The following is a 42628-nucleotide window of genomic DNA, read 5'->3' as shown; positions in this document are numbered from 1 at the left end:
GCCGCGTCCGTGAGGCCGAGCGCCGCCGACCAGGCGGCGAGGTCGCCGGAGCGCTGCCGGGGGGCGTCGAGGACCAGCGGGTCACGGCCGCACCAGTCGGGATCGTACGGACGCCCGCCGGCCAGCAGCACCGAGACGTCGTACGAGGTGCCGTGCGGGGTGTCCTGTGCCAGCAGCGCGCGGAGCAGCGGCCCCGGCTTCTCCGGTACCGGCGCCACCACGATGGGGCAGTCGCGCAGCCGCGCCTCGCGCAGCAGATCGGAGAGGAGCCCGGCCGTGGGCTGCTCGCCCTGGGCCGGGTACGGGGCAGCCGGATCCGCCGCGGAGGTGTCCCCCGACGCGCCCTGGCCCGGGGCGAAGTGCAGGGCCTCAAGACCGGCGGCGGCCAGTGCGGCGGTGGCGCAGGAGAGCGCTTCGCCCTCCCGTGCCTCGCGGAGGTACACCGTCAGCGCCCCGCCGCTCAGCCGCCCGGCCAGCTGCTCCACGAGGGGGCTCGCCTGCGGCATCGGCTCCGCGGGCGGCAGCAGGGTGACCTGTCCGGCGAGCGCCGCGTCCGGGGTGTCGTCGCCGAGCAGATGCGCGGTGACCCGGTCGGGTACCCGCAACGACCTGCTGAGGAAGGGGCGTTCGGGCTCATCGACCTGCAGGAGCCCCAGGGCGAGCAGCGGCGCGGAGGAGTGGAAGCGGGCCCGGGCGCCGACGTCGTGCACGGGCAGGCCGCACAGTTCGATGGCGGGCCCGACGGTCGCCCGGCGCCGGCTGACGTCGTCGTTGAGGTAGCCGTACAGCGGCTCGAAGGTCCGGTCGAGGTCGGGGGCGAGCGCCAGCAGCAGGATCGCCTCGTCCAGCGGGCCGAGCCCGAGCCGGCGGGTGAGACGGCTCAGCCGGTCACCGACGGCCGATTCCGCGGAGTCCGGTCCGGCCGAACCCGCGCCGGGACCTCCGCGAGGAACACCGGACTCACCTGGAGCACCGGGAAGACCGTCGGCGCCGGGAGCACCCACACCACCGGAAACACCACCGGAAACACCGGAACCATCCGGGAGCACCTGTCCGGGAACACCGCCGGGCGGGGCCGCGAGGAGATGCTGAACGGCCTCGTCGGAGAGGTACAGCCCGCGCAGCGGGTCGGCGGCGGTCGGGTCGGTGGCGCTGCGCGACTCGACCAGCTCCGCGACCCGCTCACGGAGCAGCCCCAGCCGCGCGATCAGCGCGGCCGGCTCATCCGCCCCTGGCCCGAGGCTGTGCCGGCCGTGCCGGCCGGACCTGCCACGCCCGCCACCGGAATCGGCTGCGGCTTCCGGTTCGGTCTCACGTCCGGCTGCACGGCCGGCGTCGCCACCTGCGGTCACTCGGACTGCGCTCCTGTGCTCGTGCCTGTACTCGTGCCTGTACTCGTGCCTGTACTCGTGCCTGTACTCGTCCCCGTGCTCCCGGTGTCCGCCGCACCGCCGGAAGCGGATGCCGATGAAGCCGACGCCGAGGAAGCGCCCGGCCAGCGGCGCCCGCCGGTCCTGGCGAAGTGGCGCGGCTGGTGATCCCGTCGCTGCGAGTCGTCGAGGGTGCCGTCCGTACCGCGTACCCGCACCCCGGCGCCCTCGGTGACCGGCGGCCCGACCTCGTACTCGGGGAACGCCGGGAAGGGCGCGGTCACGACCAGGTCCAGCGACGGCTTGAGCTCGCCGCCCAGCGCGGACCAGATCTCGGCGTAGGACCGTGCGTCGGTCTGCAGCCCGGCGATCGTCAGCGGCACGGTGAGCCCCAGCTCGGCCAGCGCCCCGGTCAGCTGCTCCGGGGGCAGCACCTCACGGGGCAGCAGCGTGGCCAGTACGGCGGAGAGCATCCGGTGCTCGTCCTGGGGCTGCTTGGTCCAGGCGGTGATGAGATACGAGAGACGGAACCAGCGCGGCGGCTGCCGCCGCTTCAGCACCACTCCGCGGTCGTCCTTGACCGCGATGGCGCCGCGTTCACGCCGCTTGACGTCCTCGCGGATGTCGTACAGATAGGCGTCGATCGTCGGCGCGTTGCGCCGGGCCGCCCAGTCGCGGGTCGGGGCCTCGAAGGCGATGTCGACCCCGGTCCCCTCCAGGGCTCCGCCGGACAGCAGCCCCTTCAGGACCTCGTCCACCTCGTGGATCACTGTCGCGCCCTTCGCTGGTGCCGGTGTCACAGGCGGGCACCGCTCCGGGTCGCGGGTCCGCACCGCCATCCTGCACCGTGACCGCACCCGTGCCCCAGGCGTGGGAGGGACGGGCCGGGGACAACTCCGCCGGTCCGCAAGGGCGGTACGGCTTGCCCCCGCGGACCGGCGGAATGACCGGCGGGGCACCCGGCCGTCCGGACATCGGAGGCAGGGTGCCGCCCGGAACGGTCAGATATAACCCTCTCTGAAGGCATAAGCGACGGCATGGGCCCGATTGCGAAGGTGCAGCCGGGTCGTGAGGCCGTGCATCACGTTCTTGACGGTGCGCTCGGAGTACGAGAGCTTACGGGCGACTTCGGCCGTGTCCATGCCTTCGGCCACCAGTTGCAGCACCTCCAGCTCACGGGTGGAGAGCCCCGAAGCGGGGGCCCCCGGTGAGCTGGTGGCTTTGCGCTGGAGGGCACCGACCTGGGATATCAGCCGTCCGAGCAGGTCCGAGGGCAGGTCGCCTTCGCCCCTTGAGGCAGCGATGACGGCCTGAAGGAGCCGGTGCCCGGTGGCCTCGTGCCGCCAGACAATGGCCGCGACGCCGCTTTCTATGACCTGGAGCAGTTCCGCCTCACGGATCAGGCCCGCCACGAGGACGGCCTTGGTGCCGTCGATCCGCACCAGCCGCCGCAACTGCGACAGGGTGGGCTCGTCCAGCGCGTCCGCCAGCAGGACCGCCACCGTTCCCGGCCGTCCGCTCGCCTCGTCGACCAGCTCGATGGCCGGCTGCTGACGCAGCTGAGTGGTAGCCCCCGCCAGCGAAAGCGGGTCGGACGCGTGAATGGCGACCGGGATCCTGGCATCAGGTCCCGTCGAATCTAATGACGTCCGCATGGCCAACCCCTCACGTTCTCGCAGAACACCATGATCCGTCACACCGTGCTCCGGCGGAATCAACGGAGTCCACACTCCTGTGGCTGATGGTGTGTCCGTATTCGTTGGTCTGCACGAGATCGGCACGAGACGGACAGCCCGGCATTAAGGCGACCACCGACCGGAAAGCCTCTCACACGCCCGTATCCGACCAGTTACATACCCCGGGCGTTCGGAGATGACAGATCGATGAACTCTCGGACCGATCGGGCGTATTACCACCGCGCACCGTGCGCCGATCCGGCCGGAACAAGGCCAGAAAGCCGGACAAACCCCTGCGGAACGCAGGGAGCCGGCCGGGCTACGAGTGAAAAGCCATATCCGCAGCGTCACAAAGAACAGGTACAGAACAGAGACATAACAGAGACAGACCGGCCCCGCCCCGAGTCCGCCGAGAGCCCGCCGAGAGACTCACACGCTGGTCAGCACGCGATTCCTTCACCATTCCCCCGCATTCCGACGCGTGTGGGATTGTGTGCGATTGCGCCGTCAGGCGTCCAGCACCTGGCCCTCTCGCCGTACGACGGGCGGCTCCACACTCCACGGGAAGTTGATCCACTCGTCGGTGCGCTTCCACACGTACTCGCATTTCACCAGCGAATGCGACTTCTCATAGATCACTGCGCTGCGTACCTCGGCGACGGCCCCGACGCAGAAGTCATGGACCAGTTTGAGGGTCTTCCCCGTGTCGGCGACGTCATCGGTGATGAGTACCTTTTTGGCCGAGAAGTCGATCGCGTTGGGCACCGGCGCCAGCATGACCGGCATCTCCAACGTGGTCCCTACACCGGTGTAGAACTCCACGTTCACGAGATGAATGTTCTTGCAGTCCAGCGCGTACGCGAGCCCACCGGCCACGAATACGCCGCCGCGCGCGATGCTGAGCACGATGTCCGGCTCATAGCCGTCGTCGGCGATGGTCTGCGCGAGCTCGCGCACCGCGTTCCCGAAACCGTCGTAAGTCAGGTTCTCGCGTACGTCACTCATGGCTGGATATCACACCTGGGTCCGATGGAAATTGAGGAAGGACCGCGAGGCGGTCGGCCCGCGCTGCCCTTGGTAACGCGACCCGTACCGCTCACTGCCGTACGGGTGCTCGGCCGGCGAGGTGAGCCGGAACATACAGAGCTGGCCGATCTTCATCCCGGGCCAGAGCTTCATGGGGAGGGTCGCGACGTTCGACAGTTCGAGCGTGACGTGCCCCGAGAACCCCGGGTCGATGAACCCGGCGGTCGAATGCGTGACGAGCCCGAGGCGCCCGAGGCTGGACTTGCCCTCGAGCCGGGAGGCGAGATCGTCGGGCAGCGTGACGACCTCGTAGGTGGAGGCGAGCACGAACTCCCCGGGGTGCAGGATGAACGCCTCGTCCCCGTCCGGCTCGACCTTGCGCGTCAGATCCGCCTGCTCGACCGCGGGGTCGATATGCGGATACCGGTGGTTCTCGAACACCCGGAAGTAGCGGTCGAGCCGCACATCGATGCTGGAGGGCTGCACCATGTATTCGTCGTACGGATCGATGCGTACGCGCCCGGCGTCGATCTCGGCCCGGATGTCCTTGTCTGAGAGAAGCACGCCCCGAGGATACGGGGACCGTGCGGCCCTGCCCCAATCGGCCGACCCGCACACCCCGCACCACGGACGACGAGCCACGCGGAACGATCCGGAACCGCTCCGGCCGGCAACGATCCGGACCGCTCCAGCCGGTACTGACTTACTGCTGATCCAGCCCGACCGGCACGGCATGCCGCAGCCGCGCACAACGAGGACACCGGATGAGCCGCCCGGGCCCGATCCGGTCAGTCCCGAGCTGCTGCAACGGGAACGAGGCAGTACTGAACACGTGCCCTTCGGCACAGCGGACGACGGTGCGTTCCATCGGATCCATCAAGTCCCTTCCCCATCAAGCGTGGACGAGAGAAAACACCACATTAGGGGATGTACAGGACACCGCTCCAACCGGCACTCCGATCGGCCACGGTACGCCCCAACTTCCGCACCCGGCAGCGGGATCCCCACCCGAAATCAACAGACGAACCCCCGAACCGGACGGCTGTACGGACAGTGCCCCGGACGGCAACGCGGGGTAACGAGGGAGAGGGCGGGAGCCCAGGGGGAGAGCCGGACACCGCCGGGACGTGGACACCGGGGGCGGCCAGGCATGAGGTAGAGTGAACGCGATGCGATTCCCTCCGGGAAGATCGCTGCGCGAGTGTAGTTTAATGGTAGAACATGAGCTTCCCAAGCTCAGAGCGCGGGTTCGATTCCCGTCACTCGCTCCATGATGAAGGCCCTGGTCGGAGACCAGGGCCTTGTTCGTTGTCCGGACGATCTCGGTGCGGGCCGTGCGTGGAGGATCACACCCTTTTCCCTGCTCGCGTCGGGGGCACCGACTTCGACTGCGCGTCTGCCGGTGATCAACGCGGGGCCTTACGCGTGGCGAGCTCTGGTGCTCGCCTGTCGAGTCACAGCCGAGCACCAGCCCGCCGCCACCTGGTACGCCACAGGCATGGACCGCGTACGCGAAGTGCGGCGCACGCTCGCTCCGTGGCAGAACGAGCAGTGCGTCCGGGACTTCGACGACCGGCTCTACGGCTGGGGGACGACGGTCAGCGCTCTCCAGCGTTGAACCCGGCGATCCTCTCCGGCAGTTCCGCCGGCGAGTCGATCCGCATCGTGGTGATCGCAGCCGCGTCCGGATCGCCCTGCTGAATGGTGCCCACGGCCCACGCCGAATCAGCGCCGTCAGCAGCCCCGCCTGCACAGCCGGGCGGATGTCGTTGTCGAGCCGGTCGCCGACGTACACAATCTCGCCCGGCTCGGCAGGTGTCACCTCAATGACATGCTCGAAGAACTTCACGTCCGGCTTCGACGCACCCCAGTCGTCACTTGTGGCGATGAGATCGGACGGCAGGTCCAGCCCACGCAACAGACCGCCGGCCCGTACGGTCTGATTGCCGGCGATACCGGCCCAGAGACCAGCCTCGAATTCGGTCAGGGCCTCAGTGGTCCGAGGGGTGAGCGGGGTAGTGAGGGACTCCATGCGCGGTCCGGGCCGTGCAGTCGGCTCCTCCCGCAACCTGCCCTGCACGACCGTTCCTGTGCGGTGCACTGGAGTTGGCCGGTCAGGGCAGGCCCGCCGGTGCCGGCAGCGTCACGCCGCCTGGAGTACTTCGCATGGACAGTGGTGGAATTCCAGGCCGAGTTCGTGGTCCACAGCCGCGCTCGAACGTGTGGCTGCTTCGGCGACCTTCTCCCAGGAGCCGTACTTCAGGTAGAGCTGGTCCGGCGTCGGGCCGAGCGGGTTGCCGTACTTCTTCTGGTTGCGTGCCTCCAGTTCCGCGACCTGTTCGGGGGTCATGCCGGCGCGTACGACATCCTTGGCGTCATTGCGCATCCGGCTCAGGGTGCGGGCGATGTCCTCCTCCGAGCGCCCCTCGGCACGCATGGCGCACTCCTTGCGCTCCATGTCCTCCAGGAGTTGGTGGTAGCGCATCCGTTGGTCGCGGGCGACCTCGCGTTGCTGCGGAGTCTCGCTCCGGATCAGGCATACGACCGGTTCCGGGCTGCTGCAGGGGCCGTGGTCCGGGGCCGCCTGGGAGACGGGGGCGACGATGACCGAACCGCAGCCGGCCAACGATCGGCACGAGTGTGCCGAGTGCTCGGTGGCAGAGGCGGGCTGGAGGGGGAGGAGGGCGGCTTGGGCGAGCAGCAGCGCGGGAACCACGCGACCTGCCAGCACACGCAGACTGACTAGTGACATGCGCTCATCGTTGGGGCGGACCACGGCGGGACAAAGGACGGCAAGGCCGAAGTGCCCCTGATACGTGCCAACTTCACTCCGCAGGGTGAAGGGGAGGACACCGGGACCTCTGTGTGGTGCGTTCCTGGACGGCGCCACCACACCGAGGTCTGCACCCAGGAGTTCGAGCGGGCGGGGGTGAGCGGTGCAACCCCGGTTTCCGGTCGGCCCCGCAGAGCGCGTGCAGTCCCCCTGCGGTGTCAGGGCCGATGCACAGTCCGGCTGCTGCACGGCGGTACGAAGTCCCGGTCCAGCCTCTGTTCCTCGCCCACTGCGGGGAACTCACCGGCCCGGCGAGCCGACTCCTGTGCGAGACCCATCCCCGGTGACCGTACGAGGAAGCCCCCATGCCCGAGACCGCTCCTGCCGTCCCTCCGTCCCCTTCTCCTCCGGACCCTTCTCCTTCTTCTCCGGACCCTTCTCCTCCGGCCAGGCGCATACCCGCCGGCCCTGCGCCGTCCCTTTCCCCCGAGGACGACGGGGCAGAGCCGCCCGGCAGCCCGGGCGTGTGGAGCGGGCTGCGTCCTCTGCTGCTGCGGCTGCACTTCTACGCGGGCATCCTGATCGGGCCGTTCCTGCTGACAGCCGCCGTCACCGGCCTGCTGTACACGGCGACTCCGCAGATCGAGTCCGTGGTGTACCGGCACGAGCTGAAGGTCGGCGAGCAGGGCGCGGCTGAACCGCTCGCCACGCAGGTCGAGGCGGCGCGCGCCGCCGTCCCCGGCGGCCGTCTCGTGTCGGTGACACGGGGCGCGGGTGCCACCGACAGCACGCGGGTGGCGTTCGACGTACGGGGGCTGCCGGAGGGGGACACACGGACCGCCTTCGTGAATCCGTACAGCGGTGAAGTCCTGGGCACCCTGCGGACCACCGGGGAGTGGCTGCCCGTCCGCGCGTGGTTCGACAGCCTGCACCGCACACTGCACCTCGGCTCGTTCGGCCGCAACTACAGCGAACTGGCCGCCAGCTGGCTGTGGGTGGAGGTGGCCGGCGGGCTCGCCCTGTGGCTCGGAGCACCCCGCAACCGGCTGCGGCTGCGGCTGCGCAAGCTCTTCGTCCCGCGCCGTGGCCCCAGGGGCCGTGGACGCACGTTGTCCTGGCACGGCGCCGTCGGCCTGTGGGTGTCCGCCGGGTTTCTCGCGCTGTCCGCCACGGGGCTGACGTGGTCGGTGCACGCGGGGGCGAACATCGGGAAGATCCAGGACTCGCTGGGCGGCAGCACGCCCACCGTCGCCACCGCCGTCGCCACCACCACCGTTACCGGCATCGGCCACACCAGCGGCGGTCGTTCCGGGGCCGGGCGTGCGGCCGCCGTCGGATCCGCGTCCCGCGAGGATGTCGGCATTGATGCCGTGGCACGGGCCGCACGCGGGGCCGGACTGCACGGCACGCTCGTCATCACACCGCCCGCCGACGCCAGGAGCGCCTACGTCGTCAAGGAGAACACCCGGCGCTGGCCCGAACTCCAGGATTCCGTGGCGGTCGATCCCGCGAACGGCAAGGTCACCGCGGCCCTCCGATTCGACGACTATCCCGTCCTCGCGAAGCTCACCCGCTGGGGCATCGATGCCCATATGGGCCTCCTCTTCGGCCTCGCCAACCAGATCGTGCTGGCGCTGATCGCCGTCGCGCTGATCGGCATGGTGCTGTGGGGCTACCGGATGTGGTGGCTGCGCAGGCCCGCCCGGGCCACCGGACCGCGCCCCGGACGCCTCCCGGTGCGCGGGGCCTGGCGCCGGGTGCCGGGCAAGGTGATGGCGCCGCTCGTGGTGGTGGCCGCCGTCATCGCGTACTACCTGCCCCTTTTCGGACTGCCCCTCGCCTGCTTCCTGCTCATGGACCTCGTGATCGCGGACGTACGCCGCCGTAAGGAGACCGCGCGATGATCACCGCTACCGGACTGCGCTGGATCATGACCGTGCTCTTCTGCGCGCTCACCCTTTACGGAGTGTGGCGCGCCCTCGCCTCGGGGTCCGCGCACGGGTCCGCGCACGCCCACGCCGGGCACCCGTGGGTGGCACGGCTCGCCCACCTCCTGCATGCCGTCATGGCCCTGGCGATGCTCGCGATGGTGTGGCCCTGGGGGATGGACCTGCTCGTCGTTCCCCAGGTGGTGTTCTTCTCGCTCGCCGCCGGCTGGTTCCTCCTGGCGGCCGTGGCCTGGCCGGGAGAGCCGGCACGCGGCCGGGCCCTGCTGAGTGTCCTGCCGCATGCCGTGATGACCGGGGCGATGGCGTGGATGGTCGCGGCGATGGCCTGGGGTACGTCCATGGGCTCGATGGGCGGCGGTGGCGAGGCGATGGCGGACATGCCGGGGATGGACATGCAGGGGATGGACATGTCCGGCTCCGGTGCGGCGGGCGCGATGGAGCTGACCGGCGCGGGTGACCGGTGGAGCGCCGGAGTCCTCGCGTTCGTCCTGCTGGTGCTGGCTCTGTGGTGGCTGACCCGGGGCTTCGACACCGGCCGGCGGGCGCCCCGCCCGGATGCGGACGGTGTCGGCCCTGACGGTGTCCGGGGCGCGCTCGACCTGGGCTGCCACGGGGCGATGGCCCTGGGGATGGCGGTGATGTTCGTCGTCATGGTGTGAGTCGGCACGGTGTGAGCGGCATGGTGTGAGTGGCGTGGTGTGAGTGGCGTGGTGCGAGGGGTGGCGCCGGGGCGGGCGGGGCGGATGCGCCTGGTGCGCTGATGTGGCTGGTGCGCTGGTGCGCTGGTGCGCTGGTGCGCTGATGTGGCTCAGGCCACTCGTATGCGCGGGAACTGGTGCCCGCCGCGGGCCGACCACTGGTCCGTACAACCGCGCCCCCTCACGCGCGGCCCGCACCCCCAGCCGGAGCCACATCCATGGACCACTCCGTAACGCCCTCCCCGGGACGGCGTTCTGCCCTCTCCGCCCCGCGTCCCTCCGCCCCGCGTCTCTCCGCCCCGCGTCTCTCCGCCCCATCTCTCTCGTCCCCGTACGCCGTGCTCGTGGGCTTCCTGTTGCTGCTCGTGGCCGCCTTCGCCGTGTCGTACGGGGTCGGGCACCTCGCCGGTCCGGTCGCCCCGGACATGCACGGGGTCTCGCACCACGGGGTCGCGCACCACGACGACCCGGGCATGGGGGACATGGGCGGGATGGGGCACGGGGGCGGTCACTGATGGCAGCGGAGACCACGACCCCACGGCCGATGCGTACGACGGACCTGACCGTGGGTGGGATGACCTGCGCCGCCTGCGTGCGCCGGGTGGAGAAGAAACTCTCGGCGCTGGACGGCGTCACCGCCACCGTCAACCTCGCGACCGGACGGGCCCGTGTCCAGTACCCGGCAGAGCTCGGCACCGCGCCGCTGGTCGAGGCCGTCGAGAAGGCCGGGTACACCGCCCGCGCCCCCGAAGCCGGCGCCGGCCGTGAGCACACGTACGGGAACGAGGGAGGGGACGGAGACGGGAACGAGGAGATGGACGAGGAGGTGGACGAGGACGGGCGGCGACGGCGTCAACAGGCCCTGCCACAGCGGCTCGTGGTGACGGCACTGCTCGCTCTCCCCGTGATGGCGCTCTCGATGGTGCCCGCGCTGCAGTTCCGCAACTGGCAGTGGCTGTGCTTCGTGCTCACCGCGCCGGTCGCGTTCTGGAGCGCCTTCCCCTTCCACCGGCGCGCGCTGCGCGGTCTGCGGCACGGCGCGGCGACGATGGACACCCTCGTCTCGCTCGGCGTCCTGGCCTCGTTCTCCTGGTCCGCGTACGCCCTCTTCATCGGCGGGGCCGGCGCCCCCGGCATGCGTATGCCCTTCACCCTGGTGCCCACCGCTTCGCAGGGCGTCGCCCATGTGTATCTGGAAGCGGCGGCCGGCGTCCCGCTCTTCGTGCTCATCGGCCGGCATCTGGAGGCCCGCGCGCGGCGGGGCACCTCAGCGGCCCTGCGCTCCCTCGCCGAACTGGGCGCGAAGGAGGTGACGGTGCGCGAGGGCGGTACCGAGCTGCGGCTGCCGGCGGAACGGCTGGCTGTGGGGCAGGTCTTCGTCGTACGTCCCGGGGAACGGTTCGCCACCGACGGCGAGGTCACGGAGGGCGCGTCCGCGGTCGACCTCTCCCTCGTGACGGGCGAGACGCGCCCCGTGGAGGTCGCGCCGGGTTCGGCGGTCACGGGGGGCGCGGTCAACGCCGGAGGTCTGCTGCTCGTACGGGCCACCGCTGTTGGGGCCGACACACAACTCGCCCGTATCACCGCTATGGTGACGGATGCTCAGGCAGGAAAGGCCCGTGCCCAGCGGCTCGCCGACACTGTGGCCGGAGCCTTCGTTCCCGTCGTGCTGACCCTCGCAGCGACCGTGCTCGGCTTCTGGCTGGGCGCCGGAGCCGACGTGCAGCCCGCGGTCACCGCGTGTGTGGCCGTGCTCGTCGTCGCCTGTCCCTGCGCGCTCGGACTCGCCACCCCCACCGCCCTCATGGCGGCCACCGGACGCGGCGCGCAACTCGGTGTCCTGGTCAACGGCCCCCAGGCCCTCGAATCGCTCCGGCAGATCGACACCGTCGTCCTCGACAAGACCGGCACGCTCACCTCCGGGCACCTCAGCGTGGCCCGGGTGACGGTCCGCGGTGACGGGCTCTCCGGTGCGGAGGTGCTGCGGCTGGCCGCTGCCGTCGAGAGCGGCTCGGAGCATCCCGTCGGCCGCGCGATCGCCGCACACGCCGAGCGTGCCCTCGGCCCGGCGGCCGTACGGTCCGGTGTGCTCACCGGCTTCGCCGCCACACCCGGCAGCGGTGTACGGGGAGTTGTCGACGGCGCCCTCGTGGAGGTCCGCACACCGGAGGGTGACCTTCCGCCCGCGCTGGGCGCCGCGCTCACCGCCGCCGCGGAAGCCGCGCACACCCCCGTCGTGGTGGACGTCGACGGGCGGCCCGAGGCGGTCGTGGCCCTCGGCGACGTGGTGCGGCCCGGCAGTTACCACGCCGTGGACCGGCTGCGCCGCCTCGGTGTGCGGCCGGTCCTGGCCACGGGCGACCAGGAGAGCCCGGCCCGCGCCGTCGCGTCCCTGCTCGGCATCGACGAGGTGCACGCCCGGTGCACGCCGGAGCGGAAGGCCGTACTCGTCCGCGAACTGCGGGAGAAGGGGCTGCGGGTCGCGGTCGTCGGGGACGGCGTCAACGACGCGGCCGCGCTCGCCGGTGCCGACCTCGGCATCGCGATGGGCACCGGCACCGATGTCGCCATCGGAGCCGCCGATGTGACGCTCGTACGCGATGACATCGAGGCGCTCGCCGACGCGGTGCGGCTCGCCCGCCGCACCCTCGCGACCATCCGCGGGAACCTCCTGTGGGCCTTCGGCTACAACGCCGTCACCATCCCGCTCGCGATGGCCGGACTGCTGGACCCGATGCTTGCCGCCGCCGCGATGTCCCTCAGCTCCGTCCTGGTCGTCCTCAGCAGTCTCCGGCTGCGCCACTGGCAGCCCGCCCCTCCGTCGGCCCGGCGCCCGCGCTCGGCCGGGGCAGCTCCCGCGTCGGCCCGGCGCCCGCTCCCCCAGGACAGCCCGGCGTCGGCCCGGCACCCGGTCTCCCGCACAGGCACAGGCACAGGCACAGGCCCCGGCTCCGGCTCCCGCTCCCGCTCCCGCAGGACCGTCCGGTGACTCCCGCCCCGTCTCCCGTAAGGAAGTACCGGCCGTGAAGAATCCCTTGCCCGCCCGGCTGCGTGCCCCGCTGGCCGCCGTCGGTGTGCCGGTGGCCGCCTGCGGGCTCGCCCTCGCGGGGCTCACCGCCTGGACCACACACGGCAACGCGGGCAGCCCCTCGCACATCGCCGTACCGGAAGGGCATGTCCTCCTCCGGCTCGGAGCGACACCGGAGACCGCCGCCTTCTTCACCCTCACCAACACCGGGGGCTCGGCCGACCGTCTCCTGGCGGTCACCTCCCCGCGTGCGGCGGTGCCGCCCGCCCTGAGCCGGCACCGTATGACCCCGTCCGGGGCGTACCGGCAGCCCGTGACCACCGCGGCGATTCCGGCCGGGGATGGTCTCACCATGGCCCCGACCGGCATCGACGTCACGGTCCGCCCGAAGGGCGACTGGCGGGCGGGGGAGCACATTCCGTTCACCCTGCGCTTCGAACACGCCGATCCGGTCACGGTGTTGGCGACCGTCGTACGCCCCGGCCAGAACCCGGCGTGACCCGGCGTGACCCGGCGTGACCCGGTGCGGGCACGGTGCCGGAGGAGCGAGCTGCCCGTTCGGCCCCTCGCCTTCCCGCCCTGCCACGACCCCCTGCACATATGCCGTGTTCATGTGCTCCCGTACGCGTATCCGGCAATGGTGACGAGAGGCGCACCCGGGACACCCTGCCGTTCCCGATTCCGGCCCGCGATGGGAGGATGAGGGGCCATGGAGGCGGGGCGGATCGGGCGCGCGGCACGAGCGGCGATGTTCGCCGCTGTCTCCGTCACACTCGCCGCCGTCGGCCACGTGCTGATGTCCGGGGCGCCGCTGCCCTTCTGGGTGGTCACCGCCGGCTTCCTGGCGGTGGCGGTTCCTGGCTGGTGGGCCGCTACGCGCGAGCGCGGCATCTGGCTGGTGACCGGCCTCGCCGTCACGACCCAGGCGGTCCTGCACAGCGCCTTCGCCACAGCACAGGGCCTGGTCGCCACGGCTTCCGCCGCAGCCCCGGCCCGTACGGCACCGCTGGTGGACAACCTCTGCTCCACAGGCCCGCTGCATGACATGGGCCACGCAAGCCACTTGGAGCAAGCAGGCCACATGGGGCCAGCAGGCGACATGGACGCCACGGAGCCCATGAGCCACATGAGCCACATGAGCCACATGATGTCGATGAACCACATGGGCTCGATGGGGCACATGGGCTCCACGGGCTCCATGGGCAACATGGCCCACGACATGGCGGGCATGTACTCGACCGGCATGCTGGCCGCGCATCTCCTCGCCGCGCTCGTGTGCGGTGTATGGCTGGCCAGGGGCGAGCGGGCGGCCTTCCAGGTCCTGCGGTCCGTGGCCGCCTGGCTGCTGACCCCGCTTCAGTGCCTTCTCACCGCACCGGTCCCGCCCCCGCGTCCTCGCGCGAGGGCGCGCCGGGGCCTCAGCGACCGGCTGCCGCGCGGGCTGTTGTGCACCCGCGACCTGGACCCACGCGGCCCGCCCGGGGGCCTTGCCGCTCTCTGACGCAGCGGCAGGCATCCCGAAGGACGTACGTACGCACCTGCGCGCGACCGGTCAGGCGACCGGCCCGCCGCAGCCGTGCGTACGGCGCGCAGCCGTACGGCGCCGCCGCTTCCTTCGGGCACACCCGGGCCGACGGGCACGGGTGCCCCCTCACCGGAACCCCCGGCTTCCCGCCCGCCCGGCCACAGCCGTGCCCGCCGGTCACGCGTGCACACGGCGGCCCGCGGCGGTACGGAGCAGCGCGGTTCCGGAACGATCCGCAAAGGACACCAGGCGATGAAACCGACCCTGCCCGCCGAACGCGGCGGACCACCCGAACAACACCGTCCCCAGCCTGTGGAAACCGCCGAGCCGGCACCGGGCCCCCGTCCGCGTACCGAAAGGCTCCGGCCCGACGACGCGGCGTCCACCGGCTGGGCCCTGGCCGCGCGCGCCGGCGATCCGGCGGCAGCCGAGGCGTTCGTACGGGCTCTGCACCGCGACGTCGTGCGCTACGTCGCCCATCTCTCGGCCGACCCGCAGCTCGCCGAGGATCTCGCCCAGGACACCTTCGTACGGGCCCTGCGCAGCCTGCACCGGTTCGAGGGGCGGTCATCGGCGCGCACCTGGCTCCTGGCCATCGCACGCCGAGCCGTCGTCGACGACTTCCGCAGGGCGGCGGCACGCCCCCGGCTGAGCGACACCGACGACTGGCGCCGCGCCGTCGAACGGACCCAGCCCATCGGTCTGCCCGGCTTCGAGGAGGGCGTGGCGCTCCAGGAGCTGCTCGCCGCGCTGCCCCGTGAACGGCGTGAGGCGTTCGTCGCCACCCAGCTCCTCGGGCTCCCCTACGCGGAGGTGGCGCGGGCGACCGGATGCCCGGTGGGGACCGTACGCTCCCGGGTGGCCCGCGCACGCGCCGCCCTGACCGCTCAGCTCATCGAGAACGAGAACGAGAACAAGGGCGAGAGCCGGGGCGAGAGCCGGGGCGAGAGCCGGGGCGGGGGCGAGAGCAGAGGCCGGAGCCTGCTCGGCGCGGCCGCCTGACGCACCGCACCACCCGTGGGGGCCGCTTTCGACCGGAGCGGCCCCCACAGCACCACCGCACCACCAACTCCCGCAACTCCCGCAGGACGCACCGAACCCCTCAGGTAGTCGTTCCGGAAGGCGCCGAAGTTCCCCTGTTCCGCGGTGGGCTGACACACCCGCGGCGCAGGTCTGACCGCGAACGGGCCCGGGTATACAGGCCCCATTCCCGGCGCCGTCCCAGGGGCGGGGCCGCTCACCTCCGGAAGGTGCGTGCGATGACCGACAACTCCCCCGGCCTCGAACCCGTGGCCACGTTCTGCGGAAACTGCAACTGTGGCTGCCCTCAGCTCTTCGTCGACCCCGCGGCCGAAGAGGACCGCCGGATCGTCATCACCGACGACTTCGGCCAACGCGTCCAGATGAGCGCCGACCAGTTCGCGAACCTCGTCTCCGACGCGAAGACGGGCAAGCTCGACGCGGTCGCGGTCGCGGCGGCCTGACGCGCGGGCCGCGGACGTGGCCGGCCGGTGTCAGTGCATCCCGGTTCTGAGGGTGAAGCCGCCGTCGACGGGCAGTACGACACCGGTGATGAACGCGGACTCGTCGGAGGCGAGGAAGAGCGCAGCGTCGGCGACGTCCTGGCCGGTGCCCTGATGTCCCATCGGGACGAGGCTCGCGCGCCGGGCGGCCACCTCCTCCCGGCGGGCGCCCGACGAGCGGGCGACTGAATCCACGCCCATGGGCGTGTCCATCATCCCGGGAGCCACGGCGTTGACGCGGACGCCGTGCGGTGCGTACTCGAGCGCCAGGCTGCGGGTCATCGCGTGCACCGCCGACTTGGAGGTGGAGTACGCGATGGCCTCGCCGCCCGCGAGCAGCCCGGCCATCGAAGAGATGTTGACGACCGCTCCACGTCCTCGCGCCCTCATGTGGGGCAGCACGTATTTGCAGGTCATCCACATACCGGTGAGGTTGACCTCGAAGCCGTGGCGCCAGTCGGCCGGGGCGAGGTCCTCGGTTCGGCCGCTGGGCACGATCCCGACGTTGTTGTGCAGCACGTCGATGTGCCCGAGCATTCCGAGGGCAGCATCGGCCAGCCCGGCGCAGTCCTCCTCGACGGTGATGTCGGCGTGGTGGGCCGTGGCGGTGCCGCCGCGCTCGCGCACCAGTACGGCGGTCTCCTCCGCCGACTTCTCGTCCCGGTCGACGACGAGGACGCGTGCTCCCTCACGAGCGTAGGTGAGCGCTGCGGCCCGTCCGTTGCCCATGGTGCTGCCCCGGGTCTGTCCACCGCCGACGACCACGGCAGTTCTTCCCTGCAGGCGGGCGGTCACGGCTGATCCTCGGCTTCCGTGGGGGGTGTTGCGCTGTTCGCGGGGCCGGACGCCAGGTCGTGCACGAGGTCGTAGCCGGTGCGGCGGCCGGTGGCCGTGTCCACGGCTGCGTCGAAGGACGTGGCGAGCGGCCAGCCCGCGTAGTAGGCGATCTGGACGGCGGTCTCGCGGAGTTCGGCCTCGGACAAGTCGCCGCTGTCCAGCGCCGCCTTGATGTGCAGTGGTGCGTGCAGGCGGTCCTGGCCGAGCGTGGCCAGGACCGCAAGGGTGACCAGCCGCCGCTCACGTCGGGACAGGCCAGGACGGTCCCACAGGTCGCCGAAGATGTGCTGGGCCGCGAGGTCGCCGAGCGAGCCGGGCTCGCCCACGAAGGCTGGCACCGGGCACTGCATGACCTCTCCCATGACGGCCCGCCCACGAGCCGACCGTGCTGCCGCCGTCTCTCCGCTGCCCACGCTCGACGGGTCGGCGTCCTCCCCCGCGCTCACCAGGTCACCGGCAGTTCTTCGAGCCCGTAGGTGAGGGCGTCGTCGTGGAAGTGCAGCTCGCTCTCGGCCACCGCGAGCCGGAGGGTGGGAAAGCGCCGGAAGAGGCGTGGCCAGGCTTCCTGCATCTCGATCCGGGAGAGGTTCTGGCCCAGGCACTGGTGGATACCGGAACCGAACCCCATGTGCCTGCGCTCGGTGCGGGTGAGGTCGAGCTTCTCGGGGGCGGCGAAGACCTCGGGATCGCGGTTTGCAGCAGGCAGGTTGCAGATGATGCCCTCGCCCGCCCTGATCAGAACGCCGCCGACCTCGGTGTCCTCCAGGCACACGCGTCGCGGCTCGGTCTGCACCATGCTCCAGTAGCGCATCATTTCCTCGGTCGCCGTGCCCGCGTGTTTTCCCGGGTCCGAAAGGAGGAGGCCGCGCTGCTCGGGCTCCCGCAGGAGGGAGAGGATGCCCAGACCGATCATGTTGGCGGTCGTCTCGTGACCGGCGCCGATGACGAGGGTGCCGAGACCGACGGCGTCCTCGAAGGAGAGAACGCCCTTCTCGTCGACCCAGGTGTTGACGAGACGGGAGAGCAGTCCGTCGTCGGGCGCGGTGCGCTTCTTGGCCATGTTGCGGCTGAGGTTGTCGTGCATCGCCCGGTGTGCGGCGAGCTTCTCCTCCTTGGGGAGGCTCAGCTGCACGATCTTCTTCGATGACTCGTGCACGGTGTGCCGCTCCTCGTACGGGACACCGAGAACCTCACAGATGACGACGGTGGGGAGGGCGAGCGCGTACTCCTCGATAAGGTCGACGGGACTGCCCTTGGCCGGCAGCTCGTCCAGCAGCTGCTCGGTCAGCTCGGCGATACGCGGGCGAAGCGCTTCGGACCGCTTGGCCGTGAAGTCCGGGTTGAGGATGCGACGGATCGGCAGATGCTCGTCGCCGTCCTTGCGGAAGAAGATGTTGCCTTCGACGGCAGGCTGGGCGCTGGAGGTATTGGGGAAGCCGGGGTCGGTGACGTCGGCCCCGAACCTTCCGGTGGGGCCGAGTACCTGCTGGACCTGGTCATGCCGGGTGATCAACCAGGGACGGCTGCCGTCCCAGATGGTCACCCGGCGGGGCGCACCGGCCTCCCGGAAGGCGGTGGCGGTCTCCGGAGGGGCGAAGGGGCAGCCGCGGGTCAGGGGAAACGCCGGGGCATCGGCCGCGGTGCCGGTGTCTGCGCCGGTGCCTGTGCTTGCGCCGGTGCCTGTGCCGGTATCGGTATCGGTATCGGTATCGGTATCGGTATCGGTATCGGTGGACATGAGACCTCCTGGTAGCTGTCGGATGTCTGCTGCCGGGGCACCTGCCACGGCGCCCCGGGCGGTGGTCACATGTGGATCCCGATGGCCGCGGCCGGGCAGACCGACGCCGCCTCACGGGCGGCGCCGTGCTGTCCGGAGGCGGGCTCGTCGTTCAGCAGGACCACGACTCCGTCCTCGTCCCGCTGATCGAAGATCTCCGGGGCGACCAGCACGCACTGGCCCGCACCGCAGCACTTGTCCTCGTCAATCGTGATGTGCATGGCACTCCCATCGGCGATACGCGCGGGAACACCTCGGCGGAACTCACCGCGCAGTGACTTCACCTCTGTATATTTACACCCGTTCAGTTATCTGGCCAAGAGGGTGCGCACACCGGACCGGGCCCTCACCCGCCCGGTGGGACGGGGCGCTGTGCAAGGCTGGAAACATGGCCGACCATCCCCGAAACCCCGTGTCACCCGAGGACTCCGCCCCCGGACGCAGACCCCGCAACGCCCGGGGAGAGGGGGACAGACTGCGCGAGGAGATCCTGCAGGCGATGCTGCGACTCATCGCCGACGACACCCGGATGGGCGTGGTGCCGCTGTCCCTACGAGAGGTGGCCCGCGAGGCGGGGGTCACGGCCCCGGCCATCTATCTGCACTTCGCGGACAAGGACGAGCTCTCCCGCACAGCGGTGGGGATGCTCTACGAGCAGCTCATCGGAGAGATGGACCGGGCGAACGAGACCTCGGACGGCCTCACCCCTGCGCGCAGGCTCGCCGAACTCGCCCACGCCTACTGCCGGTTCGCCGAAAACAACCCGCCGAGCTTCCGTGTGATGTTCGCCGCCCGCGACCGCCACCCGGACGAAACAGGACGCCTGGCGGAGCGCTGGCGTGCGGCCGTGGCCCGGCTGGCGGAGACGGGCATGCGCACGACCCAGTCACCGGAGGCGGCCGCCGTATTGGTCTGGTCGGCCGTGCACGGCCGCCTCCTCCTGGAGGGCAGCTCGGGCCAGGTGTGGCAGCTCGGCGGCGTCCACGACTTCGTCGAAGAGCTCACCCGGTCCCTCGCCACGGTGGAAAGCCCGCGTTAGAGGCAGGTGTCAGTCGGCGAGGGCCCCCATCGGGTCCCACGCCGGGAGGACGATCGGGGCTTCGTCGAGGGCCGCTGCCAGGTCCGGCGGCAGTGTCGAGCGGCGGACCGCGATCTCGAAGACGTGCTCGGCGAACCACGAGTCGTTCATCGTCCAGAAGCCCTTGTCGGCCTTCTCCTCGCCCCAGCTGTTCTCCACCCGCCAGCGGCGCGGGCTGCCGTCCACCACGTCCACGCCGGTGAACAGCATCGCGTGGGTCATCTGTGTGTCGTGGTGCAGCAGCCGGTCGGCCTTGTCCATGGTGAACGGAGCGTCGTAGACGGCCGCGTAGTCGAAGAGCGCCGCGTCCCAGACGCCGGCGTCCCCGCGCATCATCTTGGCCACGTCACAGCCGAACCACACCGGCTCGCCGCCCACGATCGCGTCCATGGCCAGCTGCTTCAACAGGTCCACCTGTACGTTCAGATAGACCACCGGCGGGGCTTCCACCACATTGCCCAGATGCTCCACGGTGAAGGTGCGGCCGGCCGGGCTCGACTCCCGTGGGTCGTGCACCAGACAGACGTACTCGTCCAGCGGGAGCCGCACGTAGGAGGCCGCGAACTCCGCCGGGGTGAGCCAGCCGTCGCGGTGGAACTCCCTGTCCTTGTCCTCCCACTGCCACAGGAACCGCTGTGGCGGCGTGCCGAGATGGATGCTGAGCACCCGGTGGACGACCTCAAGCACCTCCCGCTTGCGCTCCCGCTGCGCCTCGGCCCCCTGGGCCGCCTGCGCGCGCAGGTCACGTGCGCCCTGGCGGAGCAAGGTCTCCAGGTCCCGGTTCATCGACCGGGTCGCGGATGAGCTGTGCGTCTCCGGCATGGCCGACTTGGGCACCAGACCGTGCTTGGCGACCAGCGCCACGAACATGTTCCACTGCCCGCCGTCACTGATCGGGTCCGACAGCACGTGGGCCACCGTGCGGTCGTCCACGTCCCGGTCCGAGGTCTCGATGACCGTCTCCAGGAAGTGGTTCGCGCGCTCGAACTTGTCCCACCAGAGCAGGTAGTTCTGGGAGAACTCGAAGTCCTTCATACCCAGTGCCTGAGCTGCCCCGACCCGCAGCAGGTTGAGCCCGGCGAACAGCCAGCAGCGCCCGCTCTGCTTCTGGTTGGTGACCTTCCAGTCGTCCAGGTGGTGGGAGACCGAGTGGTCGATGCCGGTCAGGACACGCCGGTCCAGGGCGACATCGTCCACCGGTGTCCGGGTGACGGCGTTCTGCATCAGGCGGTTCGCCGGGCGGGCGGCGAACTCCTTGTCGAAGTACTCGAGTTGCTCCGGCATCAGACTGCGGTTCATGCTGCCCGAGCGGGAGTCGTCGTTTCCGAAGGTCACGGCGGTCTGCCTCCAGTTCCCAGTGCTCCCGAGAGGAGCGATCCTTCACCGTCGCACGGCCGTTCGGGCGAGTCAACGGAGTCAGCGGCGGGCCGGTGGTGTGCCGGTGGCAGATGCCCCGGAGACAGGACCCGGCATCTGGCCTCGCAGGACATGGCCAGTGGCAGGATCTCGCTCTCGCTTGCTCGATCACCGTGTTCTACTGTGGCCGTTTACGTGCGTTGAGTGACGAAAGGTGTCGGAGTGGCCGCTCCGGCAGGTACAGAATGAACCTACGGGGGCTGTCGTGCAGGCCATGTTCGTCGACCGGACCGAACCTATGGAAGAGCTCCGCTCCCTGGTCCTGGGACTGGCCGAAGGGCGCGGGAGTGCGCTGCTGGTCGAGGGCGCCTCAGGCATGGGCAAGACCTCGTTGCTCAGTGAGTTCGTCCGGCGTACTTCCGCTTCGGCCCCGAGGGCACGCTCGTGCCGGGTCATCACCGCGCGCTGTCACCCGTGCATCGGCCCGGGAGTGCTGTATGGCCCGATCATCGACATCCTGGTGAAGCTGGATGCCCAGACAGGACGCAGCCGCTTCAAGCAATTGTTGGGCACAGCGGGGCGGAGCGCTGCTCGCTCACTGCCGGATCTGCTGTCAGCCCTGGTGCCGGGGCTCGGCCAGGTACTGAAAATGGGCCGTGACGTGACCGAGGCCGCGCTCAGTTCGGGTTCCATGCCGTTCGACTCACTGCTGCCCTTCCAACAGAGTGTTGCCATCCAAATCGTCGACGCGGTACTCAAGCTCACGGAGTCGGGGCCGCCCACGGTCCTCACGATCGACGACGTCCAGAACATCGACTCCAGCAGCTTGCTGGTATTGGACCGGCTGCTGCGTATGCTGCCCGGCTCCTCCCTCGCTCTCGTCCTCAGCCATGCCACCGGTGAGACGCTCGACGGCGCGGCCGAGAGTACCCGCGAGCTGCTGCGGCTGTGGGAGAGCGAAGGGCTGGTTCGCTCGCACTCACTGAGCGGACTCCCGGACGACGCGATCGCGGAACTCGTCCGCCACCACTGCCCCACCGCACCGCCGGCCCTGCCGACGCACCTGAGCACCCTCACCGCCGGTCACCCCATCTTTGTACGGCTGTGTCTGGACGAATGGCAGCCCGAGCACGGCGACCGGATCCTGCTCCCGCAGAGCGTCGAGCGGGTCGTCAAGGACCGGATGCGACGCCTGCCGCCCGACGACCAGCTGCTCCTGGTGACCGCGGCCACCCAAGGACCGACGTTCCTGTCCCGTACCGTCGCCACCGCCATGGACCTTCCAGACGAAGAGACGATGGAACGTCTGCGCCGCATCGCTGAGGACCATCAGCTGATTACCCGGGGCCAGCGCCCCGACTGGGCAAGCCACGACCCTTCGGACTGCTATCGGTTCCAGCACCTGGCCTTGTGGAACGTGCTCTATCACAGTCAGCAAACCGATCAGCAGCGCCGCATCCGGCATGCCCGTATCGCCCGGGCCCTGGCCGAACAGAGCGGCCTCGCTTCGGCCCGCTTGGAGCGACGCCTGGAGATCGCTCGTCACCTGGAGGAGGGCGGACTGGAGTGCCTGGCCGAGTCGGCCACCGCGCACTACGCCCTGGCCCGCTCCGCCGCCATCGACGGCCTGTCCTTCGCGGAGGCCGAACGGCACTGCTGGAAGGCCATCCGCACGGCCCGCAAGCTCCCCGACGGCGCCCCCGGTCGTGATCGTCAGCTGGCGGAAGCGATTGAATTGCTGTTGTCACTGACCGAGGTGCGCTGGCGCGGTGAGTCCGCAGGCGGACCTTTGATCGACGCCCTCGCAGCAGAGGCCGAACAGGCTGCCTCCCGGTGTGCCGCGCCCGAACTCGTGGCCCGTACGACCCTGCTGCGCGGGAAGACCCTCATGGCCACCAAGGGACTGGTACCGGGCCTGGGCAAACTCAGCGATGCTGTGAAGATCGCGGAGCAGCAGGACGATCCAGTCGCCCTGTTCGTCGCCAAGGTCGAGTACGGCCGCCAGGTGTCCAAGCGCAACCTCACCGATGGCCTGGCCCAGCTCCAGCAGGCCGAAGAACTGTACGCCTCCGATCCCCGGCTCGGCGCAAGCGGCGACCCTGTCCTTCAGCACGCCCGCAATCTGAATGAGATGCAACTGGGCATCACCCTGTTCGACGACGGCCGCCCCGAGCAGGCCCTGACCCGACTGGCACGTTGTACCGACCGTCTGCGCCTGGAACCGCTCAACGTGGAACTTCCGATCGCACTGAACTACCTGGCGCAGGTACACACCGGGCTCGGCCGGTTCGACGAAGCGGAACGCATCCTGCATGAGGCGCGCAGCACCGAGGCCGAGCGCGGTGGTGACAGCGGCTGGCACGCCTACAACACCGCGCTGCTTGCCCAGCTCCTCACCTCCGATCCCCGTCGCCGCGGCGAATGCCTGACATTGATCGAGGAGGCCTGGCTGGAAACGGAACGCACCTGGCTCATCAACCTCGTCCCCATCGTGCGCAACCTTTACGCCCAGGTCGTCCTGGACACGGCTGACAACAACCCCCATGCCTTGGAGACCGTCCACCGCCTGGCGACGGACACCGTCGTCGAAACCCGCCGCACCGGTATGGTGCGCAGCGAGATCGCCGCTATGGGGCTGTCCACGCAAGTGCATCTCCTGCAAGGTGACTTGGCGGCAGCGGTCGCGTATGCACGCGACGCGGTTCGGCTCCTCGAGCAGACCGGCGACATGCCGGCACTGCGCAGCGAGGAAATTCTCTTCCACGCGGCCCGCACCCTGCGCGCCGCGGGATCCGAGGCCGAAGCCCGTGATCTCCTCGGCCGTGCCCGCATCAAGGTGGCACAGAAGGGCGCCACTATCACTGACCCCGCGTTGCGTAACAGCTTCCTCACCAACGTCCCACTCAACCGAGCCATCATGCTCAGCGACCCGGAGAGCGAGTAACCGCTGATGCCATACGAGAACGGCACGCCACTTGCGGAGCTGAGGCTGCATATGGCGGGGAAGCTGACCATCACCAAGGAGTTCCACTTCTCCGCCAGTCACCTTTTGGACAAACTCCCCAGCTGGCACAAGTGCGCACGTCTGCACGGCCACAACTACGTCGTCATCATGGAACTCTCCGCGCCGTCGTCCGGCCTGACCGAGGCTGGCTTCGTCCGCGACTACGGCGACCTGGATGCGTTCAAGAACTGGATGGACGACACGGTCGACCACCGCCATCTCAACGACGTCATGGACATCTCCCCGTCCGCCGAGCATCTCGCCCTGTGGATCTACAGCGAGTGGGTCGAAAAGTACCCCGAACTCGTAGCTGTCTGGGTCTCGGAAACCCCCAAGACGTGGGCCATCTACCGGCAGGAAGATTCCGACGAGAGCGCCTAGCACTCCGGCGCGCAGTCGACACAAGCTGCGGTAAGACCTACGCGGGGCCGGGGCCGTCGATGAAGCCCAGCAGCACGGCCGCCTCCGCGCGAAGCCGCGCGGCTCGGTCGGCGTGTGCGGGCGCCGTCAACTGAGCTGCGGCGTCCAGCCGTTCGGCGACCTCCGCACGCACCACATCCACCGCGTCGCTCTCACTCAGCTCACGCCGTGCCGCTTCGGTCACGCCGACCCCGACCGGCGACTGCTCCAGTGCCAGGCCGCGCAGCTCGGCCTCGTCCACCGGCACCGCCTCGGCGTTGTCCAGCGCGGCGAGCGTGGAGCGCAGGGCGCTCACCGCGGCCTTGTCACGGGCGCGCATCGCTTCCGGCAGTGCTTGGCGCATACGGAGACGCAGAGACATGCCGGTGACCTTATGCCGACGCTCCTGGACCCACAACGCGATATCTGGACCCCCAAAGCGATATACGGGCAGCGCCGTCAGAAGCCCGCTTCCGCGCCGATGAGCAGGTGCCAGGGCCAGCTGTCGTCGGTGACCGGCTCCGCGGCGTCGGGGAGGAGGTCCCTGGTGGCCCCGGAGACGGGGGCGAGCAGTATGCCGACGGTGGTGTCGACGAGTTGGGCGGCGAGCAGCGCCACTCGCCGTGCGTCGTCCGGGCTGCCGGGTGCCACGGTGTGCTCGCACGCGGCCAGTGCGCGGACCGTGAGCATCATCGCCAGGGCGAGGCGGGTGCGCAGCACGGGGCCCGGGAGGCCGTCCAGCAGCTGGGCGATCTCGGTGAAGACGGTCTGCACGCTCTGCGTCGCCATGGGGTCGGCGTGCACCAGAGCGCCGATCCAGGGAGGTGTGGACACCCGGGCGAGGAAGCGCGCGTAGTGGCTGCCGCCGTCGACGGTCTCGGCCAGCGGGCGGATGAGCACATCGGCCAGTTCCTCCAGGGCCGGTCGGCCACCTCGCTCGTGCAGGGCGTCCAGCAGGCGCTGACGGTGGGCGTTCACCTCTCCTGTGTGCCGTTCGAAGATCTCCCTGACCAGTTGTTCCTTGGTGCCGAAGTGGTACTGGGCCGCCGACTTGTTGCGCTGGCCCGACGCGGTGGTGATCTCCCTGAGCGAGACGGCGTCGATACCCCGCTCGGCGAACATCCGCAGCGCCACTTCGGCCATGACCTCGTGTGTGGTGCTCCCTCTCGCCATGGACCCATACTAAGGCAGCCACCTTAATAAGGCGTGTACCTTAATAAGGCCCCTGCCTCATTACGACTCCTGCCTTCATCACCGAATGTCAGAGAACGCCAGGGAAGGACCACGCAGATGTCCCCCACCTCCAAGTGGCGCCGCGCCGCGATACCGGCCGCCTCTCTCGCCGCCGCACTGGCGCTGGCCGTCGCCGCCGCCCCCGCACAGGCCGTACCGCTGCCGACCGGCCCCGGCACGGGCCAGGTGCCCCGCTTCACCGGCCACGCCGCCGCCCCTCGCCCGGTACCGGGCAGCGAGATCCACAACCCCTTCATGGCGCAGGACGGGCGAAGCGCCATGCACGGCGACAGTTACGCGAGCAACACCCAGCCCCAGAACGGCCCCCTGGGACACAGCCCCGCGGTGAACAGCTCCAGCAAGGTCACCGACCCCAAGGATCCGGCCCAGTGCGCGACGGCCACCTTCCTGCGCAACGGGCTGATGGTCCTCAACTGCGGTGGCGCCTCGCACCACCCGACCCTGCGGCTGGAGGACCCCGCCACCCTTGAGGACCTGGCCTCCTACCCGCTCCCGGTGCGGCCCTCCACCTACCGGGCGGCCGCGACCCACAACCCCGCCCTGATGTTCTCCGACACCTCGGGCTCGTACTACTACCTGGACAACCAGGACCGGATCGTCATCGCCGGCGCCGACCAGCACATCCAGCGGCTGACCGTGCACCGCACGCGCTCCGGGCGCTGGGAGTTCGAGCAGGCCGACAGCTGGGACCTGCGCCCGTACCTGCCGCACGTCTGCGCCACCGCCGCCGACCCCGACCCGCAGGGCGAGTGCGACCCGGTCACCGCGGTCCAGGCGGACTACCACGGTCTGATGTGGTGGGCCAGCGACCACGGCCGCGTCGGCACGGTCGACCCGGGCACCGGTGCGGTCCGGACGACCGCCCTGCCGGGCGAGCAGATCGAGAACTCCTTCTCCACCGGCCCGGACGGCGCCTTCATCGCCACCGACCACGCCCTCTACAAGATGCACGCGGCGCCGGACGGCACCCCGCGGACCGACTGGCGCGAGACATACGACCGCGGCACGCGCACCAAGCCCGGCCAGATCAACCAGGGCACCGGCGCCACCCCCGCACTGCTGGGCAACGGCTACGTCGGCATCACCGACAACGCCGACCCCCGCATGCACGTCCTGGTCTACAAGCGCGGCAACCACGTCAAGGACAGCCGCCTGGTCTGCTCCGTCCCCGTCTTCCGGCCCGGCGCCGGTGCGACCGAGAATTCACTGACCGCCTGGGGCAACGGCTTCTCGGTGGAGAACGACTACGGCTACACGTCCCTCCAGAACACCCAGGGCGGCAGGAGCACCCCGGGCGGTATCACCAAGATCGAGGTCAACAAGGCGGGCACCGGCTGCAGGGTCGCCTGGACCAGCCCGGAGCAGTCCCCCACCGTCGTCACCAAACTGTCCCGCTCCAACGGCCTGCTGTACGCCTACTCCAAGCCGTCCGACAGCAGCGGAACCGACGCCTGGTACCTCAGCGCCATCGACTGGCGCACCGGCAAGACCCGTTTCCGCACCCTGACCGGGACCGGTGACGCGTACAACAACAACTGGTCCCCGATCACCCTCGGCCCCGACGGATCCGCCTACATCTCCACCTACGGTGGTGTGGTCCGCGTCCACGACAGGGCCGGGCGGTAGGCCCCCCGCACCGGGCAGACCACGGGAAGGCCCGGGCCGGTGGCCCGGGCCTTCCCGCTGAGCTGCTGAGCTGCTGAGCTGCTGAGCTGTCCGTGGCTCACCGAAGCGGCGCCCTGGAGTGGTCCGTGAGGAGGGACCAGATCACGAAGACGCCGATCGCGATGGCGGTGAACGCCCAGATCGGCTGGTACGGCAGCCACATGAAGTTCGCGATGACGCTGAGACCGGCCATGACGACGCCGAGCCAGCGGGCCCACGGGGCGCCCTTGAGGATGCCGAGGCCGGTGAGGATCAGCAGGACGCCGATGGCCAGGTGGATCCAGCCCCAGGCCGTCAGGTTGAACTTGTAGCTGTAGTGGCCTACATGGGTGTAGACGTTGTCCTTCGCGATGCCGACGACGCCGTTGAGCACCGCCAGGACGCCGTCCACGAACAGCAGCACACCGGCGAACAGGGTTCCGCCGGTCGCCCACGCGCTGCCGTCGCCTCTGCCGGGCTGCGTGGGGCGGGGTGTCGGGGCCCCGGAAGGGGCTGCGGGCTGAGCCATGAGAGCCTCCTTCGCCGGGTCATCGGGCTGAACCGGCGTCGGTCTGAACGCTCCGCTTACCCGGCCCGTGCCACCAGGCGGGCGGGGCCATTCGGGTGAACCGATCCGACATGGCCCGGCCATCACGCCCGCCCTGCCATCACGCCCGCCCCGCCACCAGGTCCGCCGGCCGTCAGGTCCGCCCGGCCATCACACCCGCCCCGCCACCAGGTCCGCCGACCGTCACGCCCGCCCAGCCATCACACCCGCCCGACCATCACGCCCGCCCGGCCAAGGTCATCCGCCCACGGTCCCGCGACCGCCGAGCCGAGGTTGTCCAGGCATCTGTCGACACTGCGCAGCAGGGTGTCGAGGTCACGGCTGCCGCCGGACCGCCAGGTGCGGACGGCGACCGTCAGGGCGCAGGCGTGCACCGACACCAGCAGCTGCGGCCGCGGGTCGGCCGGGTCCGCCAGGTGCTCGCGTGCGGCGAGGATGCCGGCGAGCGCGTCCTGCTCGCTCAGCAGGACGTGGTGCAGCGAGGCGAGCAGCCCCGGGGTCACCGCCACGATGTGCAGTACGGCGAGACAGACCGGTGTGGAGCGGTACGCGGGAAGGGCCCCCGCCACCTCGGTCAGTGCCCGGCGGGTGGCTTCGCGCAGCGCGGCCGACGGGGGCTCGTCCGGGGGCCTGCGGTCCAGCTCGCGCACGGTGAGTACGGCCATCTCCCGGAACACCGCGAGCAGCACGTCCTCCTTGCCCGTGAAGTAGCGCAGCAGTGTGCGCTTGGACACCCCGGCCGCCGCCGCGATGTCGTCCAGCGTGGTGCCGTCGAAGCCGCGGGAGCCGAACAGGTCGAGGGCCGCGTGGCAGAGGGCGTCGCGGGTCCGGAGCTTCTTGCGGGCGCGCAGGCCGGCGGACGCGGTGCGTACGGCCGGGCTGGGTGGCATACGGGGTTCCTCCTGGGCGGGGACGGGCGTACCGGCGGCCCGGTCCGTACCGTGGGCAGCCAGGGGATTCTGTCACCTGGTGCCATATGCTTTCGGGTGACACGCCTGTCCGGCTCCCGGCGGCAGGGGTGGCATCGATCCCGTCAGGGGATCCCCAGGTGGACCGGACGTGGGGGTCATGACTGTGGGGGCCGCAGGCCCTTCGACCGCCGCCGCCCGTTGCCCGCCGCCGTCCGGCGGGCCTGTCGGTCCGTCTGTCCGCGTTGCCTGGAGGAACGTCCCGTATGTCTCGTCCCATCCGTGTCGCGATCGTCGGTGCCGGTCCGGCCGGCATCTACGCCGCCGACGCCCTGCTGAAGTCCGACGCCGCCCAGGCCCCTGGCGTCTCCATCGACCTGTTCGAGCGGATGCCCGCACCGTTCGGGCTGATCCGTTACGGGGTCGCCCCCGACCACCCGCGGATCAAGGGCATCATCACCGCTCTGCACAAGGTGCTGGACAAGCCGCAGATACGCCTCTTCGGCAATGTGGACTACCCGAGCGACGTCACCCTGGACGACCTGCACCGCTTCTACGACGCGGTCGTCTTCTCCACCGGCGCCATGGCGGACCGCGCCCTGGACATCCCGGGGATGGAGCTGGACGGCTCGTTCGGCGCCGCGGACTTCGTCTCCTGGTACGACGGCCACCCGGACGTGGAGCGGACCTGGCCGCTGGAGGCCGAGAAGGTCGCCGTCCTCGGGGTCGGCAACGTCGCCCTGGACGTCGCACGGATCCTCGCCAAGACCGCCGATGAGCTGCTGCCCACCGAGATCCCGCCGAACGTGCACGCCGGACTGCAGCAGAACAAGGCCGTCGAGGTCCATGTCTTCGGCCGGCGCGGGCCCGCGCAGGCGAAGTTCAGCCCGATGGAGCTGCGCGAGCTCGACCACTCGCCGAACATCGAGGTCGTGGTCAACCCCGAGGACATCGACTACGACGAGGGCTCGATCGCCACCCGCCGCGCCGACAAGCAGGCCAACATGGTCGCGTCCACCCTGGAGAACTGGGCCATCCGCGACCCCGGCGACCGGCCGCACAAGCTCTTCCTGCACTTCTTCGAGTCCCCGCAGGAGATCATCGGCGATGACGGGCGCGTGGCCGGGCTGCGTACCGAGCGCACCGAGCTCGACGGCACCGGCAACGTCCGCGGCACCGGCCGCTTCACCGACTGGGACGTCCAGGCCGTCTACCGTGCGGTCGGCTACCGCTCGGACGAGCTGCCCAAGCTGCCCTTCGACGTGACCTCGGGCACCGTCCCGCACGAGGCCGGGCGCGTCCTGGCCGCCGACAGCAGCCACCAGACCGCCGTCTACGTCACGGGCTGGATCAAGCGCGGTCCCATCGGGCTCATCGGCCACACCAAGGGCGACGCCAACGAGACCGTGGCCTGCCTCCTCGACGACCACGCCGCCGGGCGGCTGCCCGGCGCCGCGCTGCCTGATCCGGATGCCGTGACCGGCTTCCTCCAGGAGCGCGGTGTCCGGTACACGACGTGGGACGGCTGGTACCAGCTCGACAGCCATGAGCGGAGCCTCGGCACCGCGGAGGGCCGCGAGCGGGTGAAGGTCGTCGAGCGCGAGGACATGCTCCGCCACAGCGGCGCCTGACCGAAGCCGTAACAGGCCGGCCCGCGCCCGCGGACAGGCGGGCCGGCCGCCTGCGCACCCGCGCGTTCAATTGCTTGCTTCGAGTGCACTTGAGCGTTCTAGCCTGACGGCATGACGGTGACCGAGAGCCCTCCCCTGAGCAGTCCTCCCGTGAACACCCCGCCCACGCACACTCCGCCCGCATCCGGCCGTACATCAGCCGTGTCCGCCGTGTCCGGCCAGCCGCTTCCCGGCCGCCAGGACCGCTACACGATCAGCCAGGTCGCGGCGTTCACCGGGCTCAGCGCCCATACGCTGCGGTGGTACGAGCAGATCGGCCTGATGCCGGAGGTGGAGCGCTCGCACAGCGGTCAGCGGGTCTTCGGCAGCGCGGACCTGGAGTGGCTCTCCTGCGTGGCCAGGCTGCGGCTGACCGGCATGCCGGTCGCGGTCATGGTCCGTTACGCGGAGCTGGTCCGCCGGGGCGCCACCGCCGACGACGAGCGGCGGGAGATCCTGGTGCAGACCCGGCACGACGTCGTCGCGCGCATCGCGGAGCTGCAGGACACCCTCATCGAGATCGACTCCAAGATCGACTCCTGTCAGGGCGCCCGCCGGACGCCGGAAAGGGCCTGAACCCACCATGAGCGGCGCCACGAGCAACACCACGAGCAGCACCACCGCCCACACCACAGCCGTCAGCCCCACCGAACAGATCCGCAAGGTCGAGCTGGGCACCGGCGGCCCCCTCGTCGGCGTCCAGGGCTTCGGTGCCATGGGCATCAGTGCCGCCTACGGGGAGACCGACACCACGGCGGCCCGCGACGCCCTGGAGGCCACCGTCGAAGCGGGCGTCACCCTCATCGACACCGCCGACATGTACGGCCTCGGTGCCAACGAGGAGTTCCTCGCACCGTTCGTCGCCGCGCACCGCGACGAGATCACCCTGGCCACCAAGTTCGCCTTCGAGTACCGCGCGGACGACCCGTCCTACCGGGCCATCCGCAACGACCCGGCGTACATCAGGACGGCCGTCGAGGCGAGCCTGCGCCGTCTGGACGTCGAGGTCATCGACCTCTACTACATGCACCGTCGCGACCCCGCCGTCCCGTTCGCCGAGTCCGTCGGAGCCCTGGCCGAACTGGTGCGGGAGGGCAAGGTCAGGCACCTCGGACTGAGCGAGGTCACGGGCGCCGAGCTGCGCGAGGCACACGCCGTGCACCCGATCACCGCCCTGCAGTCGGAGTGGTCGGTCTTCAGCCGGGACGTCGAGCGCAGCGCGGTGGGCGCCGCAGCCGAGCTGGGGGTGGCCTTCGTGCCGTACTCACCGCTCGGCAGGGGGCTGCTGACCGGGGCGATCACCGGCGCGGACCAGGAGTTGTCCGGCGACGACTTCCGGCAGTTGCTGCCGCGCTTCACGGGCGACAACGCCAGGGCGAACGCCGCGCTGCTGGCGCCCCTGCACGCGATCGCGGCCGAACACGGCGCCACCACCGCGCAGATCGCGCTGGCCTGGGTGCAGCAGCGGGCCGTGACGCACGGTCTGACCGTGGTGCCGATCCCCGGCACCCGCAAGCGCAGCCGCCTCCTGGAGAACGCGGCGGCCACCCGGATCGTGCTGACGGCCGACGAGCTGGCGCTCCTCGAACCGATCGCCGGCCAGGTGGCGGGCGACCGCTACGCGGACATGTCCATCACGTCCGTGGGCCGCGAGGCGTAAGGCGTACAGCCCGCGGATTCACCCGCCGGGCCCGGCCGGCATGACCTCGACATGGTCGGCGACGGCCACGAGCAGCACCCGGGTGCCTTCCTCGCACGCCCGCCAGCGGTGGCGCACCCCGCCGGTGAGGAACAGCGTGTCGCCCCGGCCCAGTTGGTAGGTACGGCCTTCGGCCTCGACCTCGGCGCTGCCGTCGGCAACGTACATCAACTCGTCGTTGCGGTGCTCGAATGCGCGGCTCTCGTCGTGGTCCCCGGTGAACTCCAGCGCGTGCATCTGCTGGTGGCCGCGGACCAGCGGGCGCACCCGTGCCGCCGCGTCGATGCCCGGGTCGGCGTCGGCGCGTACGACGTCCACCCGGCGCGGGGAGTCGGCGGCGGCCAGGAGCTGCACGGCCGTCGTCTCCAGCGCGTCCGCGATGAGCTGCAGCGAACGCATGCTGGGCCGGGCCCGGTTGTTCTCGACCTGGCTGAGGAAAGGCGACGAAAGACCGCTGAGCGCGGCGACCTCGGCGAGGGTGAGATCCAGGTCCCTGCGCCGCCGGCGGATGCCGGGCCCGATCCGGAGGGCGGGCGATTCGGCTGTCACGTCGTGTTCCCTCCTCCGCTGTCCGCTGTGCCGCCCCTCATCATCCCGTAAGCCGCCGATGGCTTCGTACGGCCTTCACAGTGCCGCAACACTCCCTCGCTAGCTTCTTAAGGAGATTGACCACATCAAAGAAAGTTTCATGAGTTTCCTGGGAGGGGCCCTATGCCACCGGTCGACCAGAACACGCGCCGCCGCCGCGGCACCGGCCTGATCGCTCTCGACCCCGCCGCGTCCGAGGGCGGCTACACCCTCTTCGCCCCGCTCACCGGCACCGGCGAGGTGTATCTGATCGACCTGCACGGCACGGTCGTGCACGAGTGGAAGCTGCCCTACCGGCCCGGCCGGCACGCGCGCGTCCTCCCCAACGGGAACCTCGCCTACAACGGCGTACTCCCCGGTGAGCCCGCCCTCTTCCCCATGTGGCACAAGTACCGGGGCGGTGTGCTGCTCGAAGCCGCCCCGGACGGCACGGTCCTGCGCGAGTACCGCGACCCGCTCCAGCACCACGACGCCCACCACCTGGGCGACGGCGGCATCCTCTACACCGCGCTCGAACCCCTGCGGGGCGCGGACGCGGACGCCGTACGGGGCGGCGTGCCGGGGTCGGAGGCCGACGGCACCGTCTGGGCGGACACCATCAGAGAGGTCGGCGCCGACGGCTCCGAACGCTGGTCGTGGCGGGCCGCCGAGCACCTCGGCCGCGAGGAGTACCCGCTGCACCCCGACTACGCGCGCGAGCACTGGCCCCTGATCAACAGCGTCACCCCGCTCGCCGACGGCAACATCCTGGCCAGCCTGCGCAGCGTCTCGGCCGTCGTCGTCATCAGCCGCGAGACCGGCGAGATCCTCTGGCGGACCGCCCCCGGCACCGTGTCGCAGCAGCACGCGCCGACCGAGCTGGCCAACGGTGATCTGCTCGTCTTCGACAACGGGGTCTTCCGGCCCGGCTCCGACGTCCCGTACACCCGGGTCATCGAGATCGAGCGGGCGTCGGGGAAGATCGTGTGGGAGTACCACGACCCGGCCAGGGAGTCGTTCTTCGCGCCGTTCATGGGCAGCGCGCAGCGCCTCGCGGGCGGCAACACACTCGTCACGGACTCTCCCGCGGGCCGGCTGTTCGAGGTGACGCCCGAGGGATATCTGTGCTGGGAGTACGTCGTCCCGTACTTCGGCGGGTACCGGGAGTCCGAGGTGCGCGGCCTGTTCCCGTCCGAGCCCAACGCCGTTTTCCGCGCCTACCGTTACACCGCGGCCCAGCTGCCCTGGCTGGACGCGGGGGCCACCCCGTGACCACCGCGGGCCCGGCGCCCCGGCAGGTCCACGCCGTCGACGAGCGGCTGCCGCTGCGCCGGCTGGCCCCGCTGTCCGCGCAGCACGTGCTGGTCATGGTGGCCTCGCCCGTCTCGACGGTGTTCCTGACCGGCCAGGCGCTCGGCCTCGGCCCCGGGCGGACCGCTTCCCTGCTCAGCGCCGTGCTCGTGCTGTGCGGCGCGGGCACGCTGCTGCAGTCGGTCGGGGTGTGGAGGATCGGGGTGAGGCTGCCGTTCGTGATGCTGCCCGGCGGGGCGGCGACGGCGCTGTTCCTCCAGACGGCCAAGGACCACGGCCCGGCCACGGCGACCGGTGCGGTCGTGCTGGCCGCGGCGCTGCTCTGCGCCGTACTGCCGTTCTACGCACGGGTCGTGCGGCTCTTCCCCCCGCTGGTCATGGGGGTCACCGTGCTGCTGATCGGCGTCGGCATGATCAAGGTCGGCGCGCAGCTGATCACCGGTCAGGCGGGGGCCGCCGGGTACGCGGCGCCGTCGGCGGTGCTGCTGGCCGCCGCGACCATCGGCTGCACGCTGCTGCTCCTGCTGCTGCTCCGCGGGGTCTGGCGGCAGACGGCGGTGCTGTTCGGGATGGGCGCGGGCACCCTCGTCGCCGTCACGACGGGTCTCGGCCGCTTCACACCGCCCGGCGACGGAGGCGGTGGCCTGGCTCTCCCGCGTCTCCTGCCGTACGGGGCACCGCACTTCGACGTGCTCGCCGCCCTGCCGCTGCTGGTCTTCAGCCTCACCACCCTGGCGGAGATCACCGGCCAGACCGTCCTGAACAGCGAGACGGTGGGCAGGACCGCCGACCCGGGACGCGATGTGCCGCGTGTGGCCGGGACCGATGCGCTGGTCTCGCTCTTCGGCGGGCTGTTCGGTACGTCGCTGCTCGTGACCAGTTCGGAGAACATCGGGATCGTCCGGCTGACCGGGGTCCGCAGCCGCTTCGTCACGGCGGGGGCGGGTGCCCTGCTCGTCGTGGTGGGTCTGCTCGCGCCGCTCTCCCGGCTGCTGGCCGGGATACCGGCGCCGGTCGTCGGGGGATCGTCGCTGGTGATCTACGGGATCATCGCGGCCATGGGCATCGACATGCTGGCCCGTACCGCACCCGGCGCGACGGCCAACTCCACGGTGATCGCCCTGGCGCTCACCGCTGGACTGCTGCCGGTGGTCGCCCCGGACATCTACCAGGGCTTCCCCGGCTGGGCCCGGACGGTCCTGGGCAGCGGCGTGGTGGCGGGTACCCTCACCGCGGTCCTGCTCCACCCGCTCTTCCGGCGTCTCGCCGAACCGGACCGCGGTACGACGGAGGCGGCCGCCGTACCGGGCACGGTGCCGGGGGCCTGACCGGGCAGCCGGGTGCCGGGCCGGTCGGGTGCCGGGCGGTCGGGTGCCGGGCGGCGTTGCCCCCGGACTCGGTAATGCGGCGTGGCGCCCCGGGACAGAGAGATGCGGTCTTGACATGGTGCGTACGGAGAGACTTGACGGGCCGTACGCCTCGGGAGGGGCGTCCCGGGCAGAGGAGCGTTGCGCATGAGCCTTCGGCTGAAGGGCATCACCCGCGAAGAACACCTGGCCTTCATCAGGACCCGGCCTTCGGCGAGCCATATGCAGGTCCCGTCGTGGGGCGACGTGAAGCCGGACTGGCGGGCGGAGAGCCTGGGCTGGTACGACACGGACGACCGGCTCGTCGGGGCGGGGCTCGTCCTGTCCAGACCCCTGCCCAGGCTCCGGCGCTATCTCGCCTACCTGCCCGAGGGTCCGGTCATCGACTGGTACGCCGCCGACCTGGAGCGGTGGCTCGAACCGATGCTGGCCCATCTGAAGAGGCAGGGGGCGTTCTCGGTGAAGATGGGGCCGCCCGTGGTCGCCAGGAGCTGGGACACGGAGGCGGTCAAGGCCGCGATCGCCGATCCGGCGGCCGGACGGCTGCGGGACGCCGAGGCGACCTGGCACGACCCGCGGGCTGCCGATGTCGCCGGCCGGCTGCGCCGGATGGGCTGGCAGCAGACCGAACCGGGCGGCGAGGACGGCTTCGCGGCGGGCCAGCCGCGCTATGTGTTCCAGGTCCCGTTCGCGGGGCGCTCACTGGACGAGGTGCAGCAGGGCTTCAACCAGCAGTGGCGGCGCAACATCAAGAAGGCCGAGAAGGCCGGAGTCACCGTCGTACGGGGCGGGTACGGAGACCTGTCCGCCTTCTACGACCTGTACGCCGAGACGGCCGAGCGGGACCGGTTCATCGCCCGCCCGCTCTCCTATTTCCAGCGGATGTGGACCGTACTGACGGCCGAGGACCCCGACCGTATGCGGCTCTATCTCGCCCACCACGAGGGTGACGTCCTCGCGGCGGCCACCATGCTGACGGTCGGCGAGCACGTCTGGTACTCCTACGGCGCCTCCACCGGCAGAAAGCGCGAAGTCCAGCCGAACAACGCCATCCAGTGGCGCATGATGTCCGACGCCCACGCGCTCGGCGCGGGCGTCTACGACCTGCGGGGCATCACCGACACCCTGGACGAGAGCAACCACCTCCTGGGCCTGCTCCGCTTCAAGGTCGGCACCGGCGGCCATGCCGTCGAGTACCTGGGCGAGTGGGACTTCCCCCTCAACCGCTTCCTGCACAAGGCCCTCGACCTGTACATGTCCCGCCGCTGAACCGGCGGGCGCGCAGGCTCAGCCGAGCAGCTCCAGCGCCTCGGTCCAGCGGAATCCGGCGGCGGCGTCCGGCGCGCCGGGACGGCCCGGGTCGTACGCGCTGAAGAGGACGCCCATGCCGCGCAGCGTGTCGACGCTCCTGCGGTACGCGGGGTGGGCGGCCTGGGCCGCGTTCAGACAGGGCAGTACGGCGGTGCGGATGCCCGCGCCGTACGCCTCGCAGAGGATGCCGAGCGCCAGGGTGTCGGAGATACCGGCCGCCCATTTGTTGATCGTGTTGAAGGTGGCGGGCGCCACCGCGATGGCGTCCGCCGGTGGCAGGGGGCGCGGGTCACCCGGGGCGCGCCAGGCGGATCTGATCGGGTAGCCGGTCTGCTCCACCACCGCTTCCGCGTCGATGAAGCCGAGCCCCTGCGGGGTGGCGACGACACCGACGTCCCACTGGGCCTGCTGCGCGGCGGTGATCAGCTCGCCCACACCGCCCGCGATACCGGACGCACAGACCACCACGTACAGGAAGGGCCGCTTCCGGCGGGCGGGCTGTCCGGTCTCCGCGGGCCGCCGTGTGAGGTCGGACCGGCGTGTGGCGTCGGACCGGCGTGTGGCGTCGGGCTGTTCCGTCATGTGGCCCCCTGTACCTGGCGATTCGGTGTGCTGCTGCCGCGGGACCAGTCTGCTGGACGCGCCGCCGTCCGTGGCCGGGAGGCCCCGCCGGACGGGCCGGTCCGGCGGCCGATGCTGCCCGTCCGTACCTGGCATCAGCGGCTCCCCGGCGCGTATACAGGAGAGGTTGACCGTCTCCCGCCGGAAAAGAGATCCCATGCACGGGCACGACAACGCCGGACGCACCGGGGCCGGCACCGGCCGTGCCCCGGCCGGCGAACCCGCATCCGCTGCCTCCGCGCAGCTGCGCGGGCTGCTCGGTGTGCAGGCCGGTGCCGGCAACGCCGCTGTCATCCAGCTGCTCCGCCGCAACGGCCACCCCTGGGCCCAGGAGGAGCACGAGCACAGCGCCGGATGCGGCCACCAGCAGGCCGAGCCGGCCCGGCAGGCAGAGATGCGGCAGGCCGGGGTGCAGGCCGAGGTACCGCCCGCGGTGCAGCGCTCGGCCGTCCATGACGTGCTGCGGACATCGGGCAGGCCGCTGGACGACACCACCCGTACCGACATGGAAGCGCGACTGGGCGCGGACTTCTCCGACGTCCGCATCCACAACGACTCGGCGGCCAGGGCTTCCGCGGCCGAGGTCGGCGCCCGCGCCTACACCAGCAGCAACCACATCGTCATCGGGGACGGCGGCGGGGACCAGCACACGCTGGCCCATGAACTCACCCATGTCATCCAGCAGCGCCGGGGCCCGGTCGTCGGCACCGACAACGGGGACGGGCTGAAGGTCTCCGACCCGTCCGACCGCTTCGAGCGCGAGGCCGAGGCCACGGCCGCCCGCGTCATGGCGGCCGGCCCACGGGCCGGCGAGGACGTGCAACGCCGGATGGCGCCTTCCCACCGGCAGGCCGGTCCCTTCGTACAGCGGGCCTACGACCACGCCGACCCGGACAACCCGCAGAACGTCATGACCACAGAGCACTGGGAACGCGCGGCAGGGCTGCGCGGCGCCGACGGTACGTCCTCACGGGAGATGGCCGAGGAGACAAGCCGCCTCAGGGCCACCGGCAAGAAGAACCAGAAGAATCAGAAGAGCCAGAAGAAGACGGCCAAGGGCACGACACGCACCATGGACGAGATCATCAAGACAGTCGGACCCGCGCTGCTGCGTGACCTGGCGGCCAAGCCGCCGGCCTCCGGCAGCCTGGAGCTGTTCCGTTCCATGAGTCACGCCGAGGCCGAAGGCGTCCTGAGCTACTGGGGCAGTGAAGCACAGCGTGCCGCCCTGGCCTATGTGGAACAGGGCGGTGGCACGGCGAAGGAGTTCAAGACCCAGCACAAGGGCATGACGATCGGCGCTCACCTGGGCGACCAGGAGCAGGCGGACTACTACCACGACTTGGCGGGCGACAGCTATCAGGTCCAGCTGAAGTTCACGCTGAAGCCGGGCGCCCACGAACTCCTCTTCACTTCGGACCACATGGCGCTCGGACCGGGCCACAAGACCGAACTGATCCACAAGGCGATGGGCGGCGAGCACCAGGCCGCGACGGGCAACGAAGGCACGCTGCCCGGCTACGTCGGGATGAAGGCGGAGAAGAACGAGCCGTACAGCCTGGCGATCGCCCAGGGCGCCAAGAACAAGAACGGGCGGGAAGCCGGCCCCAGCCAGCTGCTGTTCCAGCTGTTCGTCCAGGACGTCAGCCTCGTGAAGAACAAGTCCGGCCTGCCCCTGCCGGGTCAGTGAGAGCCCGTCCGGGTGAGTGGGCCCCGGCCGGGTGACGGTCCTCAGGGGCTGTCCGTCCCCCTGCGGGCCACATAGACCGTGTTGGTCGACGTTCCCCCCTGGAGCGGATTGCCGAAGGTGACCACGTGCGCCCGCGTGTGCGGGAAGACCTCCGCGAGTACGGCCCCGAACTCCGTGTCCGGCGGGTCGTTCGACCACAGCGCGAAGGCCCCGCCCGGGTGCAGCAGTCCGGCGAGGGCGCGCAGCCCCGCCGGGCCGTAGAGTGCCGCGTGGCTCGGGTGCAGCACGTGGCGCGGTGAGTGGTCGACGTCCAGCAGGATCGCGTGGAAGCGGCGCCCCGGCTCCTCGGGGTCCAGGCCGCCGGGGCCGGTGGCCAGGGCGAAGAAGTCGCCGTGCACCAGCCGGCAGCGGTCGTCGGCCGCCAGCCCGGCGCCCAGCGGGACGAGCCCGCGCCGGTGCCAGTCGATGACCTCGCCCAGGGCGTCGACCACCATCAGCGAGGCCACCCGCCGGTCGTCCAGCGCCGCCCGCGCCGTGTACCCGAGGCCGAGTCCGCCCACGGCGACGTCCAGCGGGGCGTCCGGCAGCTCCGCGAGGCCGAGCCGGGTGAGTTCGGTCTCACCCAGCGTGAAGAGGCTCGACATCAGGAACTCGTCCCCGAGCTTCACCTCGTACACGTCGTCGCCTGACGCCGGGTCGCGCCGGCGCCGCAGACTGATCTCGCCCATGGGCGTGGGCCGCCAGTCGATTTCCTGGAAACGTGCGCTCATCCGCTGTCCTTGTCCCTGGTCTTTCCCCCGGCGCCCCCGCCCCTGGAGGGTCCCACAGCGGGCGGCGCGGACCGTCCCGCGCCGGGCGCCGGTCCCGGCCGGGTGGCGCCTTGCCGCACACTGGTGGTTCGGACGGACAAGGGACTGGTGGCGAGGGTGCAGACGTACGGGACTTCCGCGGGCAAAGGGGACGCCCCCGGCGGAGCTGGTGTGAGCGGGACGGCGGCCGAGGCGGCCAGGCGGCGGACCTTCGCGGTCATCAGCCACCCCGACGCGGGAAAGTCGACGATCACCGAGGCCCTGGCCCTGCACGCGCACGCCATCACCGAGGCGGGCGCCGTGCACGGGAAGTCGGGGCGGCGCGCGGTCGCGTCCGACTGGATGGAGATGGAGAAGGCGCGCGGTATCTCCGTGACGTCGGCGGTGCTCCAGTTCGACCACCGGGGCCATGTGCTCAACCTCCTCGACACCCCCGGTCACGCGGACTTCTCCGAGGACACCTACCGGGTGCTCGCGGCGGTCGACTGCGCCGTGATGCTCATCGACGCCGCCAAGGGCCTGGAGGAGCAGACCCGCAAGCTCTTCGACGTCTGCCGGCACCGCCGTATCCCGGTGATCACCTTCGTCAACAAGTGGGACCGGCCGGGCCGTGAGGCCCTGGAGCTGCTGGACGAGATCGAGCGCGAGCTGCGGGTCCGGCCCACCCCGGTGACCTGGCCGGTCGGCGAGGCCGGCGAGATGCGCGGCCTGATCGACGCGCGCTCCCCCGAGCGGATGCTGCGCTACACCCGTACGCCCGGCGGCGCCCACCAGGCCGAGGAAGAGATCATCTCGGCCGAGCAGGCGGCCACCGAGGAGGGCGACCGCTGGGAGCAGGCCACCGAGGAGCTGCAGCTGCTGCAGGCCGAGGGCGCCGAGTTCGACCCGGAGTCCTTCCTGGGCGCCACGTCGACACCGGTCTTCTTCGGTGCGGCGGTCTCCAACATCGGTGTACGCCTGCTGCTCGACGCGATCGTCGACATCGCCCCTGCACCGCACGCCCGCGAGCTGGAGGGCGGCGGCGCCCGCCCGGTCGACGCGCCCTTCTCCGGGCTCGTCTTCAAGGTGCAGGCGAACATGGACCCCTCGCACCGGGACCGCATCGCGTTCCTGCGGGTGTGCTCGGGGGTCTTCGAGCGCGGGGAGACCGTCACCCGGGCCGCGACCGGGCGGCCGTTCGCCACCAAGTACGCGCACAGCATCTTCGGCCAGGACCGCTCCATGGTCGACACCGCCTACCCGGGTGACGTCGTCGGCCTGGGCAACGCGGCGGCGCTCCGCGTGGGCGACACCCTGTACGACGGGCCGCCCGCGATGTTCCCGCCGATGCCGACCTTCGCGCCCGAGCACTTCGCTGCCGTACGGCCGGCCGACATCAGCCGCTCCAAGCAGTTCCGGCGCGGGATCGCGCAGCTCGACGAGGAGGGCGTGGTCCAGGTGCTGGTCTCGGACCGGCGCGGGGACCAGTCGCCGGTGCTCGCGGCGGTGGGGCCGATGCAGTTCGACGTGGTGACGCACCGGATGGCGGGCGAGTTCTCCTCTCCGGTCCGGCTCGAGTTCCTGCCGTACCACCTGGCGAGGTCCACGGACGCGGCGGGCGGCGACGCGCTGAACAGCGCGCGGCTGGTCCAGGGCGAGGCGCTGACCCGGGTCCGCGACAAGGAGGTGCTGGCGCTCTTCCCCGACAAGTGGCAGGCCAACTCCTTCCAGCGGGCGTTCCCCGACGCCCGCCTGGACCACCTGCTGGCGGCGCACGACTAGAACCTGCCGTCCAGCCCTGTCTCAGCCGGCGCACTCCGTGTCGTGCGCCGGCCGCAGTCCGGTCGTGAGGAACCGCGTCACGGTCCGGTCCCCGCAGGCGTTCCCGGTGCCCAGGTAGGAGCCGTGGCCGCCGCTGTCGACCGTGACCAGCCGGGCCCGGCCGCCGAGCGCGGCGCGCATCTTCAGGGCGCCCGCGTACGGCGTGTAGGGGTCCCGGCGGTTCTGGATCATGAGGATGTCCGACGGACCCCGGTCGGTGATCCGGGTGGGCGGCGCGGCCGGTGCGTCCTTCCAGAAGGTGCAGGGCGTGATGTTCACCGGCATTCCCGCCGTGAGGGGACGGGCGGCGCGGTCGGCGGCCACCGCGGGGCCGTACGAGGAGACCGGGTCCGGCCAGCGCACGTCGTTGCAGATCACCCCGATCGCCACAGCCGCGTCCTCGTCGGACATGGCCTGGGAGAGATCGGGCGTCAGGACGGGCGTCGCGGCCGGGTCCTGCGCGGCCTTGACCAGCTGAGCCAGCTGCGGGAACGCGGCGTCGTCGGAGAGCGCGTTCTGCAGCGCCTGCCGCAGCAGGGTGCCGGTGAGCGGGACGCCCGGGGCCGTCGTCGCCTTCGGCTCCCGGTCCAGCTTCGCGGCCAGCGCGAGGAACAACGGCCTTACCTCAGCGGGGTGCTGGGCCAGCCGCAGCCCGTCGTCCGTCCTGGCGGGATCGGCGGCCCAGGCCGCGAAGTCGGGCATCCGGTCGTCCGCGCCGACCGCCATGTTCGCCAGCCAGCCGCGGGCGACGCGCGACGGGTCGGGGTCGCCGTTGCTGTCCAGGACCCACCGGTCGGTGTGCTGCGGATACTTCTGCGCGTACTGGGCCCCGACGTACGTCCCGTACGACTGGGCCCACGCCGACAGTTTCTCCTCACCCAGCGCCTGCCGGAAGCGGTCGATGTCGCGGACCTCGTTGGCCGTGGTGAGGCTGCGCAGGACCGGGCCGCCGTTGCGGGCACACGCGTCCGCGGTCCGCCGGGACCTCGCGATGTTCTCCGCGATCCCGCCGTCAGCCGCGGGCCAGGACCTGACCGTCACCAGATGCCGGTCGGCAGCGGGGAGCCCGCAGCTCGCCCGCGTACTGCCGCCCACCCCACGGGGGTCGAGGCTGACGATGTCGTACGCACCGGCCAACTGCCCTTGCAGCGCCGCCCCCTTCTGCGTCAGCCGCTGCACCCCGGACCCGCCGGGCCCCCCGGGGATCACGAGGAGCGTCCCGCGCCGCGCGGCCGGCCGGTCGCTCCGCAGCCGGGACACCGCGAGGGTGAGCCGCGGTCCGTCCGGGTGGTGGTAGTCGAGCGGTACGGGCAGCTCGGCGCACTCCTGGCCGACGGGGCCACCGGGCTGGGCGCAGGCCCGCCAACTGAGCGCCGGCACGGCGGCCGAC

Annotated in this window: 38 protein-coding genes, 1 tRNA gene and 3 pseudogenes; 22 read left to right on the top strand and 20 right to left on the bottom strand. The window is 71.0% G+C overall.

Features of this window, described 5'->3' with window-relative positions:
- From G3I19_RS10750 to dcd, 5 genes and pseudogenes are all read right to left on the bottom strand, one after another.
- A pseudogene (locus tag G3I19_RS10750) lies at positions 1 to 1211 on the bottom strand (ATP-binding protein); the annotation flags it as partial.
- A gap of 137 nt (positions 1212 to 1348) precedes the next feature.
- Positions 1349 to 2140: a DUF4255 domain-containing protein gene (locus tag G3I19_RS10745; RefSeq protein ID WP_164262550.1), complete on the bottom strand. Its 792-nt coding sequence runs from the start codon at positions 2138 to 2140 to the stop codon at positions 1349 to 1351.
- A 231-nt stretch (positions 2141 to 2371) separates the two neighbouring features.
- Positions 2372 to 3025 (bottom strand): response regulator transcription factor, encoded by a 654-nt coding sequence (locus G3I19_RS10740; RefSeq protein ID WP_164262534.1) that lies wholly within the window; start codon positions 3023 to 3025, stop codon positions 2372 to 2374.
- 528 nt (positions 3026 to 3553) lie between these two features.
- Positions 3554 to 4051, bottom strand: coding sequence for a phosphoribosyltransferase (locus tag G3I19_RS10735; protein WP_164262532.1), 498 nt, complete (start codon positions 4049 to 4051; stop codon positions 3554 to 3556).
- Between the two features lie 9 nt (positions 4052 to 4060).
- On the bottom strand, positions 4061 to 4636 hold the full coding sequence (gene dcd, locus G3I19_RS10730) for a dCTP deaminase (RefSeq protein ID WP_164262529.1): 576 nt from the start codon (positions 4634 to 4636) through the stop codon (positions 4061 to 4063).
- A gap of 633 nt (positions 4637 to 5269) precedes the next feature.
- On the opposite strand from dcd, the gene G3I19_RS10725 reads away from it, so the two are divergent.
- Together G3I19_RS10725 and G3I19_RS10720 are read left to right on the top strand one after the other, a co-directional pair.
- Positions 5270 to 5343: transfer RNA gene (locus G3I19_RS10725), tRNA-Gly, on the top strand.
- A gap of 209 nt (positions 5344 to 5552) precedes the next feature.
- Positions 5553 to 5690: pseudogene (locus tag G3I19_RS10720) on the top strand (transcriptional regulator); the annotation flags it as partial.
- Here G3I19_RS10720 and G3I19_RS10715 read toward each other — a convergent pair.
- Positions 5671 to 6044 (bottom strand): annotated as a pseudogene (locus tag G3I19_RS10715) (HAD family hydrolase); the annotation flags it as partial. The pseudogenes G3I19_RS10720 and G3I19_RS10715 overlap by 20 nt on opposite strands.
- 171 nt (positions 6045 to 6215) lie before the next feature.
- Positions 6216 to 6824, bottom strand: coding sequence for a hypothetical protein (locus G3I19_RS10710; RefSeq protein ID WP_164262527.1), 609 nt, complete (start codon positions 6822 to 6824; stop codon positions 6216 to 6218).
- Between the two features lie 545 nt (positions 6825 to 7369).
- Here G3I19_RS10710 and G3I19_RS10705 point away from each other — a divergent pair.
- The 8 genes from G3I19_RS10705 (at position 7370) to G3I19_RS10670 (ending at position 15529) form a co-directional block, all read left to right on the top strand.
- The gene (locus G3I19_RS10705; RefSeq protein WP_343235061.1) at positions 7370 to 8749 is read left to right on the top strand and encodes a PepSY domain-containing protein; all 1380 of its coding nucleotides are present in this window, start codon (positions 7370 to 7372) and stop codon (positions 8747 to 8749) included.
- Positions 8746 to 9453 (top strand): DUF5134 domain-containing protein, encoded by a 708-nt coding sequence (locus G3I19_RS10700; protein ID WP_164262523.1) that lies wholly within the window; start codon positions 8746 to 8748, stop codon positions 9451 to 9453. The genes G3I19_RS10705 and G3I19_RS10700 overlap by 4 nt, the downstream gene beginning before the upstream one ends.
- Positions 9454 to 9710: 257 nt before the next feature.
- Positions 9711 to 10007, top strand: coding sequence for a hypothetical protein (locus G3I19_RS10695; protein ID WP_239074151.1), 297 nt, complete (start codon positions 9711 to 9713; stop codon positions 10005 to 10007).
- Positions 10007 to 12481, top strand: coding sequence for a heavy metal translocating P-type ATPase (locus tag G3I19_RS10690; protein ID WP_164262521.1), 2475 nt, complete (start codon positions 10007 to 10009; stop codon positions 12479 to 12481). The genes G3I19_RS10695 and G3I19_RS10690 overlap by 1 nt, the downstream gene beginning before the upstream one ends.
- Positions 12482 to 12515: 34 nt before the next feature.
- The gene (locus G3I19_RS10685) at positions 12516 to 13019 is read left to right on the top strand and encodes a copper chaperone PCu(A)C (RefSeq protein ID WP_164262519.1); all 504 of its coding nucleotides are present in this window, start codon (positions 12516 to 12518) and stop codon (positions 13017 to 13019) included.
- A 210-nt stretch (positions 13020 to 13229) separates the two neighbouring features.
- Positions 13230 to 14021, top strand: coding sequence for a hypothetical protein (locus tag G3I19_RS10680; protein ID WP_164262517.1), 792 nt, complete (start codon positions 13230 to 13232; stop codon positions 14019 to 14021).
- Positions 14022 to 14297: 276 nt separating this feature from the next.
- Positions 14298 to 15047, top strand: a complete 750-nt coding sequence (locus G3I19_RS10675) for a sigma-70 family RNA polymerase sigma factor (RefSeq protein ID WP_164262515.1) — start codon at positions 14298 to 14300, stop codon at positions 15045 to 15047.
- A 257-nt stretch (positions 15048 to 15304) separates the two neighbouring features.
- Complete coding sequence (locus G3I19_RS10670; RefSeq protein ID WP_164262513.1) at positions 15305 to 15529, top strand: hypothetical protein; 225 nt, start codon at positions 15305 to 15307, stop codon at positions 15527 to 15529.
- A gap of 30 nt (positions 15530 to 15559) precedes the next feature.
- On the opposite strand, the gene G3I19_RS10665 is transcribed toward G3I19_RS10670, so the two are convergent.
- The 4 genes from G3I19_RS10665 to G3I19_RS10650 form a co-directional block, all read right to left on the bottom strand.
- The gene (locus G3I19_RS10665; protein ID WP_164262511.1) at positions 15560 to 16363 is read right to left on the bottom strand and encodes an SDR family NAD(P)-dependent oxidoreductase; all 804 of its coding nucleotides are present in this window, start codon (positions 16361 to 16363) and stop codon (positions 15560 to 15562) included.
- Entirely contained in the window at positions 16360 to 16743 is a 384-nt protein-coding gene (locus G3I19_RS10660; RefSeq protein ID WP_343235060.1) for a carboxymuconolactone decarboxylase family protein, read from the bottom strand. Before G3I19_RS10660 ends, G3I19_RS10665 begins: the two co-directional genes overlap by 4 nt.
- A gap of 104 nt (positions 16744 to 16847) precedes the next feature.
- The gene (locus G3I19_RS10655; protein WP_164262509.1) at positions 16848 to 18143 is read right to left on the bottom strand and encodes a cytochrome P450; all 1296 of its coding nucleotides are present in this window, start codon (positions 18141 to 18143) and stop codon (positions 16848 to 16850) included.
- Positions 18144 to 18208: 65 nt separating this feature from the next.
- Positions 18209 to 18403 carry a ferredoxin gene (locus G3I19_RS10650; RefSeq protein WP_164262507.1) on the bottom strand — a complete coding sequence of 65 codons (195 nt, stop codon included), beginning with the start codon at positions 18401 to 18403 and terminating at the stop codon, positions 18209 to 18211.
- A 167-nt stretch (positions 18404 to 18570) separates the two neighbouring features.
- On the opposite strand from G3I19_RS10650, the gene G3I19_RS10645 reads away from it, so the two are divergent.
- The gene (locus G3I19_RS10645; protein ID WP_239074144.1) at positions 18571 to 19221 is read left to right on the top strand and encodes a TetR/AcrR family transcriptional regulator; all 651 of its coding nucleotides are present in this window, start codon (positions 18571 to 18573) and stop codon (positions 19219 to 19221) included.
- Positions 19222 to 19230: 9 nt separating this feature from the next.
- Here G3I19_RS10645 and G3I19_RS10640 read toward each other — a convergent pair whose 3' ends face one another.
- Entirely contained in the window at positions 19231 to 20595 is a 1365-nt protein-coding gene (locus G3I19_RS10640) for a C1 family peptidase (RefSeq protein WP_343235059.1), read from the bottom strand.
- 295 nt (positions 20596 to 20890) lie between these two features.
- Between G3I19_RS10640 and G3I19_RS10635 the strand changes: the two genes are divergently transcribed.
- Together G3I19_RS10635 and G3I19_RS10630 are read left to right on the top strand one after the other, a co-directional pair.
- Complete coding sequence (locus tag G3I19_RS10635) at positions 20891 to 23560, top strand: tetratricopeptide repeat protein (RefSeq protein WP_164262542.1); 2670 nt, start codon at positions 20891 to 20893, stop codon at positions 23558 to 23560.
- A 51-nt stretch (positions 23561 to 23611) separates the two neighbouring features.
- Complete coding sequence (locus G3I19_RS10630) at positions 23612 to 24001, top strand: 6-carboxytetrahydropterin synthase (protein WP_164262540.1); 390 nt, start codon at positions 23612 to 23614, stop codon at positions 23999 to 24001.
- Positions 24002 to 24038: 37 nt separating this feature from the next.
- Here G3I19_RS10630 and G3I19_RS10625 read toward each other — a convergent pair whose 3' ends face one another.
- Positions 24039 to 24359: a hypothetical protein gene (locus G3I19_RS10625; protein WP_164262538.1), complete on the bottom strand. Its 321-nt coding sequence runs from the start codon at positions 24357 to 24359 to the stop codon at positions 24039 to 24041.
- Between the two features lie 119 nt (positions 24360 to 24478).
- The gene (locus tag G3I19_RS10620) at positions 24479 to 25192 is read right to left on the bottom strand and encodes a TetR/AcrR family transcriptional regulator (protein WP_164262505.1); all 714 of its coding nucleotides are present in this window, start codon (positions 25190 to 25192) and stop codon (positions 24479 to 24481) included.
- A 117-nt stretch (positions 25193 to 25309) separates the two neighbouring features.
- Between G3I19_RS10620 and G3I19_RS10615 the strand changes: the two genes are divergently transcribed.
- Positions 25310 to 26899 (top strand): hypothetical protein, encoded by a 1590-nt coding sequence (locus tag G3I19_RS10615; protein ID WP_164262503.1) that lies wholly within the window; start codon positions 25310 to 25312, stop codon positions 26897 to 26899.
- Positions 26900 to 26996: 97 nt separating this feature from the next.
- Here G3I19_RS10615 and G3I19_RS10610 read toward each other — a convergent pair whose 3' ends face one another.
- The gene (locus tag G3I19_RS10610) at positions 26997 to 27446 is read right to left on the bottom strand and encodes a hypothetical protein (RefSeq protein ID WP_164262501.1); all 450 of its coding nucleotides are present in this window, start codon (positions 27444 to 27446) and stop codon (positions 26997 to 26999) included.
- Positions 27447 to 27685: 239 nt separating this feature from the next.
- Entirely contained in the window at positions 27686 to 28375 is a 690-nt protein-coding gene (locus tag G3I19_RS10605; RefSeq protein WP_164262498.1) for a TetR family transcriptional regulator, read from the bottom strand.
- Between the two features lie 284 nt (positions 28376 to 28659).
- On the opposite strand from G3I19_RS10605, the gene G3I19_RS10600 reads away from it, so the two are divergent.
- The 3 genes from G3I19_RS10600 (at position 28660) to G3I19_RS10590 (ending at position 31723) form a co-directional block, all read left to right on the top strand.
- Positions 28660 to 30024 carry an FAD-dependent oxidoreductase gene (locus tag G3I19_RS10600; RefSeq protein WP_164262496.1) on the top strand — a complete coding sequence of 455 codons (1365 nt, stop codon included), beginning with the start codon at positions 28660 to 28662 and terminating at the stop codon, positions 30022 to 30024.
- A gap of 201 nt (positions 30025 to 30225) precedes the next feature.
- Entirely contained in the window at positions 30226 to 30639 is a 414-nt protein-coding gene (locus G3I19_RS10595; RefSeq protein WP_343235062.1) for a MerR family transcriptional regulator, read from the top strand.
- Between the two features lie 7 nt (positions 30640 to 30646).
- Positions 30647 to 31723, top strand: a complete 1077-nt coding sequence (locus G3I19_RS10590; protein ID WP_164262491.1) for an aldo/keto reductase — start codon at positions 30647 to 30649, stop codon at positions 31721 to 31723.
- Positions 31724 to 31741: 18 nt separating this feature from the next.
- On the opposite strand, the gene G3I19_RS10585 is transcribed toward G3I19_RS10590, so the two are convergent.
- A complete protein-coding gene (locus G3I19_RS10585) occupies positions 31742 to 32311 on the bottom strand; it encodes an XRE family transcriptional regulator (protein WP_164262489.1) in 570 nt (189 codons plus the stop codon).
- Between the two features lie 162 nt (positions 32312 to 32473).
- Here G3I19_RS10585 and G3I19_RS10580 point away from each other — a divergent pair, with 162 nt between their 5' ends.
- From G3I19_RS10580 to G3I19_RS10570, 3 genes are all read left to right on the top strand, one after another.
- Complete coding sequence (locus G3I19_RS10580) at positions 32474 to 33601, top strand: aryl-sulfate sulfotransferase (RefSeq protein ID WP_164262486.1); 1128 nt, start codon at positions 32474 to 32476, stop codon at positions 33599 to 33601.
- Entirely contained in the window at positions 33598 to 34968 is a 1371-nt protein-coding gene (locus G3I19_RS10575; RefSeq protein WP_343235058.1) for a solute carrier family 23 protein, read from the top strand. The genes G3I19_RS10580 and G3I19_RS10575 overlap by 4 nt, the downstream gene beginning before the upstream one ends.
- A gap of 186 nt (positions 34969 to 35154) precedes the next feature.
- Positions 35155 to 36276, top strand: a complete 1122-nt coding sequence (locus G3I19_RS10570) for a peptidoglycan bridge formation glycyltransferase FemA/FemB family protein (RefSeq protein ID WP_164262484.1) — start codon at positions 35155 to 35157, stop codon at positions 36274 to 36276.
- 18 nt (positions 36277 to 36294) lie between these two features.
- Here the strand turns inward: G3I19_RS10570 and G3I19_RS10565 are convergent, their stop codons facing one another.
- The gene (locus G3I19_RS10565; RefSeq protein ID WP_164262482.1) at positions 36295 to 36900 is read right to left on the bottom strand and encodes a flavoprotein; all 606 of its coding nucleotides are present in this window, start codon (positions 36898 to 36900) and stop codon (positions 36295 to 36297) included.
- Positions 36901 to 37096: 196 nt separating this feature from the next.
- On the opposite strand from G3I19_RS10565, the gene G3I19_RS10560 reads away from it, so the two are divergent.
- The gene (locus G3I19_RS10560; RefSeq protein WP_164262480.1) at positions 37097 to 38629 is read left to right on the top strand and encodes a DUF4157 domain-containing protein; all 1533 of its coding nucleotides are present in this window, start codon (positions 37097 to 37099) and stop codon (positions 38627 to 38629) included.
- A gap of 41 nt (positions 38630 to 38670) precedes the next feature.
- On the opposite strand, the gene G3I19_RS10555 is transcribed toward G3I19_RS10560, so the two are convergent.
- Positions 38671 to 39399: a spermidine synthase gene (locus G3I19_RS10555; RefSeq protein ID WP_164262478.1), complete on the bottom strand. Its 729-nt coding sequence runs from the start codon at positions 39397 to 39399 to the stop codon at positions 38671 to 38673.
- A gap of 210 nt (positions 39400 to 39609) precedes the next feature.
- Between G3I19_RS10555 and G3I19_RS10550 the strand changes: the two genes are divergently transcribed.
- Positions 39610 to 41199, top strand: coding sequence for a peptide chain release factor 3 (locus tag G3I19_RS10550; RefSeq protein ID WP_164262476.1), 1590 nt, complete (start codon positions 39610 to 39612; stop codon positions 41197 to 41199).
- A 21-nt stretch (positions 41200 to 41220) separates the two neighbouring features.
- On the opposite strand, the gene G3I19_RS10545 is transcribed toward G3I19_RS10550, so the two are convergent.
- Positions 41221 to 42628 (bottom strand): alpha/beta hydrolase (locus G3I19_RS10545; RefSeq protein WP_164262474.1); only part of this gene is annotated, 1408 nt, incomplete at its 5' end.

It is taken from the genome of Streptomyces sp. SID10853, assembly GCF_010548145.1.
In the GTDB taxonomy this organism is placed as follows: Bacteria; Actinomycetota; Actinomycetes; order Streptomycetales; family Streptomycetaceae; genus Streptomyces.
This window is presented reverse-complemented; position numbering and strand designations above follow the sequence as displayed.

What these genes read in the sequence shown, in the direction of transcription:
- G3I19_RS10740 (WP_164262534.1), bottom strand. Translation starts at nt 3,025, where the DNA reads ATGCGGACGTCATTAGATTCGACGGGACCTGATGCCAGGATCCCGGTC.
- G3I19_RS10735 (WP_164262532.1), bottom strand. Translation starts at nt 4,051, where the DNA reads ATGAGTGACGTACGCGAGAACCTGACTTACGACGGTTTCGGGAACGCG.
- G3I19_RS10710 (WP_164262527.1), bottom strand. Translation starts at nt 6,824, where the DNA reads ATGTCACTAGTCAGTCTGCGTGTGCTGGCAGGTCGCGTGGTTCCCGCG.
- G3I19_RS10700 (WP_164262523.1), top strand. Translation starts at nt 8,746, where the DNA reads ATGATCACCGCTACCGGACTGCGCTGGATCATGACCGTGCTCTTCTGC.
- G3I19_RS10695 (WP_239074151.1), top strand. Translation starts at nt 9,711, where the DNA reads ATGGACCACTCCGTAACGCCCTCCCCGGGACGGCGTTCTGCCCTCTCC.
- G3I19_RS10690 (WP_164262521.1), top strand. Translation starts at nt 10,007, where the DNA reads ATGGCAGCGGAGACCACGACCCCACGGCCGATGCGTACGACGGACCTG.
- G3I19_RS10680 (WP_164262517.1), top strand. Translation starts at nt 13,230, where the DNA reads ATGGAGGCGGGGCGGATCGGGCGCGCGGCACGAGCGGCGATGTTCGCC.
- G3I19_RS10675 (WP_164262515.1), top strand. Translation starts at nt 14,298, where the DNA reads ATGAAACCGACCCTGCCCGCCGAACGCGGCGGACCACCCGAACAACAC.
- G3I19_RS10670 (WP_164262513.1), top strand. Translation starts at nt 15,305, where the DNA reads ATGACCGACAACTCCCCCGGCCTCGAACCCGTGGCCACGTTCTGCGGA.
- G3I19_RS10655 (WP_164262509.1), bottom strand. Translation starts at nt 18,143, where the DNA reads ATGTCCACCGATACCGATACCGATACCGATACCGATACCGATACCGAT.
- G3I19_RS10650 (WP_164262507.1), bottom strand. Translation starts at nt 18,403, where the DNA reads ATGCACATCACGATTGACGAGGACAAGTGCTGCGGTGCGGGCCAGTGC.
- G3I19_RS10645 (WP_239074144.1), top strand. Translation starts at nt 18,571, where the DNA reads ATGGCCGACCATCCCCGAAACCCCGTGTCACCCGAGGACTCCGCCCCC.
- G3I19_RS10635 (WP_164262542.1), top strand. Translation starts at nt 20,891, where the DNA reads ATGTTCGTCGACCGGACCGAACCTATGGAAGAGCTCCGCTCCCTGGTC.
- G3I19_RS10630 (WP_164262540.1), top strand. Translation starts at nt 23,612, where the DNA reads ATGGCGGGGAAGCTGACCATCACCAAGGAGTTCCACTTCTCCGCCAGT.
- G3I19_RS10625 (WP_164262538.1), bottom strand. Translation starts at nt 24,359, where the DNA reads ATGCGCGCCCGTGACAAGGCCGCGGTGAGCGCCCTGCGCTCCACGCTC.
- G3I19_RS10620 (WP_164262505.1), bottom strand. Translation starts at nt 25,192, where the DNA reads ATGGCGAGAGGGAGCACCACACACGAGGTCATGGCCGAAGTGGCGCTG.
- G3I19_RS10615 (WP_164262503.1), top strand. Translation starts at nt 25,310, where the DNA reads ATGTCCCCCACCTCCAAGTGGCGCCGCGCCGCGATACCGGCCGCCTCT.
- G3I19_RS10610 (WP_164262501.1), bottom strand. Translation starts at nt 27,446, where the DNA reads ATGGCTCAGCCCGCAGCCCCTTCCGGGGCCCCGACACCCCGCCCCACG.
- G3I19_RS10605 (WP_164262498.1), bottom strand. Translation starts at nt 28,375, where the DNA reads ATGCCACCCAGCCCGGCCGTACGCACCGCGTCCGCCGGCCTGCGCGCC.
- G3I19_RS10600 (WP_164262496.1), top strand. Translation starts at nt 28,660, where the DNA reads ATGTCTCGTCCCATCCGTGTCGCGATCGTCGGTGCCGGTCCGGCCGGC.
- G3I19_RS10590 (WP_164262491.1), top strand. Translation starts at nt 30,647, where the DNA reads ATGAGCGGCGCCACGAGCAACACCACGAGCAGCACCACCGCCCACACC.
- G3I19_RS10580 (WP_164262486.1), top strand. Translation starts at nt 32,474, where the DNA reads ATGCCACCGGTCGACCAGAACACGCGCCGCCGCCGCGGCACCGGCCTG.
- G3I19_RS10570 (WP_164262484.1), top strand. Translation starts at nt 35,155, where the DNA reads ATGAGCCTTCGGCTGAAGGGCATCACCCGCGAAGAACACCTGGCCTTC.
- G3I19_RS10565 (WP_164262482.1), bottom strand. Translation starts at nt 36,900, where the DNA reads ATGACGGAACAGCCCGACGCCACACGCCGGTCCGACGCCACACGCCGG.
- G3I19_RS10560 (WP_164262480.1), top strand. Translation starts at nt 37,097, where the DNA reads ATGCACGGGCACGACAACGCCGGACGCACCGGGGCCGGCACCGGCCGT.
- G3I19_RS10555 (WP_164262478.1), bottom strand. Translation starts at nt 39,399, where the DNA reads ATGAGCGCACGTTTCCAGGAAATCGACTGGCGGCCCACGCCCATGGGC.